The 57333-nt window shown below is 64.9% G+C and carries 51 protein-coding genes and 1 tRNA gene (1 of these 52 only partly in view); 35 read left to right on the top strand and 17 right to left on the bottom strand.

Annotated features, from left to right (window positions below; all coding sequences use genetic code 11):
- From JQ633_RS18260 to JQ633_RS18270, 3 genes are all read left to right on the top strand, one after another.
- A partial coding sequence (locus JQ633_RS18260) for an SdrD B-like domain-containing protein (protein ID WP_211986456.1) occupies positions 1–5019 on the top strand: 5019 nt, incomplete at its 5' end.
- A 142-nt stretch (positions 5020–5161) separates the two neighbouring features.
- On the top strand, positions 5162–6835 hold the full coding sequence (locus JQ633_RS18265) for a type I secretion system permease/ATPase (RefSeq protein ID WP_249159490.1): 1674 nt from the start codon (positions 5162–5164) through the stop codon (positions 6833–6835).
- A 9-nt stretch (positions 6836–6844) separates the two neighbouring features.
- Positions 6845–8239 (top strand): HlyD family type I secretion periplasmic adaptor subunit, encoded by a 1395-nt coding sequence (locus JQ633_RS18270; protein WP_211986458.1) that lies wholly within the window; start codon positions 6845–6847, stop codon positions 8237–8239.
- A 39-nt stretch (positions 8240–8278) separates the two neighbouring features.
- On the opposite strand, the gene JQ633_RS18275 is transcribed toward JQ633_RS18270, so the two are convergent.
- Both JQ633_RS18275 and JQ633_RS18280 read right to left on the bottom strand, forming a co-directional pair.
- Entirely contained in the window at positions 8279–9421 is a 1143-nt protein-coding gene (locus JQ633_RS18275; RefSeq protein ID WP_211986459.1) for a hypothetical protein, read from the bottom strand.
- A gap of 110 nt (positions 9422–9531) precedes the next feature.
- Complete coding sequence (locus JQ633_RS18280) at positions 9532–9798, bottom strand: hypothetical protein (protein WP_211986460.1); 267 nt, start codon at positions 9796–9798, stop codon at positions 9532–9534.
- Positions 9799–10837: 1039 nt separating this feature from the next.
- Between JQ633_RS18280 and JQ633_RS18285 the strand changes: the two genes are divergently transcribed.
- Entirely contained in the window at positions 10838–11014 is a 177-nt protein-coding gene (locus JQ633_RS18285; protein ID WP_211986461.1) for a hypothetical protein, read from the top strand.
- A 618-nt stretch (positions 11015–11632) separates the two neighbouring features.
- Here the strand turns inward: JQ633_RS18285 and JQ633_RS18290 are convergent.
- Both JQ633_RS18290 and JQ633_RS18295 read right to left on the bottom strand, forming a co-directional pair.
- Positions 11633–11725, bottom strand: a tRNA-Ser gene (locus tag JQ633_RS18290).
- A gap of 251 nt (positions 11726–11976) precedes the next feature.
- Positions 11977–14520: a transglycosylase SLT domain-containing protein gene (locus tag JQ633_RS18295; protein WP_349631573.1), complete on the bottom strand. Its 2544-nt coding sequence runs from the start codon at positions 14518–14520 to the stop codon at positions 11977–11979.
- 422 nt (positions 14521–14942) lie between these two features.
- On the opposite strand from JQ633_RS18295, the gene dapA reads away from it, so the two are divergent.
- The 4 genes from dapA to JQ633_RS18315 are packed head-to-tail and all read left to right on the top strand — an operon-like array spanning position 14943 to position 17363.
- The gene (dapA, locus tag JQ633_RS18300) at positions 14943–15833 is read left to right on the top strand and encodes a 4-hydroxy-tetrahydrodipicolinate synthase (protein ID WP_211986462.1); all 891 of its coding nucleotides are present in this window, start codon (positions 14943–14945) and stop codon (positions 15831–15833) included.
- Between the two features lie 59 nt (positions 15834–15892).
- On the top strand, positions 15893–16309 hold the full coding sequence (mscL, locus tag JQ633_RS18305; protein WP_211986859.1) for a large conductance mechanosensitive channel protein MscL: 417 nt from the start codon (positions 15893–15895) through the stop codon (positions 16307–16309).
- A 1-nt stretch (position 16310) separates the two neighbouring features.
- Positions 16311–16784, top strand: coding sequence for an SsrA-binding protein SmpB (gene smpB / locus JQ633_RS18310; protein ID WP_076834415.1), 474 nt, complete (start codon positions 16311–16313; stop codon positions 16782–16784).
- Positions 16785–16787: 3 nt separating this feature from the next.
- Positions 16788–17363, top strand: a complete 576-nt coding sequence (locus JQ633_RS18315; RefSeq protein ID WP_211986463.1) for a peroxiredoxin — start codon at positions 16788–16790, stop codon at positions 17361–17363.
- Positions 17364–17433: 70 nt separating this feature from the next.
- Here JQ633_RS18315 and JQ633_RS18320 read toward each other — a convergent pair whose 3' ends face one another.
- Both JQ633_RS18320 and JQ633_RS18325 read right to left on the bottom strand, forming a co-directional pair.
- A complete protein-coding gene (locus JQ633_RS18320; protein ID WP_211986464.1) occupies positions 17434–18093 on the bottom strand; it encodes a uracil-DNA glycosylase in 660 nt (219 codons plus the stop codon).
- The gene (locus JQ633_RS18325; protein WP_050400972.1) at positions 18074–18706 is read right to left on the bottom strand and encodes an NYN domain-containing protein; all 633 of its coding nucleotides are present in this window, start codon (positions 18704–18706) and stop codon (positions 18074–18076) included. Before JQ633_RS18325 ends, JQ633_RS18320 begins: the two co-directional genes overlap by 20 nt.
- Before the next feature lie 363 nt (positions 18707–19069).
- On the opposite strand from JQ633_RS18325, the gene rpoZ reads away from it, so the two are divergent.
- The 13 genes from rpoZ to JQ633_RS18390 all read left to right on the top strand — a co-directional run bounded on the left by rpoZ (position 19070) and on the right by JQ633_RS18390 (position 32706).
- On the top strand, positions 19070–19462 hold the full coding sequence (gene rpoZ / locus JQ633_RS18330) for a DNA-directed RNA polymerase subunit omega (RefSeq protein WP_016844003.1): 393 nt from the start codon (positions 19070–19072) through the stop codon (positions 19460–19462).
- A 212-nt stretch (positions 19463–19674) separates the two neighbouring features.
- The gene (locus JQ633_RS18335; protein WP_211986465.1) at positions 19675–21966 is read left to right on the top strand and encodes a RelA/SpoT family protein; all 2292 of its coding nucleotides are present in this window, start codon (positions 19675–19677) and stop codon (positions 21964–21966) included.
- A gap of 109 nt (positions 21967–22075) precedes the next feature.
- Positions 22076–22849: a pyridoxine 5'-phosphate synthase gene (locus JQ633_RS18340; protein ID WP_211986466.1), complete on the top strand. Its 774-nt coding sequence runs from the start codon at positions 22076–22078 to the stop codon at positions 22847–22849.
- Positions 22846–23262: a holo-ACP synthase gene (gene acpS / locus JQ633_RS18345; protein ID WP_211986467.1), complete on the top strand. Its 417-nt coding sequence runs from the start codon at positions 22846–22848 to the stop codon at positions 23260–23262. The genes JQ633_RS18340 and acpS overlap by 4 nt, the downstream gene beginning before the upstream one ends.
- Before the next feature lie 289 nt (positions 23263–23551).
- The gene (gene lepB / locus JQ633_RS18350; RefSeq protein WP_211986468.1) at positions 23552–24310 is read left to right on the top strand and encodes a signal peptidase I; all 759 of its coding nucleotides are present in this window, start codon (positions 23552–23554) and stop codon (positions 24308–24310) included.
- Positions 24307–25128, top strand: coding sequence for a ribonuclease III (rnc, locus tag JQ633_RS18355; RefSeq protein WP_211986469.1), 822 nt, complete (start codon positions 24307–24309; stop codon positions 25126–25128). Before lepB ends, rnc begins: the two co-directional genes overlap by 4 nt.
- Entirely contained in the window at positions 25121–26041 is a 921-nt protein-coding gene (era, locus tag JQ633_RS18360) for a GTPase Era (protein ID WP_211986470.1), read from the top strand. Before rnc ends, era begins: the two co-directional genes overlap by 8 nt.
- A gap of 14 nt (positions 26042–26055) precedes the next feature.
- A complete protein-coding gene (locus JQ633_RS18365; RefSeq protein ID WP_211986471.1) occupies positions 26056–26436 on the top strand; it encodes a hypothetical protein in 381 nt (126 codons plus the stop codon).
- A 143-nt stretch (positions 26437–26579) separates the two neighbouring features.
- On the top strand, positions 26580–27329 hold the full coding sequence (recO, locus tag JQ633_RS18370) for a DNA repair protein RecO (RefSeq protein WP_211986472.1): 750 nt from the start codon (positions 26580–26582) through the stop codon (positions 27327–27329).
- Between the two features lie 72 nt (positions 27330–27401).
- Positions 27402–29657: a DNA topoisomerase IV subunit A gene (gene parC, locus JQ633_RS18375; RefSeq protein ID WP_211986473.1), complete on the top strand. Its 2256-nt coding sequence runs from the start codon at positions 27402–27404 to the stop codon at positions 29655–29657.
- 230 nt (positions 29658–29887) lie between these two features.
- Positions 29888–30841 (top strand): cation diffusion facilitator family transporter, encoded by a 954-nt coding sequence (locus JQ633_RS18380; RefSeq protein ID WP_211986474.1) that lies wholly within the window; start codon positions 29888–29890, stop codon positions 30839–30841.
- 36 nt (positions 30842–30877) lie between these two features.
- A complete protein-coding gene (gene dmeF, locus JQ633_RS18385; protein ID WP_211986475.1) occupies positions 30878–31849 on the top strand; it encodes a CDF family Co(II)/Ni(II) efflux transporter DmeF in 972 nt (323 codons plus the stop codon).
- Between the two features lie 53 nt (positions 31850–31902).
- Complete coding sequence (locus JQ633_RS18390; RefSeq protein WP_249159491.1) at positions 31903–32706, top strand: N-acyl homoserine lactonase family protein; 804 nt, start codon at positions 31903–31905, stop codon at positions 32704–32706.
- A 9-nt stretch (positions 32707–32715) separates the two neighbouring features.
- Here JQ633_RS18390 and JQ633_RS18395 read toward each other — a convergent pair whose 3' ends face one another.
- Positions 32716–32913, bottom strand: a complete 198-nt coding sequence (locus tag JQ633_RS18395; protein ID WP_211986477.1) for a hypothetical protein — start codon at positions 32911–32913, stop codon at positions 32716–32718.
- 198 nt (positions 32914–33111) lie between these two features.
- Between JQ633_RS18395 and JQ633_RS18400 the strand changes: the two genes are divergently transcribed.
- Complete coding sequence (locus tag JQ633_RS18400) at positions 33112–34368, top strand: adenylate/guanylate cyclase domain-containing protein (protein WP_211986478.1); 1257 nt, start codon at positions 33112–33114, stop codon at positions 34366–34368.
- Between the two features lie 129 nt (positions 34369–34497).
- Here JQ633_RS18400 and JQ633_RS18405 read toward each other — a convergent pair whose 3' ends face one another.
- The 3 genes from JQ633_RS18405 to JQ633_RS18415 form a co-directional block, all read right to left on the bottom strand.
- Complete coding sequence (locus JQ633_RS18405) at positions 34498–35739, bottom strand: MFS transporter (protein WP_211986479.1); 1242 nt, start codon at positions 35737–35739, stop codon at positions 34498–34500.
- A 134-nt stretch (positions 35740–35873) separates the two neighbouring features.
- Positions 35874–37625 (bottom strand): flotillin family protein, encoded by a 1752-nt coding sequence (locus tag JQ633_RS18410; RefSeq protein ID WP_211986480.1) that lies wholly within the window; start codon positions 37623–37625, stop codon positions 35874–35876.
- A gap of 3 nt (positions 37626–37628) precedes the next feature.
- On the bottom strand, positions 37629–38291 hold the full coding sequence (locus JQ633_RS18415) for an OB-fold-containig protein (RefSeq protein ID WP_211986481.1): 663 nt from the start codon (positions 38289–38291) through the stop codon (positions 37629–37631).
- A 454-nt stretch (positions 38292–38745) separates the two neighbouring features.
- Here JQ633_RS18415 and JQ633_RS18420 point away from each other — a divergent pair, with 454 nt between their 5' ends.
- Entirely contained in the window at positions 38746–40125 is a 1380-nt protein-coding gene (locus tag JQ633_RS18420) for an Nramp family divalent metal transporter (RefSeq protein ID WP_211986482.1), read from the top strand.
- A gap of 62 nt (positions 40126–40187) precedes the next feature.
- On the opposite strand, the gene JQ633_RS18425 is transcribed toward JQ633_RS18420, so the two are convergent.
- The 3 genes from JQ633_RS18425 to hemB form a co-directional block, all read right to left on the bottom strand.
- Positions 40188–40964 carry an arginyltransferase gene (locus JQ633_RS18425; RefSeq protein ID WP_211986483.1) on the bottom strand — a complete coding sequence of 259 codons (777 nt, stop codon included), beginning with the start codon at positions 40962–40964 and terminating at the stop codon, positions 40188–40190.
- Between the two features lie 85 nt (positions 40965–41049).
- The gene (locus JQ633_RS18430; protein ID WP_211986484.1) at positions 41050–41619 is read right to left on the bottom strand and encodes an RDD family protein; all 570 of its coding nucleotides are present in this window, start codon (positions 41617–41619) and stop codon (positions 41050–41052) included.
- Between the two features lie 227 nt (positions 41620–41846).
- The gene (gene hemB / locus JQ633_RS18435; RefSeq protein WP_211986485.1) at positions 41847–42911 is read right to left on the bottom strand and encodes a porphobilinogen synthase; all 1065 of its coding nucleotides are present in this window, start codon (positions 42909–42911) and stop codon (positions 41847–41849) included.
- A gap of 187 nt (positions 42912–43098) precedes the next feature.
- Between hemB and JQ633_RS18440 the strand changes: the two genes are divergently transcribed.
- The 4 genes from JQ633_RS18440 to JQ633_RS18455 all read left to right on the top strand — a co-directional run bounded on the left by JQ633_RS18440 (position 43099) and on the right by JQ633_RS18455 (position 45406).
- Positions 43099–43560 carry a DUF6163 family protein gene (locus JQ633_RS18440; protein WP_211986486.1) on the top strand — a complete coding sequence of 154 codons (462 nt, stop codon included), beginning with the start codon at positions 43099–43101 and terminating at the stop codon, positions 43558–43560.
- Positions 43561–44211: 651 nt separating this feature from the next.
- Positions 44212–44730: a transcriptional regulator LdtR gene (ldtR, locus tag JQ633_RS18445; protein ID WP_211986487.1), complete on the top strand. Its 519-nt coding sequence runs from the start codon at positions 44212–44214 to the stop codon at positions 44728–44730.
- 201 nt (positions 44731–44931) lie between these two features.
- Positions 44932–45162, top strand: coding sequence for a hypothetical protein (locus JQ633_RS18450; protein ID WP_211986488.1), 231 nt, complete (start codon positions 44932–44934; stop codon positions 45160–45162).
- A gap of 22 nt (positions 45163–45184) precedes the next feature.
- Positions 45185–45406, top strand: coding sequence for a hypothetical protein (locus JQ633_RS18455; RefSeq protein WP_211986489.1), 222 nt, complete (start codon positions 45185–45187; stop codon positions 45404–45406).
- Positions 45407–45581: 175 nt separating this feature from the next.
- Here the strand turns inward: JQ633_RS18455 and JQ633_RS18460 are convergent, their stop codons facing one another.
- A complete protein-coding gene (locus JQ633_RS18460) occupies positions 45582–45833 on the bottom strand; it encodes a hypothetical protein (protein ID WP_211986490.1) in 252 nt (83 codons plus the stop codon).
- Between JQ633_RS18460 and JQ633_RS18465 the strand changes: the two genes are divergently transcribed.
- Genes JQ633_RS18465 through JQ633_RS18475 form a run of 3 tightly spaced genes read left to right on the top strand, consistent with a single transcriptional unit; the run spans position 45832 to position 48796 of the window.
- Positions 45832–46800: a Bug family tripartite tricarboxylate transporter substrate binding protein gene (locus JQ633_RS18465; RefSeq protein ID WP_211986491.1), complete on the top strand. Its 969-nt coding sequence runs from the start codon at positions 45832–45834 to the stop codon at positions 46798–46800. The genes JQ633_RS18460 and JQ633_RS18465 overlap by 2 nt on opposite strands.
- A complete protein-coding gene (locus JQ633_RS18470; protein WP_211986492.1) occupies positions 46797–47297 on the top strand; it encodes a tripartite tricarboxylate transporter TctB family protein in 501 nt (166 codons plus the stop codon). The genes JQ633_RS18465 and JQ633_RS18470 overlap by 4 nt, the downstream gene beginning before the upstream one ends.
- On the top strand, positions 47297–48796 hold the full coding sequence (locus JQ633_RS18475) for a tripartite tricarboxylate transporter permease (protein WP_211986493.1): 1500 nt from the start codon (positions 47297–47299) through the stop codon (positions 48794–48796). The genes JQ633_RS18470 and JQ633_RS18475 overlap by 1 nt, the downstream gene beginning before the upstream one ends.
- A gap of 25 nt (positions 48797–48821) precedes the next feature.
- Here the strand turns inward: JQ633_RS18475 and JQ633_RS18480 are convergent, their stop codons facing one another.
- The 3 genes from JQ633_RS18480 to JQ633_RS18490 all read right to left on the bottom strand — a co-directional run bounded on the left by JQ633_RS18480 (position 48822) and on the right by JQ633_RS18490 (position 52740).
- Entirely contained in the window at positions 48822–49160 is a 339-nt protein-coding gene (locus JQ633_RS18480) for a hypothetical protein (protein WP_211986494.1), read from the bottom strand.
- A gap of 914 nt (positions 49161–50074) precedes the next feature.
- Complete coding sequence (locus JQ633_RS18485) at positions 50075–50428, bottom strand: DUF2200 domain-containing protein (protein WP_211986495.1); 354 nt, start codon at positions 50426–50428, stop codon at positions 50075–50077.
- A gap of 29 nt (positions 50429–50457) precedes the next feature.
- A complete protein-coding gene (locus tag JQ633_RS18490) occupies positions 50458–52740 on the bottom strand; it encodes a TonB-dependent siderophore receptor (protein ID WP_211986496.1) in 2283 nt (760 codons plus the stop codon).
- Between the two features lie 767 nt (positions 52741–53507).
- On the opposite strand from JQ633_RS18490, the gene glyA reads away from it, so the two are divergent.
- The 5 genes from glyA to ribH all read left to right on the top strand — a co-directional run.
- Positions 53508–54809: a serine hydroxymethyltransferase gene (glyA, locus tag JQ633_RS18495; RefSeq protein ID WP_211986497.1), complete on the top strand. Its 1302-nt coding sequence runs from the start codon at positions 53508–53510 to the stop codon at positions 54807–54809.
- A gap of 79 nt (positions 54810–54888) precedes the next feature.
- Entirely contained in the window at positions 54889–55371 is a 483-nt protein-coding gene (gene nrdR / locus JQ633_RS18500) for a transcriptional regulator NrdR (RefSeq protein WP_211986498.1), read from the top strand.
- Complete coding sequence (ribD, locus tag JQ633_RS18505; protein ID WP_211986499.1) at positions 55368–56516, top strand: bifunctional diaminohydroxyphosphoribosylaminopyrimidine deaminase/5-amino-6-(5-phosphoribosylamino)uracil reductase RibD; 1149 nt, start codon at positions 55368–55370, stop codon at positions 56514–56516. The genes nrdR and ribD overlap by 4 nt, the downstream gene beginning before the upstream one ends.
- Positions 56516–57124 carry a riboflavin synthase gene (locus JQ633_RS18510; RefSeq protein ID WP_211986500.1) on the top strand — a complete coding sequence of 203 codons (609 nt, stop codon included), beginning with the start codon at positions 56516–56518 and terminating at the stop codon, positions 57122–57124. The genes ribD and JQ633_RS18510 overlap by 1 nt, the downstream gene beginning before the upstream one ends.
- A 181-nt stretch (positions 57125–57305) precedes the next feature.
- Positions 57306–57333, top strand: the beginning of a protein-coding gene (ribH, locus tag JQ633_RS18515; RefSeq protein WP_211986501.1) for a 6,7-dimethyl-8-ribityllumazine synthase. It continues 464 nt past the right edge of the window; 28 of the gene's 492 nt are visible here — the first part of the coding sequence; it begins with the start codon at positions 57306–57308; the stop codon falls past the right edge of the window.

The following is a 57333-nucleotide window of genomic DNA, read 5'->3' on the forward strand; positions in this document are numbered from 1 at the left end:
CTCGACCCCGGCAAGTACATCGTCGAGGAAGTGCTGAGCGGCGGCTATGTCACGAAGGACAATGTCGACGTCGCCATTACGCTGGCCTCCGGGGAGACCCACGGGGTCGACGAAGGCACCACCTTCATGAACTACAAGCTGGCCTCGGTGAACGGCATCAAGCTGCTCGATGCCAACGCCGACGGTCTGAAACAGGCCGGCGAGAACACCCCGATCTCGGGGATTACCATTAACCTCTACAAGGATTTGAACGGCGACGGCACGCTGCAGGCCGATGAGCGCGACGGCGTGATCGACGGCGACGCCCAGGATACGCCATTCAAGACCACGGCGACAGCGGCGGACGGCACCTGGTCGTTCACCGGGCTCGACCCCGGCAAGTACATCGTCGAGGAAGTGCTGAGCGGCGGCTATGTCACGAAGGACAATGTCGACGTCGCCATCACGCTGGCCTCCGGCGAGACCCATGGGGTCGACGAAGGCACCACCTTCATGAACTACAAGACGGCCTCGGTGAATGGCATCAAACTGCTCGACGCCAACGCCGACGGTCTGAAGCAGGCCGGCGAGAACACGCCGATCTCGGGTATCACCATCAACCTGTACAAGGATCTCAACGGCGACGGCACGCTGCAGCCCGACGAGCGCGACGGCGTGATCGACGGCGACGCCCAGGACACGCCGTTCAAGACAACCAGCACGGCAGCCGACGGCACCTGGTCGTTCACAGGGCTCGACCCCGGCAAGTACATCGTCGAGGAAGTGCTGAGCGGCGGTTATGTGACGAAGGACAATGTCGACGTCGCCATTACGCTGGCCTCCGGGGAAACCCATGGGGTCGACGAAGGCACGACCTTCATGAACTACAAGACCGCTTCGGTGAACGGCATCAAGTTGCTCGACCTGGATGCGGATGGCGTACATGACGCCGGCGAGAACACGCCGATCTCGGGTATCACCATCAACCTGTACAAGGACCTCAACGGGGACGGCACCCTGCAGGCCGATGAACGTGACGGCGTGATCGATGGCGATGCGCAGGATACGCCGTTTAAGACCACGGCGACAGCGGCCGACGGCACCTGGTCGTTCAGCGGTCTCGACCCCGGCAAGTACATCGTCGAGGAAGTGCTGAGCGGCGGCTATGTGACCAATGACAATGTCGACGTCGCCATTACGCTGGCCTCGGGCGAGACCCACGGGGTCGATGAAGGCACCACCTTCATGAACTACAAGGCGGCGTCCGTGAACGGCATCAAGCTGCTCGACGCTGATGCCGACGGTGTCAAGGACGCCGGCGAGAATACCCCGATCTCGGGGATCACGATCAACCTGTACAAGGACCTGAACGGCGACGGCACGCTGCAGGCCGATGAACGTGACGGCGTGATCGATGGCGATGCGCAGGATACGCCGTTCAAGACCACGGCGACAGCGGCCGACGGCACCTGGTCGTTCAACGGCCTCGATCCCGGCAAGTACATTGTCGAGGAAGTGCTGAGCGGCGGCTACGTGACCAAGGACAATGTCGACGTCGCCATCACGCTGGCCTCGGGTGAGACCCACGGTGTCGATGAAGGCACCACCTTCATGAACTATAAGACGGCCTCGGTGAACGGCATCAAGCTGCTCGATGCCGATGCCGACGGCGTCAAGGATGCCGGCGAGAACACCCCGATCTCGGGGATCACGATCAATCTCTACAAGGACCTCAACGGCGACGGCACCCTGCAGGCCGATGAACGCGACGGCGTGATCGACGGCGACGCGCAGGATACGCCGTTCAAGACCACCGCGACAGCGGCGGACGGCACCTGGTCGTTCAGCGGTCTCGACCCCGGTAAGTACATTGTCGAGGAGGTGCTGAGCAACGGCTATGTGACCAAGGACAATGTCGACGTCGCCATCACGCTGGCCTCGGGCGAGACTCACGGTGTCGATGAAGGCACCACCTTCATGAACTACAAGACGGCCTCGGTGAACGGCATCAAGCTGCTCGACGCCGATGCTGACGGCGTGCATGACGCTGGCGAGAATACCCCGATCTCCGGGATCACCATCAACCTGTACAAGGATTTGAATGGTGACGGTGTGTTGCAGCCCGACGAACGCGATGGCGTGATCGACGGCGACGCCCAGGATACGCCGTTCAAGACCACGGCGACGGCAGCCGACGGCACCTGGTCGTTCAGCGGTCTCGACCCCGGCAAGTACATCGTCGAGGAAGTGCTGAGCGGCGGCTATGTGACCAAGGACAACGTCGACGTCGCCATCACGCTGGCCTCCGGCGAGACCCACGGGGTCGATGAAGGCACCACCTTCATGAACTACAAGGCGGCATCGGTGAATGGCATCAAGCTGCTCGATGCCAACGCCGACGGTCTGAAGCAGGCCGGCGAGAATACCCCGATCTCAGGTATCACGATCAACCTGTACAAGGACCTCAACGGCGACGGCACGCTGCAAGCGGATGAGCGCGACGGCGTGATCGACGGCGACAGCCAGGATACGCCGTTCAAGACCACGGCGACGGCGGCGGACGGCACCTGGTCGTTCACCGGGCTCGACCCCGGCAAGTATATCGTCGAGGAAGTGCTGAGCGGCGGCTATGTGACCAAGGACAATGTCGACGTCGCGATCACGCTGGCCTCCGGCGAGACTCACGGTGTCGATGAAGGCACCACCTTCATGAACTACAAGACGGCCTCGGTGAACGGCATCAAGCTGCTCGACGCCAACGCCGACGGCCTGAAGCAGGCTGGCGAGAACACCCCGATCTCGGGGATCACCATCAACCTGTACAAGGATCTCAACGGCGACGGCACGCTGCAGGCCGACGAGCGCGACGGCATCATCGACGGCGACAGCCAGGATTCGCCGTTCAAGACCACGGCGACAGCGGCGGACGGCACCTGGTCGTTCAGCGGGCTCGACCCCGGCAAGTACATCGTCGAGGAAGTGCTGAGCAACGGCTATGTGACCAAGGACAATGTCGACGTCGCCATCACCCTGGCCTCGGGGGAGACCCACGGGGTCGATGAAGGCACCACCTTCATGAACTACAAGCCGGCATCGGTGAACGGCATCAAGCTGCTCGACGCCAACGCGAACGGTTTGAAGGACGCCACCGAGAACACGCCGATCTCCGGTATCACCATCAACCTGTACAAGGACCTCAACGGCGACGGCGTGCTGCAGGCCGACGAGCGCGACGGCATCATCGACGGCGACAGCCAGGATGCGCCGTTCAAGACCACGTCCACTGCGGCCGACGGCACCTGGTCGTTCAGCAACCTCGACCCCGGCAAGTACGTCGTCGAGGAGGTGCTGAGCAACGGCTACGTGACGAAGGACAATGTCGACGTCGCCATCACGCTGGCCTCGGGGGAGACCCACGGGGTCGATGAAGGCACCACCTTCATGAACTACAAGCCGGCCTCGGTGAATGGCATCAAGCTGCTGGATCTCGATGCGGACGGCATCAAGGATGCGAACGAGAACACGCCGGTCTCCGGGATCACCATCAACCTGTACAAGGACCTCAACGGCGACGGCGTGCTCCAGGCGGATGAGCGCGACGGCGTCATCGATGGTGATAGCCAGGATTCGCCGTTCAAGACCACGACGACGGCGGCTGACGGCACCTGGTCGTTCAGCGGCCTCGACCCGGGCAAGTACCTCGTGCAGGAGGTGCTGAGCGGCGGCTACCAGTCGAGCGACAAGACGACGATTGCCCTGACCTTGGCGTCAGGGGAAAGCCACGGCGTCGATGCCGACACCACCTTCATGAACTACGTCAACGGATCGATCCACGGGCTGAAGTTCAACGACCTGGACGCGGATGGCAAACTCGATGGGGCAGACAGCCCAATGGCAGGCATCACCATCCAGTTGAAGGGTGATGTGGACGGCAACGGCACGATCGATACCCAAACCACCACTACGGATGCCAACGGCCACTTCTCGTTCGAAAATCTCCATCCGGGCACGTACACGATCAGCGAGCTGTTTACGGATGGTACGAACTGGGGCGCGACGGTCGACCACAACAATGACGGCATCGGCGATGCTACGACGACGGTGACCGTGCTCAGTGGCCAAGAGGTCGTCGCGGTTGCGGGAGAGGCAGGGCAGCTCGATTCGCTGCACACGGAAGTCAACGTCGGCGACGCTCTGACGTTCGGCAATCACCAGCTTGGCGCCCTCGGTCTCACTCCCGGCTTCTGGTACAATCATGAGTATGTCTGGGACGCCCCGATCAGTGGCTCCGACACCAGTAACGGCAAGGCGGATGGAAAGGGTGTCTCCCTTGCTTCCAAGCTCGCCGCCGCCGGTACGATCACAGCGCCGGACATCGCCAATTTGTTGCCCAACAACCCGTTGGCCGGTGGCACCAGCGACGTCGATGGTGACAATCACAAGGACCTGTTCTTCCAGGGAGCCGATGGCAACCTCGTCATCCAGTGGGACGACGCTCAGGAGACCGTCGGAGCGGCCAACGGTACGGGCGGCGACAAGCTTGGCGATTTCGTCCGCTATGCCGTAACCACGGCCTTGAACGAGGTCGGCGTCCCCAACTTCAATGCTCCGAACGGCCTGCTCGGCGATATCGCCGACTGGCTCATCAAGTATGGCGGGGTGACAAAGATCGACACCAACAACGACGGGACGACCGATACGTTCGTGCTCAAGTACAACAATAAGCACGAGACGGATAACCCGGGAAATGGCCAGGACGGAAACGTCCCCAAAGCCAAGGACGGCGTCAGCGGCTTTGGATACAGCACATCCGTCAAAGCGAGCAGCGCCGCCTGGCAGACCGGAGATCCCGCTCACGGCGTACCGTCCGGCTCCCAGATCTTCGCCGACATGAACGCCACCACCGATGGTGCCACCGGCAGCAACATGCTGGTGTCCATGAATCAATCAATGGTCCTGATGGCCAACGACAACGGAGACTATTTCGGAGTGCTCGGCGTCGCGCCGAACACCCATGACGGATATCTCCATCTAACGTAGCGATTTTGAGGGAGGGTGAGTCTCCAGCTCACCCTCTTGTGCCTTTTGTCGGCGACGGCCGCAAAGGTTTCTTGAGAGAGGGGCGGGGATCCCGCCGGTTTGCGTGAACGTATCGTTGAAGAGGCCGGACGAGCTCCGGCAATTGTTGCAGACCTGCCAAGGTTATTTCCTGACCGCCGGATTGTTCAGCCTGGCGATCAACCTGCTGTACCTGGCAGGCCCTCTCTACATGCTGCAGGTCTACGACCGCGTGATCTCGAGCGCCAGCCAGATCACGCTGTTGATGCTGACCATCGCGCTGTTGCTGGCCTTTTCGGCGCTAGCCGGGCTCGATGCGGTTCGTGCGCGGGTGCTGACCCGCGCCAGCATCCGCCTCGACCAGCGGATCGCCGCGCGGGTGATGACCGCGATCATCGATCGTTCAGCCGGCGCAGGCGGCGCGCGCAGCCAGGCGTTGCGGGACTTCGATGCGTTCCGCCAGTTCGTGACCGGCACGGGTATCCACGCGATCTTCGACCTGCCGTGGGCGCCGATCTACATCGCGGTGATCTTCGTCCTTCATCCCGGGCTGGGCGCTTTTGCACTCGGCGGCTCGATCGTCCTCGTGTTGATGGCGCTGCTCAGCGAATGGCTGGTGCGGCTGCCATTGACCGAGTCGAACGAAGCCGCTGCGCGCAGTTACAGCTTCACCGAAATGAGCCTGCGCAACACCGAAGTCGTGCGCGCCATGGGCATGACCGGCGGCTTGCTGAAGCGCTGGCGCCGCGATCGCGACCGGATGCTGGAGCGGCAGGTGGCGGCGAGCGACCGCGCCGCCACCGTCCAGAGTCTGATCCGGTTTCTCCGGCTCGCCATGCAATCGCTGATCCTGGGTCTTGGCGCCTATCTCGTCATCGAACGGCTCACGACGGTCGGTTCGATGTTTGCCGCCAGCATCCTGCTGGGCCGCGCGCTGCAGCCGATCGAGCAGATCGTCGGCTCCTGGCGAAGTCTGGTGTCGGCGCGCGGCGCATTCCTGCGCATCCGGGAGCTGCTCAAGGCCGATCCCCTTCGCGAAGCGGGGCTCATCCTGCCGAGGCCGAAGGGCCAATTGTCGGTCGAAGGACTGACATTCGCACCTCCCGGGAGCTCCAGGCCGATCCTGCGCGGTGTGAGCTTCGCGATCGAGGCAGGGGAGGTGCTCGGCGTCATCGGCCCCTCCGGCGCCGGCAAGTCGACGCTGGTGCGGCACCTCGTCGGCGTGCTGGCACCCTCGGCCGGCGCGGTGCGCCTGGACGGCGCCGACGTCTCGAGCTGGGTCAGGAAGGCGGTTGGCGACCACGTCGGCTATCTGCCCCAGGACATCGAGCTGTTCGCGGACACGGTGGCGGCCAATATCAGTCGCTTCGAGACAAAGGGCGACAACGAGGTCATCCATGCCGCCCAGCTCGCGGGCGTCCATGAGATGATCGTGAGGCTTCCGAACGGATACGACACCGAGGTCGGTGAGGGCGGAGCGATCCTGTCCGGAGGCTTCCGGCAGCGCATCGGCCTGGCCCGAGCCGTGTACTGCAATCCGAGCTTCGTCGTGCTCGATGAACCCAGCTCAAATCTCGACTCCGAGGGCGATGCGGCGCTCGCCGATTGCATCATCCAACTGAAGAAGCGCGGAGCAACCGTCGTCATCGTCTCGCACCGGCCGGCCACCATTGGGCTTGTCGACAAGATCCTCGTCCTCAGGGAGGGGGCCGCGGAGATGTTCGGGCCACGGGTCGAGATCATGTCGCGCCTGACCCGCCCCGTGCCGATGCACGCGGTGCAAGGCGCCAGCGGTTAGGCGGTCGCCATGAGCATTCTGGAAGGACTAGGGAACCGGAGCATCGGGAAATTCGACAGGAATATCCCTGTCGGTGTCGGCTCCCGACCCAGGCCGCCGGTCCGCGCCGGCGGCGCGCCCAGCGATTCGATCACGCAGGCAGCTCTCGCCGGCTGGGCAATTGTGCTGGTTTTCTTCGTCGGCATTGGGAGCTGGGCGGTCACCGCCCCGCTCAACGGCGCCGTGGTGGCCAATGCCGTGGTCAAGGTCGATGGCAATCGCAAGAGCATCCAGCATCTTGATGGTGGCATCGTCAAGCAGCTGAACGTCAAGGAAGGCGACAAGGTCAACGCCGGCGACCTGCTGATCGTGCTCGACGAGACGCAGGCACGTGCCGAATACGAAGTTCTCACCCAACAGCATGTCGTGCTGCGCGCCACCGAAGTTCGCCTCCTCACCGAGCTCGATCGCGGCTCGAAGCTGGTGATGCCCGCCGACCTGAAGGCGCGCTCCGACGATCCCTATTTCAAGAGCGTGTGGAACGGGCAGGTCAGCCAGCTCGAAAGCCGCCTTGCGGCGATTGCCGGCCAGCGCAGCGTCATTCGCGAGAAGATCAACCAGCTCGGCTCGCAGATCGTCGGATCCGAGGCGCAGGTCAAGGCTTTCACGGACCAGATCACGTCGGTCCACAAGGAAGCGAAGGACATCGCGCCTCTGGTCGAGCGCGGGTTGATAGCGCGGCCGCGCATCATGCAGCTAGAACGTACAGCCTTCGGGCTCGAGGGCCAGATCGCAGACACCAATGCCAACATCGCCAAGGCGCGTCAGGCGATCGCCGAGCAGGAGCAGCAGATGGCCCAGCTCGACAACGATCGCATGACCGAGGTGACGAGGGATCTGCGCGACACCCAGGCCAAGATCCTGGAGGTGATCCCGAAGGCGATGAATGCGAAGGCGGTGCTGGGCCGCATGGAGATCCACTCCCCCTATGGCGGCCGGGTGGTCGGGCTGAACGTGTTCTCGGTCGGCGGCGTCATTCAGCGCGGCGAGAAGATCCTGGACGTCGTGCCCCTGCAGGACGGATTGACGATCGAAGCCCAGGTCGCGGTCGAGGACATCAGCGACGTGCACCCGAATACGCGCGCCGAGGTGCATCTCACCGCGTACAAGCAACGCATCGTGCCGATCGTCCATGGCGACGTCATCCAGATATCGGCCGACCGGTTGACGGATCCCAAGACCAACAATCCCTATTACACGGCCTTCGTGCGGGTCGATCAGGAGGAGCTGGCGGCACTGCCCAACATTCAGCTCCACCCGGGCATGCCGGCAACGGTCATGATCCCGACCGTCCAGCGCACCGCGTTCGAGTACATCGCCGGCCCGCTGATCATGTCGTTCAACCATTCGTTCCGGCAGCGCTAGCGCATCGCGCGCTAGCCGGGGGCCGGCTGGCTCATCGAGCTAATTGGGCATCAGCACTGCGTCGACGCGGCGGCTGTTCCGCGTGCTGATGATGATGGCGCCGTTGCGCGTCGCAAACCTCGCGCCCAGAAGTCTCGGCACCTTGTCGGTCAGCGGGGAGGGCAGTGGAATCATTCCGCCGGTCACGGGATCGCCGACCTTGGTCGTGACGGCCGGTGCGCCAGCCGAGGGCGCGGCCTTGATGTATTCCCTGACCAGCTGGATTTCTTCCCGTGACAGATTGAGGAGGCTCTGCTCGCCGGCGCTCTCGGAGGCTCTTCTTTCCGCCTCGGCCCTGGCCTGCGCTGCTTCCTGCGCCGCGGCTTCGCGCCTTGCGCCTTCGGCCTGCTCGAGCTTGGCCAGGCGCTCCTTCAGCGGGGCTTGCTCGCGGCGGAGGGCGGTGATTTCCGATTTCAGTGTGGAGATCTGCCCGATTGCGACCGCCGCGGCGCCGCAGGCGATGATCGAGATCAGGCTGAGGCCCGCAAGAGCCAGACGCGTCATTCCAACGTTGCCTTCAGTTTTCCGATCCGGGACGTGGCGTGCGGGACGCCGCCGCCACATGCGCGCAAGCCCGGGCATTTCGCTGCCGAGCAGTCCGGTGAGCGCCGATAGCCGCGAATCGTTTCGGCCGGCCTGCTGGATGGAGCCGAATGCCGGTTCGGGAATGGTGTGAGTCTCCGGCGCAGCGGCCTCTCGCGCCGGGGCCTCGGGAGTTGCGGTTATATGGTTCAGTAGCCGCGCCATGCGCTCGCCGCGGTCTTCGCTCGTTACGGCAGGGAGCTCGAGATCAACGTCGTCGGATCGGTCGATGGCAGCCATCACCGCTGCATGGTCGGTGTCGGAGACGACGATCTCCGGCAGGCCGGACTGCGGCGGGCTGCGCTCCCGCTCGACGCGCGAGGCCTGAAGCGCGTGCCACATCGACAGGCCCTTGTCCGTGATCTGCATGCCATCATCATTGATCGAGGCCAATCCCGATTGGAAGATATCGGCATCGCCGAGCTCGGACGATCGCTTCAACTTCGCGGCTTCGTCGCCGCTTGCGATCATGCGCTTGACCTCGCGGCTGACATCGTCGACCGCGATCCGCTGCTCGGGCTTCGCGGCCAGCACGGTCAGGATCGCCAGATTGAACCTCATGCGGCGCCTCCGTCAGCCAGAGCGCCATGCGATTGTAGACGGTCGTCTCGGGATGAACAATGCGAGGCGGGCCCGGCCCGATCGGCGAGATCGCCTTCGCGCGCGGCCGATCACAGGAAATCCCGAAGGCGGGACAACTCGACAATGTGCTCCGGCGACAGAATCTCCGGCACCAGCGGTGCCTGAGGCACCGTGCGGATCTCATAGAGGTGCCGGGTCTTCTCCGGCTTGGCCATGAATTCGCGGATGCACTCGTCCAGCGTGGCGTCGGCAACCATGTATGGCATGCGATCCTCGCGGCGGGCATTGCCGAGCGAGGGCCATTTGTAGAGACGCGCGGACGCACCGAAGTTCAGTTGGGAGATGTCGTCGGACATGGTTCATCGCAGATGGAGTAGTCGAATCAATTGCAAAATGGCACGCGCAAACGGAATGAATAAGATCAGGCGCTGCCGCGCCGAGGCCAATCGGCCGCACGCCTCTCGGTCCAGCCCGAGCGGCAGGCGGCCGACCGGCGACCATTATGATCGTAATTTCTTACCAAAGCCCAGCACGGGCCTTCTTTTGCTGCGGTGCGGCTCGCAGCGGCAAACTACCCCCGCGCCAAATCCCGTAGCCGTCTTCGCTCCTTGTAGAGAGGTGGAAAAGGCGTCCCGAGTTCGCGAGCTTTGACCCGCACCGACTGAATCGACCGGTTCAGAGCTGCGGCGGCGCGAGTTGAGCTGGCACGAGCGGCGATCAAGGTCTGCAGCCGTCTTGTATCTTCATCCGACCAATGGTGAGAGCGGCGGCCCATACCGGAAAACATTTTCGAGATCGGCGAGTTCCTGTTCTGGTGCGCGGCGCGCGAAAGCGAACGATAAAGTCCCAGCGCCTTGGGGAAAGGGCGCTGGGACTAAGACGGATGATTGCGCGCGTCGGGGGCGGACTCGGCGCCTCCATCCAATTGCCTAATTTTCCCAAAGCTGAAACGTTCCTCCCCGTGTGAAAATTGCGCCAGGCGCGATTGCCGCGACCACAGGCAAGGCCGGGCCTCAGTCGGCGGCCGTTCATCTCGGATGCCGTCCTTTTGGGCGGCCGCTTATCCAGATCGGCACTGTGGCGAGGACGGTCTTGCGCGCCAACACCGAGACGGCTCCGGCCGTGGGCCTTGGGGGCTAAACGACCGAAGGCCGTCCCAGATCGGGTGCGGCAGGCACCCGACAATCCCAACGGTGTCGTTTCCCGAAAGGTTCCTGTTGCCATTTCTTCCCATCCTCGATCGCCTCTCGGCGCGAGGTGCGGCGGACGGGCCGGAGCCGTCTCACTCGCGCTCCGCCCCCGTGGTTCTCCGGGGATGAATTCCTGTCGCAGTCCGCGCACGATGCCCTCGGCAGCCAAGGGCTGCGGGGACATTCGTCAATTGCAGGACTTGAAATGCAGGACTTGCGGGCTGCACTGGAGAGGCTTCGTATCGAGGCGGAGGAATGCGAACTGATCAGCAAGCTGGCGACCAACCAAGCCAAGAAGGATCTGTTCGCAAAGTTGGCCGCCCACCATCGAACCCTCGCCGGAGAGGTTGAGCGGGCGATGAAGTCTGGCCCGAAGGGCTAAGGCGCCGCCGAGGAACCTTACGGCTCGTCAATGTTTGAACTCCCGTTGCGGGCAGATGCATTGACGAGAGAATCCGACATGGGCGAGCAACGCCGCCGTTTCAAGCAACCGGCAATCCTTGAACATCGATTGGCTGACGTGGCCCAGAGGCTCCGGAAAGAGGCACAAGGGACGCCGCCCGGTATCGCCCGTGATCGCCTTATCCGCCAAGCTCGACTGGCCGAAACAGCCTCGCAAATGAGCGAGTGGCTGCGGGCACCAGTCTCGCGGTCGTCGGCTTAGGAGGGCGGCGACCATGCACGCCAAACACCATCATTTCGACAGCGTCGAGATTGCCTTCGTATGCGCGGCTGTGGTGTCGTTTGCGGCGCTGGTCGCGAGCGTGAGCTGGCTCTTTATGCGATAACGCCGCTCCAGTCAGCACAGGCCCATTCGCCCAACGGGACAGTTCGTCCGTGACATCCCGGTGCCGTCGAAGAGCCGCGGTTGATTGCGAGTCTGTCAGCCACACCGTGCGGACTCGATTGCCGGAGCTGGCAAAGCGCCGCGCCGAGATGCTGATCAAGCGAAAGTTGAAAGAGAGAATTCGCCCGGTCTAAGGCCGCCTCGGTGGAGGGCTGGCGGAGAGGGAGGGATTCGAACCCTCGATACAGCTTGAGACCGTATGACGCTTTAGCAAAGCGTTGCCTTCAGCCACTCGGCCACCTCTCCAATGGCGCCGATATGCCCGAGTGGGCGCTGAGCCGCAAGCGGCAGATTGAGATAGCGGCAGGATGATTTGGTGGCGGCTCCGGGGCAGCTTGGCTCAAGTGTAGCCGCGCACCTTCATGCGGGGAGCGATCGATCTGCCGTCGGCTTGAGCCGATGTCATAAAATATAAGAAATAACAATAAGTTATGTAATAATTCGATGCGGTTGCGCGAGGCCGGTCACAACCCTGTTGAAAACCGGCCGCCTCCGGATCATTCCACGGTGCCGCCGCGGCGCAGGTCGGCCTCGATCTGCAGCCTGGTGCCGCCGCCGAAGCGGGCGCGGTAGACCTGCAGGTTCTCCATGATGCGCTGGACGTAGTTCCGCGTCTCCGAGAACGGAATCAGCTCGACCCAGTCGACGGCGTCGACCTTGGGATCGCGCGGATCGCCGTAGCGCTCGATCCACTTCTTCACGCTGCCGCGGCCGGCATTGTAGGCGGCGAAGGTCAGGATGTAGGAGCCGCGATAGTCCTCGAGCAGGCCGCCGAGCTCGGCGGCGCCGAGCATCGCATTGTAGACCGGGTCGGTCTTCATGCGCTGGAGGTCGAAGCCGATGCCGGCGCGCTTGCAGACGTAACGGCCGGCGTCCGGCGTCACCTGCATCAGCCCGTAGGCCTGGGCCGGCGACACCACGGCCGGATTGAACGCGCTCTCCTGGCGCGCGATGGCGTAGACGATGCTTGGCTCGACCTCCGGTCCGACCTGGCGGAAGGAGGGGATGCCGTTGATCGGGTAGGCGTAGTGGTCGAACGGCAGCCCGCGATTGAGCGCGGCCTTGCCCATCAGCAGCATGCCGCGTGCATCGCCGTGCCTCACCGTCAGCTCGCCGAGCCCGGCCAGCGCTTCCGGATCGCCATTGTCGCCCATGTCGCCGAAGATCGGGATCGCGAGCTCGCGCTCGTCGATGTCGTAGAGCAGCGCCACCGCGCGCACGATCTCCAGCCGGTCGGCGCCGCGGCCGCGCGGCACGCCGTTCAGCTCGATCTGCGGCAGTCCGAGCTTGGCGCGCGCGAGCTGGCCGTAATAACTGGTCGATTGCTCGGCGGCGCGGCCATAGGCGGCGCGTGCCTCCTGGCTGCGGCCGGCGGCTTCCGCGGCGCGGCCCTGCCAATAGCCGGCGCGTGCCAGCGCGGTCGGGTTGGCGCTGCCGACGCCGATCCGCGCGAAGTGCTGGGCGGCGACCGCCGGGTCCTTGAGGAAGCGCAGCGCGATCCAGCCGGCGGTGAATTCCTGCTCGGTCTTGTAGATGTCGCGTGCCGGCAGCGCCGCGTCGCGTGCGATCAGATAGGCCGAGCGGTACTCGCCGACGTCGATCATCTTGCGCGCCAGCAGGCGGCGCTCGATCCACCATTCGTCGACGTTGAAGAGGCGGGCGCCGTCCTTCGGCGCGCCCAGCATCAACTGCGCGGCCTCGGTGAACTTCTCCTCGCGGCGCAGCAGCTGGATCCTGGCAAACATGTAGCCGGTGTCGCCGGACAGCTCGCGCGGTACTTCCTCGAGCAGCGCGCGCAGGTTTCCGCCCTTGCGGTTGGCGGCGATCCGCGCCTTGGCCAGTGCCACATAGCCGGAGCCGAGGCGCCTTGCCGCGCGCATGCCGGCCGCCTCGTTGTCGGTGCCGTAGAGCATGGTGTCCATGCGCGCCTTGTGGTCGCCGGCGGTCAGGAACGATCCGAACAGGTCGAGCGCGGTGGTCTCGGTGTCCTCGCTCATCGGGTCGTTGCGCCACGCCTCGCGCACCAGGCGCTCGGCATTGGCGCGGTCGCCGCGCCCGATCATCACCTTGGCGAGCGCAAATCGGCCCTTGGCCGAGACCGGGGATTCATTCTGGAACCAGGCCCAGACCGCGGAATCGTCGCGGCGGTCGTCCCACAGCGCCGCCTCGATGCGGCGGCGGAGGAAGATCTGCGACGGCCAGCTCGGATTGCCGTCGAGGAAGGCGCGATAGCGCTCGACCGAGGCGCCGTTGTTGTCGCTGCGCAGGATCAGCCATTCGGCGAGCTTGCGCGCGACCGGATCCGACATCGAGGTCTCGAGCTCGGTGGCATCGCCCGGCTTGCGCTTGCGCAAGAGCTCGACGACGTTGGCGAGCGCCTCCTTGTCCGACTGCGAGGTCGACGAGGTCGCGGCCAGCGCCGCGGGCGCGACCGGCTTGCGCACGGCCGGAGCGGCATGCTGACGGGTCGCCGGGACCAGTGCAGGGGCGGCGGTAGCGGCCGGCACCGGCTTATGCGTCACGGTCGCGGTTGTAGCGGGGGCGGCGGGCTTGGAAGAAGTTGTCTTGGCAGCGCTGTCCTTGTGCGCACTGTCCTTATGCGCTGCGGCCTTGGGTGCGGTGCTCTTGGAAGTCGCGCTCTTGTCATGAGCGGCCTTGGTGTCGGTGGGCTTGGCATCGCCGGCTTTGCCATCGCCCGTCTTGGCAGCGCTGGGCTTGGCAGGGCTAGGCTTGGCCGCAGTGGCCTTGTGAGCGCTCGACTTGTCGTCGCCAGATTTGGCCGGGCTGGACTTGTCGCCGCTGGTCTTGGCTGCGGCCGGTTTTGACGCGGTTGCCTTGGGAGCCGTCTTGGCCGCAGCGGCCTTGGGGGCGGCCTTCGGGTCGGATGGCTTGGCCGCCGCGCTGTGCGCCGCCGGCTTGGCAGCAGGATCCTCATCGCCGGCCCAGGCATTGGCCGTGATCGCAACGAAGCCGACGAGGAGCGCCAGGCTGCCGGCCAGCGCGGTCGATCGCAATGTGCCTTCGCGGATGGAGCGGATCACGGAAGCCCTCTGCGGCGCCGAATCACCTGGTCGTTCGGGCCATAAGTTCTTATTTGATTGAATATGTGCACAAAATACTAAGAAGCGTCGCCGTGCGGCTGTTTGCGCCAGCACCACGGCAAAATCGCGGCCGGAGCCGTTGCCGGGCCGGAGCACCGGAAGAAAGCGCGCCAAAACAAGACCCTAGAGGCTCGATCTCGGAGGCCGCCAGAGACGCTGCTCGAGGCCGGACCAGCGGGAAAACCTCGAGAACAGCCCCTGGGCATAGGTACGGTGCGGCCCTTTCGCCTGTCCGCCAGACCCGGTATGAATTGCGTTTCACGGCGCTTTTCACATGCGCCGGCGCCCGGTCGCGGACGACAACACGCTGAAACGACGCTTCGCCGACCTAGCCTCAAGCCTGAAGCAATTGGAGGAACTCCATGGCAGCCAAGACAAAATTCCGGGGATCATTCACTGCCTTGGTGACGCCCTTCAAAAACGGCGCGGTGGACGAGGCCGCGTTCCGCAGCCTCGTGAACTGGCAGATTGACGAAGGCACGCACGGCCTGGTGCCGGTCGGCACCACCGGCGAGAGCCCGACGCTGAGCCATGACGAGCACAAGCGGGTGGTCGAATGGTGCATCGAGGAGGCAAGGGGCCGGGTGCCGGTGATCGCCGGGGCCGGCTCGAACTCGACCAAGGAAGCCATCGAGCTCGCCGAGCATGCCGAGAAGGCGGGCGCGACCGCGGTGCTGGTGGTGACGCCCTATTACAACAAGCCGACCCAGGAAGGCCTGTACCAGCACTTCAAGGCGATCAACGACGCGATCGGGATTCCGATCATCATCTACAACATCCCGCCGCGCTCGGTGATCGACATGTCGGTTGCCACGATGAAGCGGCTGTTCGAGCTGAAGAACATCGCCGGCGTCAAGGACGCCACCGCGAGCATGGTGCGGGTCTCGCAGCAGCGCGCGGAGCTCGGCGAGGACTTCAACCAGCTGTCGGGCGAGGACGCGACCATCATCGGCTACATGGCGCATGGCGGCCATGGCTGCATCTCGGTGACCTCGAACGTTGCGCCGCGGCTGTGCTCGGAATTCCAGACCGCCTGGCAGAAGGGCGACGTGAAGACCGCGCTCGCGATCCACGACAAGCTGATGCCGCTGCACACCAACCTGTTCATCGAGAGCAATCCGGCGCCGATCAAGTACGCGATGTCGCTGCTCGGCAAGCTGGACGAGAAGCTGCGCCTGCCGATGGTGCCGGTCACCGAAGCGACCCGCGCCGCGGTCCGCAGCGCCATGGTGCATGCCGGCCTGATCAACTGAAGCCGCCGTGGAATGCCGTGAGCGAGACAGTACGTAACGCCGAGCAGAAGGGGATGGGCATGCTGAAGGAATTCCGCGAGTTCGCCATGAAGGGCAATGTCGTCGACCTCGCCGTCGCCGTCATCATCGGCGCAGCCTTCGGCGCGATCGTCACTTCGCTGGTCGGCGACGTCATCATGCCGATCATCGGCGCGATCACCGGCGGCCTCGACTTCTCCAACTACTACATTCCACTCTCCGCGAAGGTGACGGCCGGCAACCTCGCAGACGCCAAGAAGCAGGGCGCGGTGCTCGCCTACGGCAACTTCCTCACGCTGACCATCAACTTCCTGATCATTGCCTTCGTGCTGTTCATCGTGATCCGCCTGATGAACCAGTTCAAGCGCAAGGAAGAGGTCAAGCCCGCCGAGCCGCCGAAGCCGACCGCCGAAGTCGTGCTGCTGACGGAAATCCGCGACCTCCTCAAGAAGAGCTAAAGTGGCCGAAAAGAACGAACGCCCGATCAAGGTTGTCGCCGAGAACCGAAAGGCCCGCTTCAACTACGCAATCGAAGACACGATCGAGGCCGGCATCTCGCTGACCGGCACCGAGGTGAAGTCGATCCGCAACGGCAAGAGCACGATCGCGGAGTCCTATGCGGACTCCAAGAACGGCGAGATTTGGCTGATCAACGCCAATATCCCGGAATATCTGCAGGCCAATCGCTTCAACCATGAGCCGAAGCGGCCGCGGAAGCTGCTGCTGCACCGCAAGCAGATCAACAAGCTGCTCGGTGCGGTCGACCGCGAGGGCATGACGCTCATTCCGCTCAAACTCTATTTCAACGAACGCGGCCGTGCCAAGCTGCTGCTCGCGGTCGCCAAGGGCAAGAAGCTGCACGACAAGCGCGAGACCGAGAAGAAGCGCGACTGGAGTCGCGAGAAGGGCCGCCTGATGCGGGCGCGGGGATAGGACATGACTCAACCCAGCCTCACCGAAGTCGACTGGAGCAAGATCCCGGCGCCGACGGACGACGGTGGAGCCGCGCATCTCACCGGCATGGCCGTCCCGCCGGTGACCCTGCGCGCCACCAACGATACGTCGGTGACGTTGTCGGCGCTCGACGGCCGCACCGTGGTGTTCGCCTATCCGCGCACTGGTGAGCCCGGCAAGATCGGCCTGGTCGATGACTGGGACATGATCCCCGGCGCGCGCGGCTGCACGCCGCAGACCTGCGCGTTCCGCGACCTGTTCGCCGAGTTGAAGGCGGCCGGCGCCGCGCAGGTGTTCGGCCTGTCGACGCAGAGCAATGCCTACCAGACCGAGATGGCCGCGCGGCTGCATCTGCCGTTCCCGGTGCTGTCGGACGAGGCGCTGGAGATGACCCGCGCGTTGCGGCTGCCGACGATGTCGGTCGCCGGGCTGACGCTGATCAAGCGGCTCGCGCTGGTGATCGACGACGCGCGCATCACCCGCGTGTTCTACCCGGTGTTCCCGCCGGACCGGAACGCCGGCGATGTGCTGGAATGGCTGAAGGACAACCCTCGGTAGAGTTGGCGTAGGTGCGTAGGGTGAGCAAAGCGCAGCGTGCCCACCATTGCCCACCCTACGCTCTACGGCCTCAGCCCAGTTCCTTCCGCACGCTTGCGAACACCTTGCGGAACATGTCCGTCGTCAGCACGCCGGTGTTCGTGTTGTAGCGCGAGCAATGATAGCTGTCGTAGAGCTTAAACTGCCCGGCTATATGCACGTCACCGTGCTTAAAGGGCGTTGCCGCCAGGCGAAGCCCCAACGCTTTCACCGTTGATTCGTGGGCGATGCGCCCGAGCAGCACGATCGCGCGCAGCTTCGGCATCGTGGCGATGGTCGCGCTGAGGAACTGGCGGCAGGTGTTGATCTCTGCCGGCAGCGGCTTGTTCTGCGGCGGCACGCAGCGCACCGCATTGCTGATCCGGCAGTCGACCAGCTTCATGCCATCGTCCGGTCGCGCCTGATAGACGCCACTGGCAAAGCCGTATTCGAGCAAGGTCGCGTAGAGCAGGTCGCCGGCATAGTCGCCGGTGAACGGGCGGCCGGTGCGGTTGGCGCCCTGCATCCCCGGCGCCAGCCCGACGATCAGCAGCCGGGCGTTGGGATCGCCGAACGAGTCGACCGGCGAGTTGAACCAGCCCGGCTGGCGCGCCCGCGCCTCGGCGCGGAAGTCGGCGAGCCGGGGGCAAAGCTGACAGTTGCTGTCGGGTCGGGTGGCGGGGTTGACGAGATTACTCGTCGAAATCGTCATCGGCTCCCCGTGGGGCCATGGTGGTCGCGCGCTGCAGGAATTGCGGGGAGTGGTGGCGCGGCTCGCGCGGAGCCGGACGTTCGGACGGATCGCGGCCAAGCTTGGATTGCAGCTCGACGAGGTCGGTGAAGACGTCGGCCTGGCGGCGCAGTTCGTCGGCGATCATCGGCGGCTGGCTGGCGATGGTGGAGATCACGGTGACGCGGACGCCGCGGCGCTGCACGGCTTCAACCAGGGAGCGGAAATCGCCGTCACCGGAGAACAGGATCATCTGGTCGATGTGCTCGGCCAGTTCCATGGCATCGACGGCAAGCTCGATGTCCATGTTGCCCTTCACCTTGCGGCGGCCGCTGGCGTCGATGAATTCCTTGGTCGCCTTGGTGACGACGGTGTAGCCGTTGTAGTCGAGCCAATCGATCAACGGACGGATCGACGAGTACTCCTGATCCTCGATGATAGCGGTGTAGTAGAATGCGCGGAGCAGTGTGCCGCGGCCCTGGAATTCCTTCAGCAGGCGCTTGTAGTCGATGTCGAATCCCAGCGTCTTTGCGGTTGCGTAAAGATTCGCGCCATCGATGAAGAGCGCGATCTTGTTGGAAACAGGTGACGACATCAAAGTGTTCTCGCGTGGTTGTTAGTGTTCTTAGCGCAGCGGCAACCGACCGCGCGCAATTTCCTTAGTTGCTGCCTAAAGTTCGGTGAATCTTTCCCCACGACAGTCACCACCGGAATTATGGTGAGGCGAGGGCAAAAAGCCCAGACTTTTGACACCGCAATGAGAGATTTACTTCTCTGGCCTGGCAACCTCGCCATGTAGCAAGCTTGCTGCCTCGACCGTCCCGCCCCCAATATACCCGGTTATCAGAGCCTGTTCGGAAGGCAAATCACAAATTTTACCTTGCGAAACCCCATCCCGCCCTATAACTAACCCTCATAACCAACATGTTCGGTCCCTTTTACCACGGAGCGCCTCGCAATGGCTCGCGTCACCGTCGAAGATTGCATTGATAAGGTCGACAATCGGTTCGACCTGGTTCTGCTGGCGGCACATCGCGCCCGTATGATCTCGTCGGGTTCACAACTGACGGTTGATCGGGACAACGACAAGAATCCGGTCGTCTCGCTGCGCGAGATTGCCGACTCCACGATCTCGCCGGAAGACCTCAAAGAGGAACTCGTGCACTCCCTGCAGAAGTTCGTCGAGGTGGATGAGCCCGAGCCCGACACCGTGCCGCTGATTGGTTCCGCCGGCGCCAGCGTCGATGCCGACGACACCGAGGTCGCGGTCGAGCGGATGACCGAGGAGGAGCTGCTGAAGGGTCTCGAGGGCCTGGCGCCCCCGGAGGAGCAGCCCGAGGAAGACGAATAGGCTTCCAGCAAAGTTTCGCAATCAATGTGGCAAGGCCCGGACATCGCTCCGGGCCTTTGCTTTTGTTGACAATTTTGCAGTTAAGATGCGTCCTATGCAGGCGCGGGAAATTGAACGGTTCTGCTCTCGCGCGGGGTGCTGCTTCTTTCGAAGACGCACTAGATTGAGCAAGGCGGGGTCAGGGTGGCCCCGCGCGGGAGGCATCACAGTCCATGGCGTATCGACGCCGCAGTTCCAGCCAGATGCAGGCTGCGACCGAGACGGTCGCGGTGGCACCGGCTTCGCCTACGACCGAAAAGCCGGCCCGGCCGCGGGCCCGGATGATGCGGCAATATGACCTCGTCGAGCGCGTCCGCTCCTACAACCCCGACACCAACGAGGACCTGCTCAACCGCGCCTACGTCTATGCCATGAAGGCGCATGGCACCCAGACCCGCGCCTCCGGCGATCCCTTCTTCTCGCATCCGCTCGAGGTCGCGGCGATCCTCACCAACCTCAAGCTCGACGACGCCACCATCGTCGCGGCGCTGCTGCACGACACGATCGAGGACACCGAGGCGACGCGGGCCGAGATCGACCATGTGTTCGGCCATGAGATCGGCGCGCTGGTCGAGGGCCTGACCAAGCTGAAGCGGCTCGAACTGGTCTCGCGCGAGGCCAAGCAGGCCGAGAACCTGCGCAAGCTGCTGCTCGCGATCGCCGACGACGTCCGTGTGCTGCTGATCAAGCTCGCCGACCGCCTGCACAACATGCGCACGCTGGAGTTCGTGCCGCCGGCATCGCGCCGCCGCATCGCCGACGAGACGCTCGACATCTATGCGCCGCTCGCCGGCCGCATGGGTATGCAGGAAATGCGCGAGGAGCTCGAGGACCTGTCGTTCTTCGTGCTCGATCCGGAAGCCTATGCGGTGGTCAAGCAGCGCCTCGACGCGCTGGCCGACCGCAACCGCAATTTGATCGGCGAGATCGAAACCCAGCTCTCGAAGAACCTGCAGAAGAACGGCATCACCGCGCGCGTGGTCGGCCGCCGCAAGCAGCCGTTTTCGATCTGGACCAAGATGGAGCGCAAGTCGGTCGGCTTCGAACAGCTGTCCGACATCTACGGCTTCCGCATCATCCTCGACGACATCGGCGCCTGCTACCGCGCGCTCGGCATCGTCCACACCACCTGGCCGGTGGTGCCGGGCCGCTTCAAGGATTACATCTCGACGCCGAAGCAGAACGACTACCGCTCGATCCACACCACGGTGATCGGGCCGGGCAAGCAGCGCGTCGAGCTGCAGATCCGCACTGAGGAGATGAACCAGATCGCCGAGTTCGGCATCGCGGCCCACGCCTTCTACAAGGAAGGCATGGGCTCGCCGAACGAGCGGCTGAAGCACGAATCCAACGCGTTCGCCTGGCTGCGCCACACCATCGGCATCCTCTCCGAAAGCGCCAACCCGGAGGAATTCCTCGAGCACACCAAGCTCGAGTTGTTCCACGACCAGGTGTTCTGCTTCACGCCGAAGGGCAAGCTGATCGCGCTGCCGCGCCAGGCCACGGTGATCGACTTTGCCTATGCCGTTCACACCGACGTCGGCACCAGCGCGGTCGGCTGCAAGATCAACGGCAAGTTCGCGCCGCTGTCCTCCGAGCTGCAGAACGGCGACGAGGTCGAGGTCCTGACCTCGAAGGCGCAGTCGGCGCCGCCGTCGGCCTGGGAGGCGCTCGCCGTCACCGGCAAGGCGCGCGCCGCGATCCGCCGCGCCACCCGCAACGCGGTGCGCGACCAGTATGCCGGCCTCGGCCGCCGCATCGTCGATCGCCTGTTTCACCGCGCCAAGATCGAATATGCCGACGACAAGCTGAAGGGCGCGCTGCCGCGGCTGGCGCGCACCTCGATCGAGGACGTGATGGCCTCGGTCGGGCGCGGCGAGATCAAGGCCTCCGACGTCGCGCGGGCGATGTACCCCGACTACAAGGAAGAGCGGCTGGTGCGCTACGGCGCCAAGAAGGGCGTCGCCGCCAAGCTGAAGCCGGATGCCGCGCCGCATCCGACTCGTGTCGCGACGGTCATCCCGGTGCGCGGCATCAATTCCGACCTGCCGGTGAAGTTCGCGCCGAACGGCGGTGCGGTGCCGGGCGACCGCATCGTCGGCATCGTCACGCCGGGCGAGGGGATCACGATCTATCCGATCCAGTCGCCGGCGCTGAAGGATTTCGAGGAGGAGCCGGAGCGCTGGCTCGACGTGCGCTGGGACATCGACGAGACCATGCCGCAGCGCTTCCCGGCGCGGATCCTGGTGCACAATGTCAACGAGCCCGGCAGTCTCGCCCAGATCGCCACCGTGATCGCCGAGCATGACGGCAATATCGACAACATCCACATGTCGCGCCGCTCGCCCGACTTCACCGAGCTGACCATCGATCTTGAGGTCTATGACCTCAAGCATCTCAGCGCTATCATCGCGCAGCTGCGCGCCAAGGCCGTCGTCGCACGCGTCGAACGCGTCAATGGATGATGTCCCTGGGGTGATTTCTCGTCGTTGCCGGGCTTGACCCGGCAACCCATCTTTTCGAGAAGATGGATGCGCGGGTCGAGCCCGCGCATGACACGTTAGGGGTCAGAGAATGTCCAAAACTCCTCCGCTGCGCCTCGGCGTCAATGTCGATCACGTCGCGACCCTGCGCAACGCGCGGGGCGGGGCACGGCCCGATCCGGTGCGGCTGGCGCTGGCCGCGATCGCGGCGGGCGCCGACGGCATCACCGCGCATCTGCGTGAGGATCGCCGCCATATCCGCGACGAGGACATGGCGCGCCTCAAGGCCGAGATCTCCAAGCCGCTGAATTTCGAGATGGCGGCGACCGACGACATGCTGCGGATTTCGCTGGCGACCAAGCCGCACGCGGTATGCCTGGTGCCGGAGCGGCGCCAGGAGCTCACCACCGAGGGCGGCCTCGACGTCGTCGGCCAGCACAATGCGCTGGCGCCGTTCATCGCCCGCCTCAGCGACGCCGGCATCCGAGTTTCGCTGTTCATCGCCGCCGATCCCAGGCAGATCGAGATGGCCGCCAAATTGAAGGCGCCGGTGATCGAGATCCATACCGGCGGCTGGTGCGATGCGGTGGTCGACGGCCACAAGGACAAGGCCGATGCCGAATGGAAGCGCATCGTCGACGGCACGAGGCTGGCGCATGCGGCCGGGCTCGAGGTCCATGCCGGCCACGGCCTCGACTATGAGACATCAGAGACGATTTCGGCGCTGCCGGAGATTCGCGAGCTCAACATCGGCTACTTCATGATGGGCGAGGCGCTGTTCGTCGGCATAGCCGAGACCGTGCGCGGCATGCGGGCAGCGATGGATCGCGGCCGCGCCAAGTTGCAAGGTACCTCCGTCGCATGATCATCGGCATCGGCTCCGACCTGATCGACATCACCCGCGTCGCCAAGGTGATCGACCGCCATGGCGAGCGCTTCCTGGATCGCATCTTCACCGAGGCCGAGCGCGCCAAGGCGATGCGCCGCGCCAACAACGAGAAGATGGTGGTCGCCACCTACGCCAAGCGCTTCGCGGCCAAGGAGGCCTGTTCCAAGGCGCTCGGCACCGGTATCCGGCGCGGGGTGTGGTGGAAGGACATGGGCGTCGTCAACCTGCCGGGCGGACGGCCGACCATGCGGCTGACCGGTGGAGCCCTCGCACGGCTGCAGGAACTCACCCCCGCGGGGATGGAGGCCCGGATCGACCTCTCGATCACGGATGACTGGCCGCTGGCGCAGGCCTTCGTCATCATTTCGGCCGTCACCCCTGCTAAATGAGTCGGGTCGTCCCGCGGTCTCGCCTGAAAACTTTAGAAAACTAAAAAATCCTTGTTACTTCAATGGATTGCGAAGTTTTGAGGCGGCGATTGATTGCACCCTCGCGAACAACCGTCTAAAACGCCGCAGGGATAGACATCGAGCGAGACGCGAATTCCGGGTTTTGGCCGGAATTTGCCCTCAAGATCAGAATTCAAGGCCATTTTCCTCACGCGAAGGCCGAACGCTTCGCGTGGTGAGAACGTTCTGCCACCGCGCGGGCTCGGGGCCTGCGGGAATTGGGATAGCAATGAGCGCGACCACCGGGACCAAATCTGAAAGCGGCTTGGGCGAAACCATCCGCGTCGTCATCCATGCCCTTTTGATCGCGTTGGTGATCCGGACCTTCCTGTTTCAGCCGTTCAACATCCCCTCGGGATCGATGAAGGCGACACTGCTGGTCGGCGACTATCTCTTTGTTTCGAAATACTCCTACGGCTACAGCCACTATTCGATCCCGCTGTCGCCGCCGCTGTTTTCGGGGCGCATTTTCGGCTCCAACCCGAACCGCGGCGATATCGTCGTGTTCCGCCTGCCGAAGGACGACACCACCGACTACATCAAGCGCGTGATCGGCCTGCCGGGCGACCGCATCCAGATGAAGGAGGGGCTGCTCTACATCAACGACATCCCGGTCAAGCGCGAGCGCGTCAGCGACTTCGTCGGCGAGGATCCCTGCGGCTCGGACGCCGTCGCCAAGGTCAAGCGCTGGAAGGAGACGCTGCCGAACGGCGTCAGCTATGAGACGCTCGATTGCGTCGACAACGGCTTCTACGACAACACCAACGTTTATACCGTGCCCGAAGGCCATTTCTTCATGATGGGCGACAACCGCGACAATTCGACCGACAGCCGGGTGCTGTCGGCGGTCGGCTACGTGCCGCTCGAGAACGTCATCGGCCGGGCCCAGATGATCTTCTTCTCGATTGCCGAGGGCGAGCAGGCCTGGATGTTCTGGCGCTGGCCCACCGCGGTGCGGTGGAATCGCCTATTCTCCATCGTGCGATGATCGACGAGACGACCGCCATCGAGAACCAACCGCCGCCCGGCGAGCCGAGCCAGACCTCTGACGCCGGTGGCATGCCTGCGCCCAAAAAGCGGCGCAGCAAGGCCGCCAAGGTCGCGGAGGAGAAGGCCGCGATCGCCGGGACCGAGGCGCGCCTGGGCTACAGCTTTTCCGATCCGGCGCTGCTGACCACCGCGTTCACCCACGTCTCCGCGCTCAAGCCGGCCAGCCGCAACCGCGCCGACAGCTACCAGCGGCTGGAATTCCTCGGCGACCACGTGCTCGGCCTGATCGTCTCGGACATGCTGTTCCGGGCGTTTCCGAAGGCCGACGAGGGCGAATTGTCGAAGCGGCTCGCCGACCTCGTGCGCAAGGAAAGCTGCGCCGACGTCGCCAAGTCGCTCGGGCTGCTCGACGACATCAAGCTCGGCATGGTCAAGGCGGTGGAGGGCGCGCGCCTGCGCAAATCCGTGCTCGGCGACATCTGCGAGGCGGTGATCGGGGCGATCTATCTGGACGGCGGCGTCGAGGCCGCGCGCCAGTTCGTCGAGCGCAACTGGACCGAGCGGATGAACAAGCCGCGCCGGCCGCTGCGCGATCCCAAGACCGTGTTGCAGGAATGGGCGCAGGGCAAGGGACTGCCGACGCCGGTCTATCGCGAGGTCGAGCGCACAGGGCCGCACCATGATCCGCAATTCCGCGTCGCCGTCGACCTGCCGGGCCTCGAGTCCGCCGAGGGTCTCGGCGGCAACAAGCGCGCGGCCGAAAAGGCAGCGGCATCCGTGATGATCGAGCGTGAAGGCGTCGGCACCCATGACTGACGTGAAAGGGCAGCCGGACGCGACGCGCTGCGGCTTCGTCGCGCTGATCGGGGCGCCCAATGTCGGCAAATCGACGCTGGTCAACGCGCTGGTCGGCTCCAAGGTCACGATCGTCTCGCGCAAGGTGCAGACCACGCGCGCGCTGATCCGCGGCATCGTCATCGAAGGCAGCGCGCAGATCATCCTTGTCGACACGCCCGGCATCTTCGCGCCGCGGCGCAGGCTCGACCGCGCCATGGTGTCGACCGCCTGGAGCGGCGCCCATGACGCCGATCTCGTCTGCGTGCTGATCGATGCAAAAGCCGGACTCGACGAGGAGGCGCAGGCGATTCTCGCCAAGCTCGAATCCGTCGCGCATCCGAAGATCCTGGTGCTGAACAAGGTCGACCTCGTGCAGCGCGAGAAACTGCTGGCGCTGGCGCAGGCCGCCAATGAGCGGATGCGCTTCGAGCACACCTTCATGATCTCGGCGCTGTCGGGTGACGGCGTCGACGATCTCAGGCGGACGCTGGCGCAGATGGTGCCGGAGGGGCCGTTCCACTATCCCGAGGACCAGATGTCGGACGCGCCGATGCGGCATCTGGCGGCCGAGATCACCCGCGAGAAGATCTACGGCCATCTGCATCAGGAGCTGCCGTACCAGTCGACGGTCGAGACCGACAGCTGGACCGACCGCAAGGACAAGTCGATCCGCATCGAGCAGACGATCTATGTCGAGCGCGAGAGCCAGCGCAAGATCGTGCTCGGCAAGGGCGGCGCCACCATCAAGTCGATCGGCGCGCAGGCCCGTGCCGAGCTCGCGGAGATCATGGGCGTGCCGGTGCATCTGTTCCTGTTCGTCAAGGTGCGTGAGAACTGGGGCGATGACCCGGACCGCTATCGCGAGATGGGACTGGAATTCCCCAAGGAATAGAGTCGGCGTTTGCGATGAACGTGCCCAGAAACGTGCTGTGGTTTGAAATCCTGCTCTATCTCTCGCTGACGCTGGATGCGCTCTCGGTGGCGTTCCAGGATCGCACGCCGCAAGGCGAGATGAGCGAGCAGATGGTCATGGTGGCGACGCTGATGGCCGGCGGGATGATCCTGCTGCTGATGTACTTCGTCTTTCTGGCCGCGCAGCACCGCAAGAACTGGCCGCGCTGGGCGCTGGCGGCGGCTTTGGTGCTGTCGGTGATCTCGCTGATCCAGGTGATCGGCGACCGCGGGCTGGAGCTCGACAGCGGCATCGAGGTGGTGTCCTGCATCCTGACCACGGCCGGGCTGTATTTCTCCTTCACCGGCGATGCGCACGGCTGGTTCGACGCCTAGATTCGTAGGGTGGCAAAGGCGCGTTGGCGCCGTGTCCACCACCACGAGCAGCGCAGGAAGTGGTGGGCACGCGGAGCCTGTCATCGGGCGAGCGTTCGCGCGACCCGGTGGCTTTGCCCACCCACCATGATACGATCTCAATCATGGAATGGACCGACGAAGGCATCGTGCTGGGCGTGCGGCGGCATGGCGAATCTTCCGCCATCGTCGAACTGCTGACGCGCGAGCATGGCCGCCATCTCGGCCTCGTGCGCGGCGGCGCCAGCTCGCGAATGCGGCCGCTGCTGCAGCCGGGCAACAGCGTCACCGCGGTGTGGCGGGCGCGGCTCGACGAGCATCTCGGCATGTACACGCTGGAGGGGACGCGGCTGCGCGCGGCGTCGCTGCTCGCCGCCTCGCACGCGGTGTACGGCGTGACGCATCTCGCGGCGCTGGCGCGGCTGCTGCCGGAGCGCGATCCGCATGAGGACATCTACGAGATGCTGCAATGGACGCTCGACGATTTCGAGGATGCCGGCGTCGCCGCCGTGCATCTGATCCGCTTCGAGCTGGCGATGCTGACCGAGCTCGGTTTCGGGCTCGATCTCGAAAACTGCGCCGCAACCGGCGCGACCAGCGACCTGATCTACGTCTCGCCGAAATCCGGCGGTGCGGTGTCGCGCGCCGCCGGCGCGCCCTGGGCCGACCGGCTGCTGCCACTGCCGGCGTTCCTGCGCGACGGCGAGGTGGTCGCCAACAGCCTGTCGGAGCAGGATTTGCGCGACGGCTTCCAGATCACCGGCCTGTTTTTGCTCCGCCACGTGCTGGAGCCGCGCGGCCAGGGCCACTCCGACGCGCGTGACGGATTTATCAACGCCGTGACCAGGCGGCGGAGCCGCACGGCGGTTCCGTAGGCCCGATTCGGGGCCTAAATTGCCGGTGATTCGCGTCTTGCCCGATTCACCGTCTCGGTTTAACGCCTGCCCATGGGAAAACGACAGAAACCACCGGACGAGCCGGCCGAAATCCACGAGGTGCCGCTGCGTGATGCGCTCGAGGAGCGCTATCTCGCCTATGCGCTCTCGACCATCATGCATCGCGCGCTGCCGGACGCCCGCGACGGGCTGAAGCCGGTGCACCGGCGCATCCTGTACGGCATGCGGCTGCTGCGGCTCGATCCGGGCTCGGGGTTCAAGAAGTCGGCCAAGATCGTCGGCGACGTGATGGGCTCGTTCCATCCGCACGGCGACCAGGCGATCTACGACGCGATGGTCCGACTCGCGCAGGATTTCTCCTCGCGCTACCCGCTGGTCGACGGCCAGGGCAATTTCGGCAACATCGACGGCGATAATCCGGCCGCCTACCGCTACACCGAAGCCCGCATGACCGACGTCGCGCGGCTGCTGCTCGACGGTATCGACGAGGACGGTGTCGAGTTTCGGCTGAACTATGACGGCCAGTCGAAAGAGCCCGTCGTGTTGCCGGGCGGCTTCCCGAACCTGCTTGCCAACGGCTCCCAGGGCATCGCGGTCGGCATGGCGACCTCGATCCCGCCGCACAATGCTGCCGAGCTCTGCGACGCCGCACTGCACCTGATCGAAAAGCCGGACGCCAAGTCGAAGGCGCTGCTGCGCTGGGTCAAGGGGCCGGACTTCCCGACCGGCGGCATCATCGTCGATTCCAAGGAAGCGATCATCGAGGCCTACACCACCGGCCGCGGTTCGTTCCGTACCCGCGCGCGCTGGACCCAGGAAGAGGGCGCTCGCGGCACCTGGGTGATCGTCGTTACCGAGATCCCGTACCTCGTGCAGAAGTCGCGGCTGGTCGAGAAGATCGCCGAGCTGCTCGACCAGAAGAAGCTGCCGCTGGTTGGTGACGTCAGGGACGAATCCGCCGAGGACATCCGCCTCGTCATCGAGCCGAAGTCGCGCACCGTCGATCCGGCGCTGATGATGGAATCGCTGTTCCGGCTGACCGAGCTGGAAAGCAAGATCTCGCTGAATCTCAACGTGCTGATCAAGGGCCGCATCCCGAAGGTGGTCGGCCTTGCCGAGTGCCTGCGCGAATGGCTCGACCATCTGCGCGACGTGCTGATCCGCCGCTCCAACTACCGCAAGGGTGAGATCGAGCACCGGCTGGAAGTGCTCGGCGGCCAGCTGATCGCCTACCTGAACCTCGACAAGGTGATCAAGATCATCCGTACCGAGGACGAGCCGAAGCCGGTCCTGATCAGGACCTTCAAGCTCACGGAGGTCCAGGCCGAGGCCATCCTGAACATGCGGCTGCGCAATCTGCGCCGGCTGGACGAGATGGAGATCAACCGCGAGGACAAGGAGCTGCGCAAGGAGCTGAAGGGCATCGAGGGCCTGCTCGGCTCGGAGGCGCAGCAATGGGCCAAGGTCGGCGAGCAGGTCACCAAGGTCCGCGACATGTTCGGGCCGAAGACCCCGCTCGGTAAGCGCCGCACCACCTTCGCCGATGCGCCCGAGCACGATCTCGCCGCAATGGAGGAGGCCTTCGTCGAGCGCGAGCCGTGCACCGTCGTGATCTCCGAGAAGGGCTGGGTGCGTACGCTGAAGGGCCATGTCGAGGATCTCTCGGGGCTCGCCTTCAAGACCGACGACAAGCTCGAACATTCGTTCTATGCCGAGACCACGTCGAAGCTGCTGCTGTTCGCCACCAACGGCAAGTTCTACTCGCTCGACGTCGCCAAGCTGCCGGGCGGCCGCGGCCATGGCGAGCCGATCCGCATGTTCATCGATCTCGAGCAGGACGCCGCAATCATCGCGCTGTTCGTCAACAAGGGCGAGCGCAAGTTCTTGATCGCGAGCAGCGAGGGGCAGGGCTTCATCGTCAAGGAAGAGGACTGCGTCAGCAACACCCGCAAGGGCAAGCAGGTGCTCAATGTCGAGATGCCCAATGAAGCCCGCGCGATCACGACCGTGGCCGGCGACACCGTCGCCGTGATCGGCAGCAATCACAAGATGGTGCTGTTCGGTCTCGACCAGGTGCCGGAAATGGCCCGTGGCCGCGGCGTGCGCTTGCAGAAATACACCAGCGCGACGCTGTCCGACGTCGCCGTGTTCGACTCCAAGACCGGCCTGACCTGGAAGGATTCCGCGGGTCGCGAGCGCAGCATGACCATGAAGGAACTGGCCGACTGGCGCGGCAACCGCGCCGACGCCGGCCGGCTCGCCCACGGCCTGCCGACCTCGAACAAGTTCAACCGCGGCGTGGAGTAGGCGCTTCGTAGCCCGGATGCAGCGAAGCGAAATCCGGGGCCGCTCTCGCGTCTGGCGACGGCCCCGGATTGCGCTGCGCTCCATCCGGGCTACGGGGGCGGCTACTGTGCATGGGGTTGATTTTCGATATTTTGGTAGCGCCTACTCCCGTACTCCCCAATGCGCGGTGTGATAGTATCCACATTTCACCGGGCTATAACCGTCGCCAGCGATAGCGGGCGACGGTTGCCATGGCGCACGATCACGACCACGACCATGACCACAGCGGTCATTCTCATTCCCACGGCCATTCCCACGCCGGGCACAGCCATGCGCCAGCCAGTTTCGGCACCGCGTTCGCGGTTGGCGCCTCGCTCAACACGGCGTTCGTCGTCGCGGAACTGATCTTCGGCTACGCCGCCAACTCGCTGGCGCTGGTCTCCGACGCGGTCCACAACCTCTCCGACGTGATCGCGCTGCTGCTGGCCTGGTGCGGGGTGTGGCTGGCGGGCCGGCGCCCGACCGATACCCATACGTATGGCTATCGCCGCGCCTCGATCCTCGCCGCATTGTTCAATGCCGGGCTCTTGCTGATCGCGGTCGGCGGCATCGCGGTCGAAGCGATCAACCGGTTTCGCGAGCCTGCCGAGGTCGCGAGCTGGACCGTGGTCTGGGTTGCCGCGCTCGGCATCCTGGTCAACGGCGGCACGGCGCTGCTGTTCATGCGCGGCCGCGACAGCGACCTCAACGTCCGCGGCGCCTATCTGCACATGGCCGCGGATGCCGGCGTCTCCTTCGGCGTCGTCGTCGCCGCGCTCTTGATCATGGCGACCGGCTGGCAATGGCTCGATCCGGCGATCAGCCTCGCGATCGCCGTCGTCGTGCTGCTGAGCGGCTGGGAGCTGGCGCGCGACAGTGTCAATCTCGCGCTCGACGCGGTGCCGAAGGGGATCGATCTCAAGAAGGTGAGGGATTATCTGATGACGCTCGAGGGCGTCACCGAGGTGCACGACCTGCACATCTGGGCGATGAGCACCAGCGAGACCGCGCTGACCGCGCATCTGGTCCGCCCCGGCGGCCATGACGATGCCTTCCTGCATCTGGTCTGCGCGGAACTCTCGCACCGCTTCAGCATCCACCATGCGACGCTGCAGGTCGAGATCAGCAGCGAGACCTGCCGGCTGGCGCCGGCCGAAATGGTGTAGCAAAACAACTGGCGAAGGACTTTTCGGAGAATTGCCATGCACTCGCATTCGATCGACCAATGGACCCACGACCACGTCTTCCTCGGCGATGCGCACACGCGCAACGAACGCCGCACCTGGATCGTGGTCGGCCTGACGGCGGTCATGATGGTCGGCGAGATCATCGCCGGATGGCTGTCCGGATCGATGGCGCTGTTGGCCGACGGCTGGCACATGGCGACCCATGCGGCCGCGCTCGGCATCGCCGGGCTGGCCTACCTGCTGGCGCGGCGGCAGGCGCGCAATGCGCGGTTCTCGTTCGGCACCGGCAAGTTCGGCGATCTGGCCGCGTTCTCCAGCGCGATCATCCTCGCCATGGTCGCAATCCAGGTCGCCTGGGAAAGCATCGACCGGCTGCTGCACCCGGTGCCGATCGCCTATAGCGAGGCGATCGCGATCGCCGCGCTCGGCCTCGTCGTCAATCTCACCAGCGCCTGGCTGCTGCGCGACGATCATGACCACCATCATCACGGGCACGCGCATGGCCACGATCACGATCACCACGACCATGATCATCACCACCACCATCACCACGACAACAATTTGCGCGCCGCCTACGTCCACGTGCTGGCCGACGCCGCGACCTCGATCCTTGCGATCGGCGCGCTGCTGGTTGCCATGTATGCCAACTGGGTCTGGGCCGACCCGCTGGTCGGCATCATCGGCAGTCTCGTGATCGCGAGCTGGGCCTACGGCCTGATCCGCGCGGCCGGCGCTGTGCTGCTCGACGTCAGCGCCGACGAGCATCTGGAAACCACCATCCGCGAGCGGATCGAGTCCGAGGGCGACCGCGTCACCGATCTGCATCTATGGCAGGTCGGCCCCGGCCATCGCGCCGCCGTGATTTCGCTGGTGTCGGACCAGCCGTTGCCGCCGGCGGCCTACAAGCACCGGCTCGCCGGGCTGCGTGGCCTCAGCCACATCACCGTCGAGGTCCAGCTCTGCCCCGATCACGCTCACGCACATTGAAGCGTCCCGCTCGACAACGGAGGAACGATATGAAGAAGGTCATCGGTCTTGCGATGTTGCTGTGGGTTGCGGGCGTGTCGCCGCGAGCGGAGGCGCAGCCGGCCGGCTCCGGTGTCGAGCGGCTCTATATCCTCAACTGCGGAGAGGGAGTTGCCGGCGACATCTCGCGCTGGTCGCCCGGCGTGAACGAAGGCAAGGCGATGGACTTCGTCGACAACTGCTACCTGATAAAGCACGCGCAGGGCTGGTTCCTGTGGGACACCGGCATTCCCGATGGGGTGGCGGCGATGCCGAACGGCCTTGCGCCTGCCGATCCGAAGGCGGTTACCTGGCGGCGGCCGAGGACGCTCGTCGCGCAGCTCGACCAGCTTGGCGTGAAGCCGTCGGATATCAAGGCGATCGCCGTCTCGCATACCCATCCCGACCACACCGGCAACGTCGAGATGTTCCCGGCCGCGATGCTGTACGTGCAGAAGGCGGAATATGAGTGGCCGGGTGCCAACAACGCGCCGCGCTTCAAGCCCGACCATCCCGTCACCAAGCTGGAGGGTGACCGCGACGTTTTCGGCGACGGCAGCGTGACCATCCTGTCGACCCCCGGCCATACGCCTGGCCACCAATCGCTGCTGGTGAAGCTGCCGAAAACCGGCGCGATCGTGCTGACCGGCGACGCCGTCCACTTCAAGGACAATTGGGACAACCGGCGGGTGCCGAGCATGAATGCCAACAAGGATCAGTCGCTGGCATCGATGGAGAAGATCGCCGACACGCTGACGAAAGAGAAAGCGCAGCTCTGGATCAACCACGACAAAGCCCAGCGCGATAGCCTGAAACTGTCGCCCGCCTATTACGAATAGGCCGGCGCTTCAGCTCCGTGGGGTGGACGGGGTTGCGGCCGGCGCCGGGGCGGGCGTGTGCTTGGGCTTCAGCGTGCCGGCGTAGAACGAGAAGGTGAACACCACGATCAGGGCGACGAGGTAGACGCCATAGGATTGCGGCGGGGTGATCGCCCATTGCACGAGGCGCCGGATCGGGTTGTTGGCTGAGCCGGGATCGCTGTCCATGCCGCTTTGTGCGCGAAGGCCGCCGCAAAGGAAAGCGGAATCGCCGCTATCGTCCGGGGCGTGGTCCGCGCGACATGATGACGCCGAACGTCTTGCAATGCTGTCGTCGCGTCCGCATCTGTTATCGACCGTCCCCGGCATCACCCGGCAGACGGGCCAGCCCTTCCTCCCGCAGCAATTGCCCGGCATAATCAGCCCATGGAACTGACACCCCGACTGCGCCTCTCGAACTGGCTGGTCCGCCAGGGTCTCACGGGCCTGCCCGAGAACGACCTGTTGCGCGGCTTCTGCGAGCGCTGCCGGGCCGCCGGCATGCCGCTGTCGCGCGCCATCGTCTTCATCGACACCCTGCATCCGATCTTCGAGGGACGCGGCTTCCGCTGGAACGACGGCGAGAGCAACGAAGCCGACATGTTCGAATACGGCTCGACCAGCACCGGCGACGCCAACCAGACCTGGCGGCGGTCGGCGTTCTATCACATGCTCGAAAACGGGCATGAGGAGATGGTGATCGATCTCGCCGACGCCTCGCATGACTTCTCGATGATCGGCGAACTCGCCGAGAAGGGTCACAAGCATTTCGCCGCCTTCGTGCATCGCTTCGGCGAGGCCGGCACGATCGGCGAGATGGACTGCTTCTACTCCTACTACACCACCCGGCATTCCGACGGCTTCGACGAGAAGCACATGGCGGCGCTGCGCGATCTGGTTCCGGTGCTGGGGCTTGCCATCAAGTCGGCGGCGCAGGTCGAGATCGCCCGCACGCTCGGGCGGGTCTATCTCGGCCGCGACACCGCGGAGCAGGTGCTGCGCGGGCGCATGCAGCGCGGCATCACCGAGAAGATCAAGGCCGTGCTGTGGTACTCCGACGTCCGTGGCTCGACCGCGATCAGCGAACGCATTGGCCCGGACGAGATCATCCCGTTCCTCAACGACTATGCGCAGGCCTCGATCGACGCGATCCACGACGCCGGCGGCGAGGTGTTGAAGCTGATCGGTGACGGCGTGCTGGCGATGTTCACGAGCGAGAACATGGGTGGCGCCAAGCGCGCGGCGCTGCGCGCCGAGCACAGATTTCGTCACAACATGCGGGTGCTGAACGATCGCCGCGAGAACGAGGGGCGGCCGACCACCACGGCCTATGTCGGCCTGCATGTCGGCGAGGTTTTCTACGGCAATATCGGCAGCGAGGACCGGCTCGATTTCACGGTGGTCGGACCCGCCGTCAACGAGGTCAGCCGGATCGCCTCGATGTGCGCGTCGGTCGACCGGGAATTTTTGGCGTCGACCGCGTTCCGCACCGGGCTCGACGCAACGGGGCGCAACTATCTGGTCTCCACCGGCCGCTTCGTGCTGCGCGGCATCAGCCACGCGCAGGACCTCTACACGCTCGATCCGGCGGTCGCCGCCGACGAGGTCGTCGGCGGCAAATACGAGCGGTATCTGGCGAGCTAGGCTTTCTCGCCGTCATTGCGAGGAGCTCGCGACAAAATTGCAAAAGCAATTTTGCTCTGAAGCGACGAAGCGATCCATCTCCGCCTGTGGAGGAATGGATTGCTTCGCATCGCTCGCAATGACGGAGACTCAGCACCGCGCCGGTTCACCCACCATGTCCGGCTGTCGTGTCAACGACACTGCGGGTGACATCAGGATCACCAGCGCCTGGGCGGCGAAGATCGCGGCGGCGAGGTAGAGGCAGGCTTCGGCGCCGTAAAGGCCGCCGACGATGGCGCCGAGCGCAGAGCCGAGCGGGCGGGCGCCGTAGCTCATGATGTTGATCGCCGAGACGCGCCCGAGCAGCGAGGGCGGCGTCACAGATTGCCGCAGCGTGGTGGTCGAGATCACCCACAGGATCGGGCCGACGCCGAGCAGGAAGAAGCTGAGGCCGGCAAGCAGCGGCGTCGCGATCCAGGTGGTGAGCGCCATCACGGTTGCAGCGACGAAACCGGTGACGGGGCCGAGCCCGATCACGGTGCCGAATGCCAACCGCTTCATGACGCGGGTCGCAAGCAGCGCGCCGACCACCATGCCAACGCCGTACATCGCAAGCACCGTGCCGACGCCGGTTGCGCTGAGGCCGAGATGGCGGACCGCATAGGGTACGAACACGGCGAGCAGCAGGAACGAGGCGGTATTGAAGATGAACTGGGTGACGAACACCGGCCTCAGCAGCGCGTGATGCAGCACGAAGGCGGCGCCTTCCTTGATGTCCTGCAGCGGATGGCGCTGCGGAGCGGGCGGGCGCGCCGGCTCGTAGATGCCGGAGAGCAGCACGACTGCGATCGCCGACAAGGCCGCGGCGAAACCGAAGGCCGGCGCGGCGCCGACCCAGCCGACCAGCACGCCGCCGAGCGCCGGTCCGCTGGCGAACGCGACGGTGCGCGCAAGCTCGATCCGAGCATTCGCTGCGGGCAGTTGCTGGGCAGTCACCAGCGAGGGGACCAATGCGGGCGCTGCGACGCTATACGCAACCGTGCCGCAGACTGCGACGAAGCCGAGTAGGGCGAGCAGCGGCAATGTCATCAGGCCGAGCCAGAGCAGCAGCAATATCGCCGCCAGCGCGGCCGCGCGCAGCGCTTCGGAGCCCGCCATCACCCAGCGCCGCGACACGCGGTCGGCGAGCAACCCCGCGGGAATCGCGAACAGGATGAAGGGCAGCGTCAGCGCGGTCTGCAGCAGGCCGGTCTGGCCTTCGCCGACCCCGAGCAGCAGCACCGCGACGATCGGCGCCGCCGCGAGCGCGATCTGCTCGGCCGACTGTGCGGCGAGGTTGGACCAGGCCAGGCGGTTGAAGGTTGCGGGCAGGCGAGGCGTATCGGCGGACATGGCAGATTCCCGAAAGTATTTCGATCTGGCCATAGTGTGTGGTTGGACAACCTCCGATCCCACCCGTTTCCCGACAACCCAATGCGAAAGGCCCGCCGATGGGGCGGGCCTTGCCGTTGCGTCCGATCAAGCCACTATTTTGTTTTGGCAGGCGCGGCAAGCTGGCCGGTGATCGTGCCGACCAGTGCGGCAAGGCCGGTATCAGCGCCGTTGGCGGTGGCCTCAGTCGCGATCTCCGCCTTCTGCTGCGCCAGCGCGCTGGTCAGGCTGGTGAGCGCGTCGGGGCCGGTGGGGAAGCCGGCCTCGGCGAGGATCTTGTCGATCATCGGCTTGAATGCCGAGACCGACAAGAGCTGCGCGGCGAGGCCGTCACCGAGCCCGAGGCCGCCATTGCCATGGCCGTTGGCGCCGCTGCGGCCGAGCATGCTGCCGGTGTCGAAGATCCGGATGTCGGAGATCTTCTCGATCGGCTTGACCGCTTCGGCGAGCGCGTTCGGGATCACGTTGATGCGCGCGAGGTTGAGATCGTATTCGATCATCTCGGCGCTCAGCTTGTTGCGGGCTTCCGCCTTCATGGTCGCCACCTCGGCCTCGGCCTGACCCAGCGCCTTGACGCCGGCGGCGCGGGTGGTGGCGGCGGCCGCGTCGGCCTTGGCGAGCACGTTGGTGGCCTCCGCCTTGTTGGCGGCGGCCTGGCGCTCGGCCTCGGCCATCACGGTGATCGGCATTGCATTTGTTTCTGCGACCTTGCGCGCGGCGATCACGTTGATGATCTTGTCGCGCTCGGCGACCTCGGTGGCGCGGGCGGTGGTGACCTTTTCCTCGGCCGCGATCGCGAGCGCACGCGCGGTTTCCGCGATGGTCTGTGCCTCGGACTGCTCCTTGCTCTTGGTCGAGACCGCGATGGCGGCCTCCTGCGCCACGATCTGCAGCTCGCGCTCCATCTCGGTGGTACGGCGTTTCACAGCGAGATCGGCCTCGATCTTGCGGCTGTCGCGGGCCTGGTTGGCCTCGGTCTGCTTGTTGGCGACCGCGAGCTCCTGCTGGATGCGATACTCGGCCTCGTTCTGCAGCGCAGTCTGCTCGACCTGCGCGGTCTGTGCGCGCATCGCCGCGGTCTTGTTGGCGATATCGCGCTGCTGCGCCAGCTCGGCCTCGCGCTTGGTGCTTTCGATCGTCAGCGTGGTCTGTCGCGCCACCAGGTCCTGCTGGGCGATGTTGACCTCGGTGGTGCGAACGATCTGGTTGCGCTCCTGCTCGCGCTGCTTGGTGATTTGCGTCAGCGTGGTCAGGCCGTGGGCGTCGAAGAAGTTGGTCGGGTTGAAGTGCTTGATGTCGCTCTGGTCGAGCCGGGTCAGCGACACCGATTCAAGCTCGAGGCCGTTGTTCTGGATGTCGGCGCCGACGGCATCCTGCACCGCCTTGACGAAGGTCGCGCGCTGCTCCTGCAATTCCTCGAGGTTCATGGTGGCGGCGACCGAGCGCAGGCCGTCGACGAATTTGGCTTCGACCAGTTCGCGCAGCTCGGCGGCATCGTTGGTGCGGTTGCCGAGCGTCTGCGCGGCGAGCGCGATCGACGATGAATCCGGTTTGACGCGGAGATAGAACTCGGCGCCGATGTCGACGCGCATGCGGTCCTTGGTGATCAGCGAGTCCGGGCCGCCGCGCGCGACCTCGAGCCGCAGCGTCTTCAGGTTCACCGCGGCGGTGGAATGGAAGATCGGCAGCACGACCGAGCCGCCGTCCAGCACCACCTTCTGGCCACCGAGGCCGGTGCGGACATAGGCTTCATCACGCGTCGACCGCTTGTACAGTCTTGCGAACAAGATGCCGATCACGAGGATGGCGATGACGGCAATGAGGACGGGTATAGCAAGTTCCCACATGTGTTATGCCCTGTTGGAAGATTGTCGTTGTTCGATGACGGCGCCGCGAGCGGCAACCGCGATGAAGCTCTTGGCGTCGCGATCGACCAGCAGCACATCGGCGCCGACCGGGAGCGCGTCGGACTCAGGGCCGGCACGCGCCGGCACCGTGTGCCAATTGCCGAACACGTCCTTGACGCGGACGCGGCCGGGCAGCCCGTGATCGAGCGGGCCGACCGAGACCTCGCCGACATGGCCGACGAAATCGGCTTCATCCACCGCATAGCTCTCGTCGCGCGGGATGATGCGCGCAATGCGGCGGCTGGTGACGCGCGTCATCGGCAGGCTCCAGACGCCGGCGACCAGTCCGGCGACCCAGGCCGGCACGGGGAGGCCGATGGCGTGCGCGAGACCCTGGGTGAAGAAGCCGATGATCGAGAAGTAGCCGAGCACCAGGATGAGCAGGATCAGCAGAGGCAGGTGCCCGGCATTGACCCAGAGGAACAGCCCTTCGAGGGTTCCGTGGTTGTCGCCTTCGACGGCGACTTCCTTGCCGAATAGTTCACTGATCGAGAAACCGATCAGCATTGAAATCAGCTCGATACCGCCGAGCGTTACCATGATCGCAGCTGCGACCGCGAAGGGCCGTACGTCGGGGGCGAGCAGAAGATCGCCAATTGCACTCATTGTTGTGACTTGATCCTTTCAAGCCAAACGTCTTGCCGCGCGTACTAGAGGCGGGCAGGCCGGTGATCCGGCGATTGCCGCCATGGCACGCGAAGCCCTCATTGTATGTGTCGCCGATGGGCCTCGGCTGGTTTCGTGCCGAGCCTCATATCCCGGCAACTTGAACGATACCAAGACATGTCGGGTGACAGTGCTAATGGTCGGTGAAGTTGGGCTGGGGACCACGAACAACTTCTCGTCGAGCGGTATCCGGTGGAAGTAGAGCGAGGTCGGTGCCGACCGGAGCGGGATCGGCGAACATCGGAACCGTTCAGTTCCATGTCGGTATCGGCTGAGGCGCATCGATGCCCGATCCGAGGAGCGCGGCACCCGGCTTACTCAGTAGCGTCATCGTGAGTCCAGATGCAGTTGCAAATGAGTTGCATTAACGGGACGGATCGGCCATCTTGCCAACATGGACGCTCGTACGCCTGAAATGCCACCGGTTTCCCTTTCCGCCGCCCTGCCGGCCGCGTCCGGCTGGCGCGGCGACGCCGGGCAGGTTCGCAGCCTTCCGGAAGTGAACTCGACCGTTGCAGTGCCCTCCGGAGGGCTGTGGTGGCGCCGGTTGCTGGCCTTCGCAGGGCCGGGTTACCTGGTGTCGGTCGGCTATATGGACCCCGGCAACTGGGCCACCGACCTCGCAGGTGGCTCCAAGTTCGGCTACACGCTGCTGTCGGTCATCCTGCTCTCCAATTTGATGGCGATCCTGCTGCAGGCGCTGGCGGCACGGCTCGGCATCGCCACCGACCGCGACCTGGCGCAGGCCTGCCGCGCCACCTATTCGCGCCCGGTCAACTTCGTGCTGTGGCTGGCCTGCGAGGCCGCCATCATCGCCTGCGACCTTGCCGAGGTGATCGGCACCGCGATCGCGCTGAAGCTCCTGTTCGGCATCCCCCTGATCGGCGGCGCGCTGCTGGCGGCGCTCGATGCGTTCCTGCTGCTGCTCCTGATGAACCGCGGCTTCCGTTTCCTCGAGGCTTTCGTCATTGCGCTTCTGATCGTGATCGCGGTCTGCTTCGTGGTGCAGATTGCAGCCGCCGCGCCGCCGATACGCGCCGTGCTCGGCGGCTTCGTGCCGTCGCGCGAGATCGTGACCAATCCGGAGATGCTGTACATCGCGATCGGCATCATCGGTGCCACCGTGATGCCGCATAACCTCTATCTGCACTCCTCGATCGTGCAGACCCGCGCCTATCCGCGCACCGACGAGGGCCGGCGCGATGCAATCAAGTGGGCGACCACCGACTCCACCATCGCGCTGATGCTGGCGCTCTTCATCAATGCCGCGATCCTGGTCGTCGCCGCCGCGACCTTCCACAAGAGCGGCCATTCCGACGTCGCTGAGATCGATAAGGCGTTCGAACTGTTGTCGCCGCTGCTTGGCCTCGGGATCGCCTCGACGCTGTTTGCCGTCGCGCTGCTGGCGTCCGGCCTCAACTCGACGGTGACGGCGACGCTCGCCGGCCAGATCGTGATGCAGGGCTTCCTCGACCTGCGGCTGCCGAACTGGGCGCAACGGCTGGTGACGCGCGGCATCGCGATCGTCCCGGTGATCGTCGTGACGGCGCTCTACGGTGACAGCGGCACGGCGCAGCTTCTGGTGTTCAGTCAGGTCGTGCTGTCGATGCAGCTGCCGTTCGCGGTGATCCCGCTGGTGCGCTTCGTTTCCGACAAGCGCAAGATGGGCGCGTTCGCGATCCCGGTGCCGGTTGCGGTGGCGGCGTGGACGGTCGCCGGGCTGATCGTGATCCTCAACGTCAAGCTGCTGATCGATACGTTCTTCGGCAGCTAGCCTTCGCCTCGTTGGGACATGATCTCTTCGGAAAACCGCTTCGCGCTTTTCCGGATCACGTCCTAATCCTGCGGCTCCGCCAGCGCCTCGCCGGAGGCGTCGACGCGCAGCCAGCCGCTCGGGGCGAGGCGCTGCTGCGGCAGGAAGCGGCCCTTGTAGTCCATCTTCTTGGAGCCCTCGATCCAGTAGCCGAGATAGACGTAAGGCAGGCCCTGCCGGCGGGCGCGGGCGATGTGGTCGAGGATCATGAAGGTGCCGAGCGAGCGGGCTTCCTGCGACGGCTCGAAGAACGAATAGACCATCGACAGCCCGTCGCTGAGCACGTCGGTCAGCGCCACCGCCAAAAGCTCGTCGCCGCGGCCGGTGATGGCGCTGTCGACGTTGCGCCTGCGGTACTCGATGATCCGGGTCTCGACATGGCTGTCCTCGACCATCATCGCGTAGTCGAGCACGGTCATGTCGGCCATGCCGCCGTTGCGGTGGCGGCGGTCGAGATAGGCCCGAAACACCGAATATTGCTCGGAGGTCGGCACCGCCGTGCGCTGCTCGCCGATGACGTCGGCGTTGCGGGCGAGGATCTTGCGGAAATTGCGGGAGGGGCGGAATTCGTTGGCGACCACCCGGACCGAGACGCAGGCCCGGCACTGGTCGCAGGCCGGGCGGTAGGCGATCGACTGGCTGCGGCGGAAGCCGCCATGGGTCAGGAGATCGTTGAGATCGCCGGCCTTTTCGCCGACCAGATGCGTGAACACCTTGCGCTCATGGCGACCCGGCAAATAGGGGCAGGGCGATGGCGCCGTCAAATAGAATTGGGGGGTATCACGCGAATGCTGGGTCACGTCAGATCGTCGGGCTCCACAACTGTACAGGCAGCCAAGTCAGCATCGCCTCTCGAAGGTTAACGGTCAATTGGTTTAAGCGGGCCTAATAGGCCCGCGCCGCCGGCGCCACCGGGGCCCGGACCGAGCTGTTGATAATGACGGTTCCCAGGATGATGTCGTGCAGCAGCTGGCGGCGGCCGCTGAACAGTCCGACCAAAAGGACCAGCGGCGTCAGGAACGAGATCGTCGCCCAGAACAGCACCGCGTGAATCGCGCCGAGCACGAAATAGCCGCGGGCGCCGTACCAGGTGCGTAGTTCCAGATCCATCATCCGCATGCCGATGGTGGCCGAATGCGGCCCGCCGATCGACCAGCCGTAATAGAGGATCGCCCAGATGATCGAGAGCGGGGAGAGCAGGCCGAACAACCACCAGCCCAGGAAGAAGGTGACCAAGCCGAGCAGGAAGATGAAGATCGCCGCCACGATCAACGGCACCGAAATCACGACGAGGTCGTTCAGGAACGCGAACACGCGCCGGGTCAGCACGCCGCGGAACAGGTCCGGTTGCATCATCGGATCGAACGCATGCGGGGGAACGCCACCGTCATTGCGCCAAGTATCGTTGCGCCAGGCATCATTTCGCCAACGACCGCCGTCATTGTTGTCGGACATGACAACCTCCAATTCGGGTCCCGCGCTGGACATGGGAACTGGCGGCTCGCCTGCCAAGCGGGGGCGATTATCAACTTGCCGAAATATTCCGGCGATTCGGCGGCCGGATTGAGCGGTTCTAGCTCCGTTGCGTCATTGCGAGCGAAGCGAAGCAATCCATGCCTCCGCTTGCTCGGATAGATGGATTGCTTCGTCGTTACGCTCCTCGCAATGACGGGGAGAGACCTTCAGCTCTCGGCCTTGATCTTCTCGGCGGCCCGCGGCGCGAAGTAGGTCAAAATGCCGTCGGCGCCGGCGCGCTTGAAGCCGATCAGGCTTTCCATCATCGCGCGCTCGCCGTCGATCCAGCCATTGGCGGCGGCGCCCGCGATCATCGCGTATTCGCCGGATACCTGATAGACGAAGGTCGGCATCGCGAAGGTGTCCTTCACGCGGCGTACGATGTCGAGATATGGCATGCCCGGTTTCACCATGATCATGTCGGCTCCCTCGGCGATGTCGAGCTCGACCTCGCGCAGCGCCTCGTCGGTGTTGGCGCTGTCCATCTGATAGGTGCGCTTGTCGCCGGTTAGCGTCTTGGCCGAGCCGATCGCGTCGCGGAACGGGCCGTAGAACGCCGAGGCGTATTTCGCCGCATAGGACATGATCTGCACGTCGACGAAACCGTTGTCGTCGAGCGCCTCGCGGATCGCACCGATGCGGCCGTCCATCATGTCCGACGGCGCGATCACGTCGCAGCCGGCCTCGGCCTGGGTCAGCGCCTGCTTGACCAGCACCGCGACGGTCTCGTCGTTGAGGATCCTGCCGTCTTCGAGCAGCCCGTCATGGCCATGGCTGGTGAAGGGATCGAGCGCGACGTCGCAGAGCACGCCGATATCGGGAAACTCCTTCTTGATCGCGCGCACCGACTGGCAGACCAAATTGTCGGGATTGAGCGCCTCGGAACCGGCTTCGTCGCGCAGCGACGGCTCGGTGAAGGGAAACAGCGCGATGCAGGGAATGTTGAGCCTGGCCGCGCGCTCGGCGTCGCGGACGATCTGGTCGACGGTGAGGCGTTCGACGCCGGGCATCGAGGCCACCGGCGTGCGCGTGTTGTGGCCGTCGACCACGAACATCGGCCAGATCAGGTCGTTCGTTGTCAGCACGTTCTCGCGCACCAGCCGACGCGCCCATTCCGACTTCCGGTTGCGGCGCGGGCGGATCGCGAGGTCGAGCGACGGCGAGGCGAGGGTGTCGGTCTGGCGCCGCGGCGCGTCGCGCAGTTCGATCGGGCGCCCGAATTTGATCGCCATGATTGTTCTCCCCTCGGCGGACGGCTGGTCTGGACTTGATATAAGTCCAGTTCTAGCACCTGTCAGGGGGGCCGTCATTGCGTCCGCCGCGCCCTCGATTTGCCGTAACGGCAATTGATTTTGCGTCCCCGGCGGGCCAAGACTGCCGCCATGAATCCCTCTTTGCAGGCCGAACGCGGCGATTCGCATGTCTGATACCTCCGCACGCGATCCTGCGCGGGACAACGCCATGACGGTCGGAGGCATTTCGTCCGACCGCATCGAGGCGGACGACAATGCGTGGACGCGGCGGCTCGTCATCTTCCTGCGCATCATGGCGGTGGTCTCGATCGCCAAGGGCCTCTATCACTGGGCCCAAGTGACCGGCTTCGTCGGTGGCGAGGAGGAGGCCTTCGAGAACCAGTCGATGGCCTGGCAGACCGCGACGATCTATTTCGCCGTCATCGAACTCGTCGCCGCGGTCGGGCTGTGGCTCGCGACGCCGTGGGGCGCGGTGGTGTGGCTGACGACGGTGGTCTCGATGGCCGTCATCGAGCTGATGTTCCCGGGCATCTATGGCGGCAGCCTGTTGGTGGTCGGGCTCGAGGCCGTGATGCTCGCGGCCTATCTGGCGCTAGCCTGGATGGCCGCCCGCGAACGTCCGCCGTAGCTGGCTGCCCCAAGGGGCCCGTCGTGGCCTCGCGGTGACGGCGCAAATGAATCCTTTCCCATCACTGCCAAGATAATGGCTTGCGTGCGCGTAATGAGAAGACAGCGCGGGCCGGTCTGATAGGTGAGCGGCACAGACCGCGCACCCAAGACCTCGGTCGCGGAGCGCTTCTGAGGAACCGCCGTCGGGACCGATATTCCCGGATCTCGGCACATGTGTCAGTCGGCGTTGCGCCGGCCGACGGCGGGACCGGTCTGAACCTTGAATGGGCAGTCTCTCCAATCCGTGGTGGTGTCGTGATCCACCGCCAGCTCATCTCGAAAAATTTTCAGCGAATTTTCCGGTCGCCTTTTGCTCGTCGGTAAGGGTTCCCTCACACCCGTTACGCGGCCGTTTCGTTTTCAAACGAAGCTGTTTCCGAATGCGACAGGGGAGGCAGACGAAGCGTGAACAACGGCGCCGCACCGTCAATGAAAAGTTGCGAAAAGTCCTTGATCCATGGGCTTAATCCGCGATTCACTGTCTTAAATTCATGATCTCTTTATTCTCTTATTTAAGCGGATATTCAAACGGCCCCGTTACGTTGGACCTATCAGGCGGGACACAAGTTTCGTCGAATAAGTCGATAAAAACGACAACAGGGGAAGTGTCATGATGAAAGCCGTTGCATCAACGGCGGTGGATGCCGCTGATCGCGCTGCCGGTCAATCTCCGGTGCAGCCGCTCTATCTGGAAGCGTTGACCTTGGTGGAGCGGCTGCATCGTCGGCTGCTCGACGTGATCAAGGACGAATTCGATCGTCGCGGTCGCGCCGATATCAACTCGGTGCAGGCACTGCTCCTCTACAACATCGGCGACAAGGAGCTGACCGCCGGCGAGCTGCGCACCCGCGGCTACTATCTCGGCTCCAACGTCTCCTACAATCTGAAGAAGCTCGTCGAGCTCGGCTTCCTCGATCACCAGCGTTCGCGCGTCGATCGCCGCTCGGTCCGCATCCGTCTGACCACGCAGGGCCAGGAAGTCCGCCGCATCGTCGACGCGCTCTACCAGAAGCACGTCAAGACGGTCGAGCAGGTCGGCGGCATCTCGAATGAAGAGTTTGCCAGCCTCAACAAGTCGCTGCATCGCCTCGAGCGGTTCTGGACCGACCAGATCCTGTATCGCCTCTGATCCTTTCTTTTCGGCCTTCCTTTCTTCGCCTGATGGGCCAAGCCGGCCGACCAGAAGACCGGCAGCCTCCTCCAGACAGCGCATCGGCCATGCCCGGCCGGTGCGCACTGTCATGCTGCAGGTGCGAAAAAAAGCGTCCCAAAGGGGGAACCATGCCATTTCCGGCGACTTATCCTTGTGTCCAAATGGAGACGCAGGGATATGCTGGTCGAGCGTGGGGTCGAGGTGGTCAGTGTCGAGGTGGTCGGTGACGCCTACGCGATTGCCTCCAACTATCTGCGCAAATCCGGCGCGATTCCCGACAATTTCGCGACCAACGAGCGCCTGCTCGGCATCATCGTCAAACTCGCCCAGCGCGGCGAGGTGAACCGGATCCGCCTCGCCAACAAGGCGATCGCCAGGTTCGAGGCCGAGACGCTGGTCGTCGCCTGAGCATTAACTCCCGGAGACCGCAATGGAAGCCGCGATCGATCGCATCATGCAGACCTATGACCTGCTGCTCAACCGCACGGCAGCGGCAAGCGACGAGGCGCGCGCCAAGGTGACGGAGTATGTGCGCACGCTGTTCGAGGCCGGCGAGACCGACACGCACCGGCTGACCGTGTGCGGCCTGACCTATCTGCGCCAGCTCGACGGCAGCACCGACCATGTGAAGGCCGGGTATACCGGGCTGTAGGGTCCGGGCGCCTCCCGCAATCTCGGTGTCGTCCCTGCGCAAGCAGGAACGACGGCGGGTTGTTGATATCGCCTGCCACACAACGCGGTGTCATCGCCCGGTTTAACCGGGCGATCCAGTACGCCGCGGCCTCTCGGCCCAAGCCCTGCTGCCTCTGGAATACTGGATCGCCCGGTCAAGTCGGGCGACGCTCGCTGTGAGCGCGCGTTCCCCAAGGCAAGCCAAAAATCATCGAGAAAGGTGCGGCGATTTGCAGCACCGCGATGTCGGGCTGGCTGGCTTGCCGAAGCCTGTGGCGAATGGTCGCTAGAGGAATCGGAGATCGGCAGGCGCCGTCAGCAGACAGCGCCGCCGGTTGACGATCCGGCCACGTGACGAAAGCGCCGCCAATACGCAGCCCTTTCGCGAAAATCAGGAGGAAGCCCATGATCCCGTCCCACAAGCGCCTGTTCGGCGCGGTCGTTGCGCTATTGCTCGGGGCAAGCGGGCCGGCGGCCGCGCAGCAACTCGAGCTGAAGGTGATGGCGCCGGCGGCGCCCGGCGGCGGATGGGATCAGACCGCGCGGGCGATGCAGCAGGCGCTGGTCGCCTCGGGTGTCGCGCGCAGCGTGCAGGTCACCAACGTCGCCGGTGCCGGCGGCAGTGTGGGAATCGCGCAGTTCGTCAACGGCGCCAAGGGCGACGGCAACCAGCTGATGGTCAACGGCTTCGTCATGGTCGGCGCGCTCGCCATGAACAAGTCGCCGGTGACGCTGGAGCAGGTGACGCCGATCGCGCGCCTCACCGAGGAGATCCAGGTGATCGTGGTGCCGGCCAATTCGCCGATCAAGACGGCGCAGGATCTCGCCGCGGCGGTCAAGGCCGATATCGCCAAGGTGACGTTTGCCGGTGGCTCGGCCGGCGGTGTCGACCATGTGATGGCCGCGCTGTTCGCCGGCACGGTCGGCGCCGATGCCAAGAAGATCAACTACATTCCGTTCTCGGGCGGCGGTGAATCGCTCGCCGCAATTCTCGGCGGCAAGGTCACGGCCGGCATCTCGGGGCTCAGCGAATACGAGGGACAGATCAAGGCCGGCAAGCTGCGCGCGCTCGGCGTGACCTCGGAGAAGCGCCTGCCGGGCTCCGACATCCCGACCTTCAAGGAGCAGGGCATTGACCTCGTGCTGGCGAACTGGCGCTCGGTGGTCGCGCCTCCCGGCATCACGCCGGAGCAGCGCAAGACGCTGAGCGACGCGGTAGAGAAGATGGCGAAGTCCGACGCCTGGAAGGATATCCTCAAGCAGAAGGGCTGGGATGACGCCTATCTCGGCGGCGATGCGTTCGCCGATTTCCTCAAGAAGGAGATCGTCCGCGTCACCGACGTGCTGAAGTCGGTCGGCCTCGTGAAGTCATGAGCTCCGAGGGCGCTCCCGGAGATCGTCCGGCCGAGCCGGCGCGTCACGTCGATCGCGCCGGCCTCGTGATCGCGGCGGGGCTCGCCGCGCTTGCCGCCGTGCTGGTGTGGGACGCCAGCAAGCTGCCGGCCACCAATATGTACGGCATGGGACCCGAGGCGATGCCTGTCGTCATCGCCGTCGGCCTCGTGCTGCTTGCGATAGGCAATCTCTTCGACGCGCTGCGCGGCAAGCTGCCGCCGCGCGAGAGCATGGATGCCAAACCGGTGTGGCTGATCCTGATCGGGCTTGCGCTGTTGATCGGCATCATCGGCTTCGGCGGCGGCTTCATCCTCGCCACCTCGGCGCTGTTCGTCACCACGTCGGCGGCGTTCGGCCGGCGCGCTGTCTTCGCCGACACCGCGATCGCGCTCGTCATGACCACGCTGATCTACCTCGCGTTCGACAAGCTGTTGACGCTGAGCCTTCCCGCCGGACCGCTGGAGCGACTGTTGTGATGGACACCTTCGCCGCGCTGGCGCATGGCATGGCGGTCGCCGTCCAGCCGATGAACCTGTTGTACGCGTTGATCGGCGTGTTCCTCGGCACCGCGGTCGGCGTGCTGCCGGGCATCGGTCCGGCGCTGACCGTCGCGCTGCTGCTGCCGGTCACCTACAAGCTCGATCCCGGCGGCTCGCTGATCATGTTCGCCGGCATCTACTATGGCGGCATGTATGGCGGATCGACCACCGCGATCCTGATCAACACGCCGGGCGAGAGCGCCTCGATGGCGACCGCGCTCGAGGGCAACAAGATGGCCAAGGCCGGCCGCGGCGGGCCGGCGCTGGCAACCTCGGCGATCGGCTCATTCGTTGCCGGCACCATCGCCACCATCGGGCTTGCGTTCCTCGCGCCGTGGCTGGTCGATTTCGCTGTGCGCTTCGGCCCCGAAGATTACTTCGCGCTGATGTGCGTCGCCTTCGTCACGGTGTCCGCCACCTTCGGCGACTCCCCGATCCGCGGCCTGACCAGCCTGTTCATCGGGCTGGCGCTCGGGCTCGTCGGCATCGACAAGCTGACCGGGCAGGCGCGGCTCGCGTTCGGCATCCCCGAACTGCTCGACGGCGTCGAGGTGACGACGTTGGCAGTCGGCCTGTTCGCGGTGGGGGAGGCGCTCTACGTCGCCTCGCGCCGGCATCATACTGAGGAGAAGCTCGAGCCGGTGCGCGGCTCGCTGTGGATGACGAAGGAAGACTGGCGGCGGTCGTGGAAACCCTGGCTGCGCGGCACGCTGTTCGGCTTCCCGATCGGTGCACTGCCGGCCGGCGGCGCCGAGATCCCGACCTTCCTGTCTTATTCCACCGAGCGGCGGCTGACCAAGCATCCGGAAGAATTCGGCAAGGGTGCGATCGAAGGCGTCGCGGGACCGGAGGCCGCCAACAACGCCTCCGCCGCCGGCACGCTGGTGCCGCTGCTGACGCTCGGGCTGCCGACATCGGCGACCGCGGCGATGATGCTGGCCGGCTTCCAGCAATACGGCCTCAACCCGGGGCCGCTGCTGTTCGCAGAGCGGCCCGATCTCGTGTGGGGCCTGATCGCCAGCCTGTTCATCGCCAACGGCATGCTGCTGGTGCTGAACCTGCCGCTGGTCGGACTGTGGGTACGGCTGCTCGCGATCCCGCAGCCCTGGCTCTACGCCGGCATCCTGGTGTTCGCCACGATGGGCACCATCGCCGCCAAACCGTCGGTGGTCGAATTGTCGATGCTCGCGGCCTTCGGCGTGATGGGCTTTCTGATGCGGCGGTTCGATTTCCCGATTGCGCCCGTCGTGATCGGCCTGATCCTCGGGCCGATCGCCGAAAGCCAACTGCGCCGCGCGCTCGCCATCAGCCTCGGCGATCCCATGGTGCTGCTGCAAAGCCCGATGTCGGCAACGCTGCTCGGCATCGCCCTGATCGCGCTGCTGGCGCCGTTCGTGCTGAAAGGTCTGGGGCGGTTCAAGGCGAACGAGGATTAGCGCGGCGCTTCGGCAGCGGGAGTGTCTAGCCGCGCGGGCTCGGCTGGGGCGATGGTGACGCCCCCGGTTGCGGCGCGCCGGCCGACGCCGGCGGAGCCGTTATGGGCTGCTGATCGCCTGCGCCGTGCGGAATGCACGTTCCGACGTTGCTGAGTAATCGTCGCGCCTGCAGATCACGGGCCTTGGAATAGTCTCGTCGCTTGGGGATGTTCTCCGCCGCCCAGCGATCCCACACTTCGAATGCGTCGGCGTAGTGCTTGCGCATCTGTTCTTCCGCCGAGAGGCAATCGGCGAACTTCTCGAACACCAGGTCCGTGTTCACGGGCGTCATGCCCCCGACCAGGACCACGAGCATCCATTTCATGGCGGCAAAGCCTTTGCTATCGCCCCAATGATTGGAGACAGCGACAACCCATCAAGAAAGGCCGCCAATGCGATTGGCAGCCCTTCTTCCTCGCCCGTTACCACCGCCGCCAATGACGGTGATGATGGCGCCAGCCGTAGTGGTGGCCGCGGTGCCAGCCATAGTGGCGTCCGCGGCCCCAGCCATAGTGGTGGCCGCGCCCGCCGTGATGGCCCCAGCCGTGCCCATGTCCATGTCCATGGCCGCCCTTGACGTGGATGACTGCGTCATCCTGGGTCGCCAGGGGCGCCATCCCCAACCTCGCGGAAGCGGGGCCGGCGCACGCCAAGATCATCAACGACAGCGCTGCTGTCATCCACCGAACGTATCTCACCGACAAATTCCTCCCGCGCGGGATTGCGCGGGTTTCAAAGCCGGGAGCGCCTCAATTGTTCCAATTGGCGGTCAAATAGTTCCGCCAGACGGGTTGAGTAGCCGCGACTGCACGCGCTTCAGCGCGGAGCGGGGCTCGGTCGCCAGGAGAGGTCGTCGGACCAAAGGTAGATTGCGATGGCTGCGAGGCACAATGCGAGGCCGATCCAGAAGATCGGTGAGTGATGGATCGGTCGTCGCTGGCTCGGAACGGGCTTCATTCAATCGACTCATCGCGCAGGTGCTTGGGGATCGGCAATAGCTCGAGTGCCAATGCGCCAAGGCTGGCGCCGAGGCAAAATACTGTCAAGCGCCGCATCCGGTTCGCGAAACCATTGGCCGCCTGTCCCGTAGCTGGAGTGCCGGCCCATTTCTTCCATTGGTCCTACGAGCCGGCTGGGGCCGTTCGGCCTACCCAGTCACGAGCGGCCCCACCTTGTTCCGGCTTTTGACCTCGCTCGAGGAGATGCAGCCAAGTTTCGGCTGCCGCTCGGTCAAAGGCATCATTCCTTCCGCAGAATCTTGTCCATCGCCTTACCGCGCGCCAGCTCGTCGATGAGCTTGTCGAGGTAGCGGATCTCACGCATCGTCGGTTCCTCGATCTCTTCGACGCGGACGCCGCACACCACGCCCTTGATCAGGGCGCGCGAGGGATTGGGCTCGGGAGCCTTCGCGAAGAACGTCTCGAAGTCGGTTTTCTTGTCGATTTGGGTCTTCAACTCCTTCGCACCGTAGCCGGTCAACCAGGTGATGACCTGGTCGACCTCGGCCTTGGTGCGTCCCTTTTTCTCAGCCTTCGCGACGTAGAGCGGGTAAACGCTCGCGAAGCTCGTCGTGTAGATTCGATGTTTCGCCATGAACTACTCCGGGTGTCACCCGGCGCAGCTTACCATTTGTAGCCGATGCTTGCAGTGATGCGGCGGCGATCGCCGTAGTAGCAGGAGCTGATGGTCGCGCAGCTCGCGACGTAGGTCTTGTCCGTGACGTTGAGGACATTGAGCGCGGCGCGCCAGTGGTTGTCCCACTCGTAGTGGACGGCGAGGTCGCCCAGCACGAAAGCGGGGACGGCCGCGGTGTTGGCCTGGTCGGCGAAGGACGACCCGACATAGCGGATGCCGCCGCCGAAGCCGAAGCCGCGCAGCGGGCCTTGGCTGAACGTATAGTCGGTCCAGACCGAGGCGAACTCACGCGGCGTGTTGGTCGGAACGGTGCCGATCAGCGCGGGATTGAGGTCCTTGCTGACGAACAGGTCGTAATTGGTGTAGCTTGCCACCAGCTTGAAATCAGGCGTGATGTTGGCGACCGCCTCGAGCTCGATGCCGCGCGAGGTGACCTCGCCGTTTTGGGTCTGGAACAGGACGTTGTTCGGGTCCGTGGTCAGTGCATTCTTTCGCTTCAGGTCGAAGTAGGCGATGCCGAACCGCGCGTTGAGCCCGGCCGGCTCGTACTTCACGCCGACTTCGGTCTGCTCGGAGGTCTCCGGCAGCAGCAACCGTCCGGCCGAATTGGTGCCGATGATCGGATTGTAGCCGGTCATGTAGGAGACGTAGGGCGCAACGCCGCTGTCGAAATTGTAGATCGCGCCGACGCGGCCGGAGAAATTGCTGTCGTCGCGGCTCTGGTCCGCGCCGATGCGGTTCTGGTTGTTGAGATCAACCCAGTCCTGGCGGCCGGACAGCACCACCGTCAGCCGGTCGAGCTTGACCTGATCCTGCAGATAGAGGCCGGCCATGCCCTGAGTGAGATAGGCGTTCTGATACAGCGGGCCGCTGTACGGAGAATTGGTGCCGTAGACCGGATTGAACACGTTGAAGTTGGTGCCCATCCCGAAGCCCTGGCGGTCGTCGATGCCGTAATGCTTGAGGTCTACGCCGACGAGGGCGGTGTGCTGCAGCGCGCCGGTGGCGAAGCGGTATTCGAGCTGGTTGTCGAGGTTGAACTGGTTGGCGACGCCGCGGGCGTAGAAGTTGCCGCGCGAGATGTCGCCGGCGGCCGGTGTCGTCGCCCAGCCGAGCCCGTAGAGGCCGGTGTAATAGACGTCGACATGGCCGAAGCGCGCGTTCTGGCGGAAGTCGACGCTCTCGGTGAGGCTCTTCTCGAACTGGTAGCCGAGCGTCTCCTGCTCGCGGCGGAATGTGTCGGCGCTGGGATCGCCGATGAACAGGCTGGTCGGAATCTTGCCGAACGGCGCGTTGGTGACGGTGCCGACATAGGGCAGGAAGTTCAGCGCCCGCGTGTTGTTGTGTGCGGCCGTGGCGTAGACGGTGAGGCGGGTGTCGGCGTCCGGTCGATAGGTCACCGACGGGGCGAAGAAGAAGTTGTTGTCGTAGATGTAGTCGGTCTGGGTGCCGCCGCCCTGCACCTGGCCGACCATGCGGTATTGCAGCTGCGCATTGCCTTGCTGCGGGACCGCGCCGCCGATGTCGAACGAGGTATAGGCGTTGCCGAAATTGTTGATGCCGGCCTCGATGTAGCGCACGGGTTCAGCTTGCGGCAGCTTGCTGACCGCGTTGACGAGGCCGCCCGGCGCCGAGCCGCCGTACAGGATGCCGGACGGGCCACGCAGGATCTCGACGCGCTCGAGGTTGAACGGCTGCAGCTTCCAGCTCGCATAGGAGGTGTAGAACAGCTGCAGGCCGTCGAGGAACAGCGACTCGTTCTGTGCGGGGAAGCCGCGGATCAGGAACCAGTCGTTGCGGAAATCGGTGCCGTAGGTGCCGCCGATCACGCCCGGCGTGTAGCGCAGTACCTCGTCGAACCTGCTGACGATCTTCTGGTCGCGGATCTGCTCGGCGCCGACCACGGTGATCGATTGCGGCGTCTCGATGATCGGCGTGCTGGTCTTGGTGCCGCTGGCGCTGAGCCGCGCCAGATAGCCGTTGACGGGACCAGTGGCGGTTTCGCGCGCGGTGCTGCGCGCAGCGGCAGCCGGTTGTGCGGTCTGCGCGCCTGCCGCGGGAGCGGCCGTAGCGCGCCGTGGCGCGCTTCGCGAGCGCGCGGCCCGTTGCGACTGCGACGGCCGCACTGACCGCGCCGATTGTTGGTTCGGCGCATCGACCGTGACCGACGGCAATTGCGATTGCGCGAACGCATCGTCCGCACCGATCGCCGACAGCACCATCAGACTCGACGCAGCAAACTGCGCCGGTCGCATCCACTTGCACGACATTTATTCCCCGCTCTCCAAAGAAATATTCGAGCGAGCGTTATCATGATGATTTACGGAAATAGGCTTCTGGTATTTAGAACCCATCCAAGCCGTGCGCTACGTTCGCATGTGTGACCGAACGACAACGCTGTATTCGACATTCTCGCATCCGATGCGCGAATGTTTTGAATCGATCCAGACTAGAATGATTCAAGCCGCTTTGCTGATGCGACAGACGACCGTAGGCGATGCGCGTCTTTGTCGGAGTCGCAACGATCAGAGGAGATGAGTACGGCTCGATTTTTGTTAATTCCGTAAGACAGAATCTGCGCTCTCTCGATCAATCGACATATCGCGAGTGATCCTGATGTCCGCACGGTTCGAGTCCGAATCTTCGAGGCGGCGAGCTCGGTTGGTTCGACGGCATGATCGGCCTCCCCGGTGGGATGACCCGCGGCTTGGTCCGGACCTCGAAGATGCGACCGCTACACCATGCCGGGGCGCGGAGGCCGGCCGGTCGCAGGGACGAGGGAACGATCCCGACGCGGCCGGTTGAGACCGTGGAGGCGGGTCCGTCGATCACGTGCCGGCTCGGGGCCGGGCGGGGCGGGGGACGCCCCTCGCAATCCCCGCCATCCCCACCATATCTGGCATAATTGGCGGGGGGACACCGCAATGGCTTGGCCGTTGTGGGGCGATGTGATAACCCTCTGGCACCAGCTTCGACCGCCACTTTGGACCGTCCGCACTCCACCTTAAAGGCTTGCGGCGGTGGAGATATTTCGCCGATGACCTCTTCCTCCAAGACCGCTTCCGCGCCCGACTCCTTCTTCACGGCGACCCTTGCCGAGGCCGATCCCGAGATCGCCGCCGCGATCAAGGGCGAGCTCGGCCGGCAGCGCCATGAGATCGAGCTGATCGCCTCGGAAAACATCGTCAGCCGCGCCGTGCTGGAGGCGCAGGGCTCGGTGATGACCAACAAATATGCCGAGGGTTATCCGGGCGCGCGCTACTATGGCGGTTGCGAGTGGGTCGACGTTGCCGAGACGCTGGCGATCGAGCGCGCCAAGAAGCTGTTCGGCGCCGGCTTTGCCAACGTGCAGCCGAACTCCGGAAGCCAGATGAACCAGGCGGTGTTCCTGGCGCTGCTGCAGCCCGGCGACACCTTCATGGGTCTCGACCTCGCAGCCGGCGGCCATCTCACCCACGGCTCGCCGGTCAACATGTCCGGCAAGTGGTTCAAGGCCGCGCACTACACCGTGCGCCGCGACGATCAGCTGATCGACATGGACGAGGTCGCCAAGCAGGCCGAACAGGTCAAGCCGAAGCTGATCATCGCGGGCGGCTCGGCCTATTCGCGCGCCTGGGACTTCAAGCGTTTTCGCGAGATCGCCGATAGCGTCGGCGCCTACCTCTTGGTCGACATGGCGCACTTTGCCGGCCTCGTCGCCGGCGGCGTGCATGCCTCGCCGGTGCCGTATGCCCACGTCACCACCACCACGACGCACAAGTCTCTGCGCGGCCCGCGCGGCGGCCTGATCCTCACCAATGACGACGCGCTGGCCAAGAAGCTGAACTCGGCGATCTTCCCCGGCCTGCAGGGCGGCCCGCTGATGCACGTGATCGCGGCCAAGGCGGTTGCGTTCGCCGAGGCGCTGCGGCCGGACTTCAAGGTCTATGCGAAGAACGTGGTCGAAAACGCCAAGGCGCTGGCGGAAACGCTGCGCAGCCACGGCCTCGACATCGTCTCCGGCGGCACCGACAACCATCTGATGCTGGTCGACCTCAGGCCGAAAGGTCTCAAGGGCAACGTCTCCGAGAAGGCGCTGGTGCGCGCCGGCATCACCTGCAACAAGAACGGCATTCCGTTCGACCCCGAAAAGCCTTTCGTCACCTCGGGCCTGCGCCTCGGCACGCCGGCGGCGACCACGCGCGGGTTCGGCGTCGCCGAGTTCAAGCAGGTCGGCGGCATGATCGCCGAAGTGCTGACCGCGCTGGCGCAATCGCCGGACGGCAAGGCGCCGCTGGTCGAGGCCGCGATCAAGGAACGCGTGAAAGCGCTGACCGATCGCTTCCCGATCTATCAATAAGGTCGCATGATCCGGAAAAGCGGGGCACCGGTTTTCCGAAGAGATTATGCGCAAATAGAAACTCAAAGGTCTCCGTCGGATGCGCTGTCCGAGCTGCAACTCACTCGATACGCAGGTCAAGGACTCGCGTCCGACCGAGGATTCCTCGGTGATCCGCCGGCGGCGCGTCTGCATGACCTGCAACTTCCGCTTCACGACCTTCGAGCGCGTGCAGCTGCGCGAGCTCACCGTGATCAAGCGCAACGGCCGCCGGGTGCCGTTCGACCGCGACAAGCTGGTGCGCTCGCTGCAGATCTCCCTGCGCAAGCGCCCGGTGGATTCAGAGCGGCTGGAGAAGATGGTCTCGACCATCGTGCGCGAGCTCGAGAGCGGCGGCGAGGCCGAGGTGTCGTCGGAGGCGATCGGCGAGATCGTGATGGAGCATCTGCGCGGGCTCGACGATGTCGCTTATGTGCGCTTCGCTTCCGTCTATCGTAATTTCCGCGAGGCCAAGGATTTCGAAGCCGTGCTCGACGAGTTGACCGGCGACGAGGACCCGCGGGTCGCGACGTTGCGAAAATGATCTTCCGGATCCTGGAAGACCAGTTCGCGCAAAAATCCAAAGAGGCGAAAGCCGCTGACCTGCGTTTCATGCAGCTGGCGCTCGCGCTCGGCCGGCGCGGGCTCGGGCGCACCTGGCCCAATCCCGCGGTCGGTGCCGTCATCGTCAAGGACGGCGTCATCGTCGGCCGCGGCTGGACCCAGCCGGGCGGACGCCCGCATGCCGAGGTCGAGGCACTCCGGCGCGCCGGCGCAGCCGCGCGCGGCGCCACGCTCTACGTGACGCTCGAGCCCTGTTCGCATTTCGGCCGCTCGCCGCCCTGTGCGGATGCCGTGGTCGCAGCCGGGCTCGCCCGGGTCGTCTCGGCGATCGAGGATCCCAATCCGGAAGTGGCCGGGAAGGGCCATGCCAAGCTGCGCGAAGCCGGCATCGCGGTCGATGTCGGGCTGTGCGCCGCCGAGGCCGCGCGCGACCATGCCGGGCATTTCCGCCGTATCAGGGACAAGCGTCCGCATGTGATCCTCAAACTCGCCGTCTCCACCGACGAGATGATCGCTGCCGCCGGCCACCGGCCGGTCGCGATCACCGGCGATATCGCGCGGACGCGCGTGCATCTGCTCCGCGCGCAAAGCGATGCGATCCTGGTCGGGATCGGCACCGTGCTGGCGGACGATCCGGTTCTGACCTGTCGCCTGCCGGGCATGGCGGCGCGCTCGCCGGTGCGCGTGGTGCTCGACCGCGCGCTGCGCCTGCGGGGCGATAGCCGCCTCGTGCATTCGGCGCGCCAGACGCCGCTCTGGGTGATGACGTCTGACATGGCCGAGGCGCCTGCCGCGATGAAACTCGGCGCTGCCGGCGCAGAGGTGATCCGTGTCGCCGCCAGGGCGGCGCCGGGGCTCGATCTGCCGGCCGTGCTGCACGCTCTGGCGGACAAGGGCATCACGCGGCTGATGGTCGAGGGCGGCTCGCGGGTCGCGGCATCCTTCGTTTCGGCCGGTCTGGTGGATGAAGCCTGGCTGCTGCGCGGGCCCGAGACGATCGGCGCCGGCGGCGTTCCCGCGCTGGACGCATTGCGGCTGGCCGCAATCACGCAGTCGCCGGCTTTCCGTCTTCATGCTAGCGAGATGCTCGGCAAGGACCACTTCGAAATCTACGAGCGGGCGTAATGTTTACCGGAATTGTCACCGATGTCGGTGAGATCACCAGCTTGAAGCAGGTCGCGCAGGGGCAGCTGCACCGGATGCGGATCGCCTGCGACTACGACCAGACCACGATCGCCGACGGCGCCTCGATCGCCTGCAATGGCGTCTGCCTCACGGTGGTGGCCTCCGGCACCGCCGGTGGCAAGACCTGGTTCGACGTCGACGCCGCTGCCGAGACGCTCGGCATGACCACGGCAAAGGGCTGGGGCGAGGGTCACAGGCTCAACCTCGAGCGCGCGCTGAAGATCGGCGACGAGCTCGGCGGCCATATCGTGGCCGGCCACGCCGACGGCATCGCCACCATCACAAAGCGCGACGACCTGCCTGATATGGCGCGCTTCGAACTGAAAACGACGCGGGAACTGGCGCGTTTCATCGCGGCGAAGGGATCGGTGACGCTGGACGGTGTGTCGCTGACGGTGAACACGGTCGACGACGTCAGCTTCTCGGTGCTGATCATCCCGCATACGCTGCAGGTCACGACGCTGAGTGGCTGGAAGGCCGGCAGCGAGGTCAATATCGAGGTCGATCTGATGGCCCGCTATGCGGCGCGGCTGTCGGAGATGAAGTGACGGCGTAAACCGTCACGCAAGCGTCATTCCGGGATGGTCCGAAAGCCCCCGGAATCTCGTCATTCCGGGCTCGATGCTCGCGCATCGCCCCGGAATGACGACGTCGAAGCATTCCTGCTTGGCTTCAAGTCCCCCGGCGACTAAATAACCCGCCGGTACCAGTAGAAACGGATCGTAGACCATGGCTGACGCGCGGCGCGCACCCCTGA

This window comes from Bradyrhizobium tropiciagri (genome assembly GCF_018130505.1).
Lineage (GTDB): Bacteria > Pseudomonadota > Alphaproteobacteria > Rhizobiales > Xanthobacteraceae > Bradyrhizobium > Bradyrhizobium tropiciagri_B.

Bases quoted from the DNA above. Each gene is read 5' to 3' on its own strand.
- JQ633_RS18410 (WP_211986480.1), bottom strand. From the start codon at position 37,625: ATGTGGGAACTTGCTATACCCGTCCTCATTGCCGTCATCGCCATCCTC.
- JQ633_RS18395 (WP_211986477.1), bottom strand. From the start codon at position 32,913: ATGGACAGCGATCCCGGCTCAGCCAACAACCCGATCCGGCGCCTCGTG.
- JQ633_RS18450 (WP_211986488.1), top strand. From the start codon at position 44,932: ATGCTGGTCGAGCGTGGGGTCGAGGTGGTCAGTGTCGAGGTGGTCGGT.
- JQ633_RS18275 (WP_211986459.1), bottom strand. From the start codon at position 9,421: ATGAGGTTCAATCTGGCGATCCTGACCGTGCTGGCCGCGAAGCCCGAG.
- JQ633_RS18320 (WP_211986464.1), bottom strand. From the start codon at position 18,093: ATGACGATTTCGACGAGTAATCTCGTCAACCCCGCCACCCGACCCGAC.
- JQ633_RS18415 (WP_211986481.1), bottom strand. From the start codon at position 38,291: ATGAGTGCAATTGGCGATCTTCTGCTCGCCCCCGACGTACGGCCCTTC.
- JQ633_RS18465 (WP_211986491.1), top strand. From the start codon at position 45,832: ATGATCCCGTCCCACAAGCGCCTGTTCGGCGCGGTCGTTGCGCTATTG.
- JQ633_RS18390 (WP_249159491.1), top strand. From the start codon at position 31,903: ATGTTGCTGTGGGTTGCGGGCGTGTCGCCGCGAGCGGAGGCGCAGCCG.
- JQ633_RS18485 (WP_211986495.1), bottom strand. From the start codon at position 50,428: ATGGCGAAACATCGAATCTACACGACGAGCTTCGCGAGCGTTTACCCG.
- JQ633_RS18315 (WP_211986463.1), top strand. From the start codon at position 16,788: ATGACTCAACCCAGCCTCACCGAAGTCGACTGGAGCAAGATCCCGGCG.
- JQ633_RS18510 (WP_211986500.1), top strand. From the start codon at position 56,516: ATGTTTACCGGAATTGTCACCGATGTCGGTGAGATCACCAGCTTGAAG.
- JQ633_RS18455 (WP_211986489.1), top strand. From the start codon at position 45,185: ATGGAAGCCGCGATCGATCGCATCATGCAGACCTATGACCTGCTGCTC.
- JQ633_RS18340 (WP_211986466.1), top strand. From the start codon at position 22,076: ATGTCCAAAACTCCTCCGCTGCGCCTCGGCGTCAATGTCGATCACGTC.
- ribD (WP_211986499.1), top strand. From the start codon at position 55,368: ATGATCTTCCGGATCCTGGAAGACCAGTTCGCGCAAAAATCCAAAGAG.
- JQ633_RS18325 (WP_050400972.1), bottom strand. From the start codon at position 18,706: ATGTCGTCACCTGTTTCCAACAAGATCGCGCTCTTCATCGATGGCGCG.
- recO (WP_211986472.1), top strand. From the start codon at position 26,580: ATGGAATGGACCGACGAAGGCATCGTGCTGGGCGTGCGGCGGCATGGC.
- parC (WP_211986473.1), top strand. From the start codon at position 27,402: ATGGGAAAACGACAGAAACCACCGGACGAGCCGGCCGAAATCCACGAG.
- JQ633_RS18480 (WP_211986494.1), bottom strand. From the start codon at position 49,160: ATGAAATGGATGCTCGTGGTCCTGGTCGGGGGCATGACGCCCGTGAAC.
- JQ633_RS18400 (WP_211986478.1), top strand. From the start codon at position 33,112: ATGGAACTGACACCCCGACTGCGCCTCTCGAACTGGCTGGTCCGCCAG.
- JQ633_RS18280 (WP_211986460.1), bottom strand. From the start codon at position 9,798: ATGTCCGACGACATCTCCCAACTGAACTTCGGTGCGTCCGCGCGTCTC.
- hemB (WP_211986485.1), bottom strand. From the start codon at position 42,911: ATGGCGATCAAATTCGGGCGCCCGATCGAACTGCGCGACGCGCCGCGG.
- JQ633_RS18335 (WP_211986465.1), top strand. From the start codon at position 19,675: ATGGCGTATCGACGCCGCAGTTCCAGCCAGATGCAGGCTGCGACCGAG.
- dmeF (WP_211986475.1), top strand. From the start codon at position 30,878: ATGCACTCGCATTCGATCGACCAATGGACCCACGACCACGTCTTCCTC.
- JQ633_RS18420 (WP_211986482.1), top strand. From the start codon at position 38,746: ATGGACGCTCGTACGCCTGAAATGCCACCGGTTTCCCTTTCCGCCGCC.
- JQ633_RS18380 (WP_211986474.1), top strand. From the start codon at position 29,888: ATGGCGCACGATCACGACCACGACCATGACCACAGCGGTCATTCTCAT.
- glyA (WP_211986497.1), top strand. From the start codon at position 53,508: ATGACCTCTTCCTCCAAGACCGCTTCCGCGCCCGACTCCTTCTTCACG.
- JQ633_RS18440 (WP_211986486.1), top strand. From the start codon at position 43,099: ATGTCTGATACCTCCGCACGCGATCCTGCGCGGGACAACGCCATGACG.
- JQ633_RS18475 (WP_211986493.1), top strand. From the start codon at position 47,297: ATGGACACCTTCGCCGCGCTGGCGCATGGCATGGCGGTCGCCGTCCAG.
- JQ633_RS18460 (WP_211986490.1), bottom strand. From the start codon at position 45,833: ATGGGCTTCCTCCTGATTTTCGCGAAAGGGCTGCGTATTGGCGGCGCT.
- JQ633_RS18270 (WP_211986458.1), top strand. From the start codon at position 6,845: ATGAGCATTCTGGAAGGACTAGGGAACCGGAGCATCGGGAAATTCGAC.
- JQ633_RS18470 (WP_211986492.1), top strand. From the start codon at position 46,797: ATGAGCTCCGAGGGCGCTCCCGGAGATCGTCCGGCCGAGCCGGCGCGT.
- rnc (WP_211986469.1), top strand. From the start codon at position 24,307: ATGATCGACGAGACGACCGCCATCGAGAACCAACCGCCGCCCGGCGAG.
- JQ633_RS18490 (WP_211986496.1), bottom strand. From the start codon at position 52,740: ATGTCGTGCAAGTGGATGCGACCGGCGCAGTTTGCTGCGTCGAGTCTG.
- era (WP_211986470.1), top strand. From the start codon at position 25,121: ATGACTGACGTGAAAGGGCAGCCGGACGCGACGCGCTGCGGCTTCGTC.
- rpoZ (WP_016844003.1), top strand. From the start codon at position 19,070: ATGGCTCGCGTCACCGTCGAAGATTGCATTGATAAGGTCGACAATCGG.
- JQ633_RS18365 (WP_211986471.1), top strand. From the start codon at position 26,056: ATGAACGTGCCCAGAAACGTGCTGTGGTTTGAAATCCTGCTCTATCTC.
- JQ633_RS18285 (WP_211986461.1), top strand. From the start codon at position 10,838: ATGCAGGACTTGCGGGCTGCACTGGAGAGGCTTCGTATCGAGGCGGAG.
- mscL (WP_211986859.1), top strand. From the start codon at position 15,893: ATGCTGAAGGAATTCCGCGAGTTCGCCATGAAGGGCAATGTCGTCGAC.
- lepB (WP_211986468.1), top strand. From the start codon at position 23,552: ATGAGCGCGACCACCGGGACCAAATCTGAAAGCGGCTTGGGCGAAACC.
- JQ633_RS18405 (WP_211986479.1), bottom strand. From the start codon at position 35,739: ATGTCCGCCGATACGCCTCGCCTGCCCGCAACCTTCAACCGCCTGGCC.
- dapA (WP_211986462.1), top strand. From the start codon at position 14,943: ATGGCAGCCAAGACAAAATTCCGGGGATCATTCACTGCCTTGGTGACG.
- ldtR (WP_211986487.1), top strand. From the start codon at position 44,212: ATGATGAAAGCCGTTGCATCAACGGCGGTGGATGCCGCTGATCGCGCT.
- JQ633_RS18430 (WP_211986484.1), bottom strand. From the start codon at position 41,619: ATGTCCGACAACAATGACGGCGGTCGTTGGCGAAATGATGCCTGGCGC.
- acpS (WP_211986467.1), top strand. From the start codon at position 22,846: ATGATCATCGGCATCGGCTCCGACCTGATCGACATCACCCGCGTCGCC.
- nrdR (WP_211986498.1), top strand. From the start codon at position 54,889: ATGCGCTGTCCGAGCTGCAACTCACTCGATACGCAGGTCAAGGACTCG.